A 57,671-nucleotide genomic window follows, 5' to 3' on the forward strand; every position below is an offset into this window, starting at 1 on the left:
ATACAAGAGTTCCTGATCCCATTTTCCGTCTTTAACAGGATTAAATTTTTTTAACTCAGACCAGTTTTGGTAATACATATTTTTTGTCTCCATTCAGGGGAATGTGCCGCATTAGGAATCGGGTGAGATCGCTCTTTCATACTGAACATTTTCCATATACTCTTCGATCGTTTCAACATCAAACCACATTCCGGCCTTATCCATCTCGAAAAGCTTTTCATACCCATATAATTGAATTAGAAAGTCCCAGCCTTTTTTGGTGATCAGGCCTTCTAAAATACCGCAGTAGCCGAATAACTCGATAACTTTATCCGGCTGTTCGAGATCGGCTGCTGTGTATTCAGTTCCTTTGGGCGGCGGATAAATATATAAGCCTAACATGTTTGGTACCCCCCTTAATTTCTGTTGCGATATGGCAGTTCTGGCTGTATTTGGCAAGGGATTCTTTTGGGGCAGGATCGGAGGAATGTGAGCCGGGAACTTATGAGTCAGGGAAGCGAATTCGGAGTGTTCCTAATTAGAGTGTCCCGCCCCAGAGTGTTCCGAATCTGAGTGTTCCGAATCCGAATGCTCCGAACCTGTGTGCTCCGAATCCGAATGCTCCGAACCTGTGTGCTCCGAATCCGAATGCTCCGAACCTGTGTGCTCCGAATCCGAGTGCTCCGATTCCGAATGCCTCGAATCCGCGTGTTCAGACCCGGAATATTTCGATCCGGACCCCGCCTTCCCGGATCCCTCGTAATCCGTTTGGTGCCGGCTTTTACAGTTGGAAATATGTTCCTTGATTTCATCGATAGAGCAATGGCTGTACTGGGTAATATCGGTTTCAGGTGCCGCCTCCTCCAGTTTCTGCAGGTAAATATATTTGCCTGCCGTCACTCCGCAGGAATGGGCGGCTTCCACCTCCTCAGAGGTCACAGCCCGGTATTCCGTATTTCCGTCTGGGCGCAGCGTGGTCACGGTAGTATCTGCCGTCTCTCGGATTTCCTCCAGGAGCCGGGACTGTCTGGCCTCATTGGCTGAGTAGACGGTGACTACCACGTTCTTATTTCCGGACAGATACGGTTCTCCGCTTTCGGACTGCAGCAATTCTTTTACCGCTTCCCCACACTCCATGCCGGTCAGCCGGACGCCCGAGAGCAGAGCTTCCCCATCTTCGTTGAGAGCCGAGGAAGAGGTTACACGGTCCAGGCGGTTGACGGTCAGTTCAATGGAAGGATTGACATCCACACTGATTAAAGCCGCCTGTGCATAATAATAGTGGTAACCGCCTCCGGTTACTATGAAGCACAGGCAGGCGGCGATGGCAGCGGCGGCTGTGAGAAAACGGCGGGATCGCTGTTTCGTCTTTACAGGGACGATATCCCCCTTTTTCCAGCCTTCTTTTGCCGGGAGTGAGACGAAATCTCCGCCATTTTTCATTATGACAGCTTCTTTTCCTGTTATTTCAATGATAATTCCCATCTTCAATCGGTATCACCTCCCTGTATTGTGGAAGAAATGCTCTGATTCCGGGATAATCTCCGGATAAGAGGATGATCAGAGTTACAATGTATTTCCGGTGCTTTTCTATAGTTTTTGGAGAAATAAAGAGAGCCGAGGCAAGCTGTGCCTGCGGGAGCTTTTTCTGTTCAAAAAACATGGCGTGAAATTCCGGATTTAAAAGTACGGCCGCAGCTAACTGGCGGCACGTGGCTTTTGCACGCGCCTGTTTGGGGCAAATACGAGGCAGATCCTTCCAGACGACGCCGTATACACCGATTGCCTCAGAAAGGCGGTCAATCTCCTCGCAGAGGGAGAGACGTTCCTGTTCCCTGTCGTAGGCCTCTAAGGAGGCTTTCCCTGCCGCGGCTTCCAGCTCGGCCGCATCGAAACCAGACGGCTGAATACTCTTCAAATACCGGTTCTGCCTGCGGATCTCATCATTGATCCGGTTATGAAAGCAGACCGAGAAAAATGAAATAAAGCTGCCCCTGTTCTCCGTGTACTGGCGGACGCAGCTGACAAAAGTCAGCATGGCGAGACTGAGCCGGTCTTCATAATCCAGAAGCGGAGATGCGGCCGCGCCGGCCTGCTTTTTTAAGAGAGGCAGATAGTCGCTTAAAAGCTGCTCAAGCTCTGCGGAATCGGACTGAGCTTTTTTTATGCGGTTTTCAATGTCATTCACGGTTCCACCTCCTGTTCCATGCCATTGTACAGCTTTTTCCAGGTTATGTAAATCAATAAAAATTTTTTCAGACCCTACATTTTGGAAGAGAGCCGTCGTATTCTTTAAACGAGAATAAAAAATGAAATGAGGATATGAATTTATGAAGAAAATAATAACCGGCATTCTTGTATCTGCTGTTGTATTGAGTATGGCGTTTCCGGCGCTGGCATCGACACGTGTCTGCGACCGGTATGAGTCGTGTGGCGTGGAAGGCTGTGAGACAGAGGCCTGCCATGAGCATGATGGAGTAATCTATCGTGGAACGTGCCAGAATGGAACCTGCTCGTATCACAGTGAGAACTGCGGACCGGGAAGCGGAAGCCAGCGGGGACACCACAGAAGCCATGGGAACCATGGAAGTCACGGCTGCCATTGAAAACCGGAGAAGTTAGTGAAAGGTAACAGGCTGGAAAAGAAATGGGCTGGAAAAGAAGCTGGCTGGAAAAGGAACTCAGGCGGAATCATTGATTCTTCCGGGTTTCTTTTTTATTACAGGAAAGTGCTTTCTAAGAAACAAAAAAACTTTGGACAGCACGTTACGGAGGCATCGGTATAAAATCCCGCGTCATCGGTGTAAAATAGGGATAGCGCCGGCGGAAATGGTGTGATAAGATTAAGAGGCAGAAATAAAATAAAACAGAAAAAAGGGATTGTTATGTTATACCAGATAATGGATGGGACGGTGAGCGCCGGCGGAGTGCCGATACTGTCCCATATTAATTTTGAAATACGGGGAACGGAAAAGATTGCAGTTGCCGGGAAGAACGGGGCGGGAAAGACGACTCTTTTAAGACTCTTAGCGGGCGAGATTTCTCTGGACCGGGACGATAAACGGAATGGGCCGGGAATCATGGCTTCCAGACGACTTACCGTAGGCATGATGAGGCAGCAGCCTTTCGGTGATACGTCATGCACGGTGGAGGAGGAACTCCTTAAGGGCTGCCCTGGAAGAGAGATCCCGGGTAAAAATGGAACAGGCCTAAGCGGTTCCGCAATTTTTTCAGAATGGGACCGGGAACGGTTCGACTATGAGCGGGAGTATGACATCCTGTTTACCGGTTTCGGATTCTCAAAAGAGGATAAGAAAAAGAAGCTGTCCGAATTTTCAGGAGGAGAGCAGACGAAGATTGCACTGATCCGGCTTTTGCTGGAAAAACCGGATATTCTGCTGCTCGATGAGCCGACGAATCATCTGGACTTAGAGACGGTGCAGTGGCTGGAGGAGTATTTAAGGCAGTATGACAAGGCAGTGGTGATGGTATCCCATGACCGCTTTTTTTTAGACCGGACGGCTGATGTGGTCTATGAAGTAGCGGGAGGGAAGCTTACCCGCTATGTGGGGAATTACTCCGCATACAGGGAGCAGAAACGAAAGCAGCTTAGCTTACAGAAAAAGGCGTATGAGAGCCAGCAGGAGGAACTGGAGCGGCTGAATTCCGTGGTGGAACGGTTTAAACACAAACCGACCAAGGCGTCGTTTGCAAGAGCGAAGAAGAAAGCTATGGAACGGATGAACCGGGTGGAGAAGCCGGAGGAAGATGATATCCATATCTTTACCGGGGAACTGACGCCGCTCATAATCGGCAGCAAATGGGTCTTTGAATCGGAACATTTAAAGATCGGTTATGACCGCGCCCTGCTGGAGATTACCATGAGAATCCGGCGGGGACAGAAGATCGGCATTTTGGGGCCAAATGGCTCCGGAAAGACGACCTTTTTAAAGACGGTTGCAGGTTTCCTTCCGCCGCTGGACGGGGAAATGTCCGTCGGAGTCAATATTACCATGGGATATTTTGACCAGCTTTCGGCCCAGGTGACTCTGAAAAACAGTGGCAGATCATTTTCGACTTATTTCCTCGCTGACGGAAAGAGGCGCGCAACGTCTGGGGGCTATGTTGGAGGGCGTGGCGCAGAGATCTGTATCCTCTCTCTCGGGAGGGGAGAAGGCGAGGCTGGTGCTTGCGGAAATGCAGAGCAGACCTAATTTCCTCGTTCTGGACGAGCCGACGAACCACATGGATATTCGGGCGGAGAGAAACACTGGAGGAAGGCGGTCTGGCAGCCCAGATGAAGGCAGAGGAACAGGCATTGATCGCCGGTATGAGGGCGGTTCCGAAGGCGGAGCGTCACAGACTTAAGGAAATATCCGCGGAGGATGCGTATATCGACTGGCGGCTTCGTCTGATATCCGAAAAAATGATTCCGGCCGGAGCGCAGGCAGGAGAACTGTACGCGGCGATGGAAGCGATGAAACAGGAGTGGCTGGTGTCGGAAGATTTCTGGTCCGGAAAGAGGTGGGAGAAGGAACCGGAATATACGGAGCTCTGCCGCCGGTATGAGGAAATGGCCGCTGTCTGGCATGAGCTCTGTCTGGAGTGGTACGCCGTCTGGTCCGGAGAGGAAAACGAGTAACAGTTCCGCCTTCGCTTCCGGCAGCAGACAGTCGGCCTGGCGAAGGCGGAACTGTTACGAAAGCGAAGAGAATTCTTAGCGAACCCTTATTTTTTTCTAAAAGCTGTTGTCCAGGGATTGCACAGCGTGCGGCGGGATGGTACAGTGTAGTGGAATGAATAGAAATGAGGGATAATATGGGTTGTCTTGGTAATTTACTTTGGTTTATATTCGGCGGTTTCATCAGTGGGCTGAGCTGGACGCTTACGGGCTGCCTCTGGTGTATTACGATTATCGGCATTCCGGTGGGGATGCAGTGCTTTAAATTTGCCGCGCTCAGCTTCTTTCCGTTTGGGAAAGAGGTCCGGTATGGCGGCGGCGCGGGATCCTTTCTTTTAAATTTAATCTGGCTCATTGTGTCGGGGCTGCCCTTAGCGATCGAGTCGGCCCTGATCGGAGTGGTGCTGTGCATCACGGTGATTGGAATTCCTTTTGGGCTTCAGCAGTTCAAACTGGCGAAGCTGGCTCTGATGCCGTTTGGAAGTGAGGTGTATTAAATATGGAGTTTCCGGGAAAGCGTCCGGGGAAAAAGAGTACAGCGCTGGAAAAGGAATGGGCCGCGCTTAAGAAGAGCGAGGCGCGTTTCGTGGAACGGCAGAAGGAAAAGGGGCCGTCGATCATCAATCAGAAGCTGGACCGGGTAGTCCCGGAGAAGTTAAAGGGAACGCTGGAGGCCGCGTTTTACAAGGCGTTTCAGCTGGTTTTCGAAAAAGGCGGAACGGTGATCAATAAGACGTACCGGAAGGAAGACGGGGAGTACAGGCAGAAGCTGAACGCTTATGCCGTCGGTCTGAAGGAAAACAGGAAGAATTTGAAGGCATTTTCGAAGCAGGCGGGGGTGTCTAAGACGAAGAATCTGCTGATTTCCGGAGTGGAGGGAATTGGCACAGGGGTCTTCGGAATCGGGATACCGGATATCCCCCTGTTTACAGGCGTGATTCTGAAGAGCCTTTATGAGATTGCCGTCAGTTACGGGTACGCTTACGAGTCTGAGCGGGAGCAGGAGTTTTTGCTGGAGATTATCAAGACTGCTTTGGAACGGGGCGGGGAACTGGCTGAGGATAACGAGCGGATTAACCGCTGGATCGAAGGAACCGGCGGACTGGAAGAGAAGAAGGTTCTGATGCGCAAGACGGCGGACCGGCTCTCGGAGGAACTTCTGTATATGAAGTTTGTACAGGGACTGCCTGTTGTGGGTGTCGCAGGAGGTTTGTCGGACTGCGTTTATCTAAAGAAAATTACGGATTATGCGGAACTTAAGTATCGAAGAAGATTTTTGTGGGAGCGGAATGCTGCCGGAGAAGGAGCCTGGAGCAGGGGATGAACCTGCCGGGCTCCTTTTTTGTTGTCCTGATTACAGTTCAACCGGTCCCGCTGTCTTCCCCTGATTTTGTCCGTCCTCAATCATCTGGAAAGAAAGCTGCTGAATTCCGTCGATCTTCCGGAACTGCTGGGGCGTGAAGCCTAAGTATTTTTTGAAGCAGATGGAGAAAAGGGAGGTGTCGGTAAAACCGCAGGCGTAGCTGATCTCCTTTATGGACTGGTTTGTCGTGGACAGCATGACCGTGGCCATACGGATTCTGTACTGGGTTAAGTATTCTTTGGGGCATATACCCACTTCTTTCTTAAACAGGCGGTAAAGATAAGTCCGGTCAACCCGGACCTGGTCGGCCAACCACTGGATAGTGAGCTTCTCAAAATAGTTGCTCCGGATCACGCCTACCGTGCGGCGGACAATCTCATTCTTATAGGCATTCTGTGTGTTGATGACCGGTCTGGAGAGATGGTAAAAAATGTTGTACAGCCGGGAGAGAAGGTAGTAATCGTTTTCATCACCGGACTGCATGTGGCGGATGATGTCGTCAATGGATTCAATCAGTTCCGGGGAATCGGGATAGGTCGCCACGGGACTATAGGCAAAACCGCAGCTTTCCGTAATCTGCGCCGCATCGCTTCCAACAAATGCGACCCACGCATATTCCCAGGGATCCTCCTCGTCCGCATAGTAAAATGTTGTCTCTCCGGGCCGGATTAAAAACATGTCCCTCTGTTTTAATACGTATTTTTTCTCATCAGCAAAGAAGACACCCTTTCCTTTTATAATGAAATGAATCAGATAATGGGCTCTCTTGGCGGGACCAAAGGAGTGGCTGCCCATACATTGTTCCCGGCCGGCAAAACCAAAGGAAAGGGATGAAGATTCCCCGGAAATATTCTTTCGAAAGATTTCTATCATATTTCTTTGCATAAGTCCCTCCTGAAAGACAACATTTTTTATATAAAATACAACAAAACATATTGTTTTTGATGAATCTTTATTATATTATAATATTAACAAAAATAAGTTTGCAAATCAATAAAAAATAAACAGAGTGCACTATAAACCGCGGTTTCTTTGTTTTAAAAGGCTACAGATGAGGTTGAAACTATTCATGAACCATATTAAAAATGTTGATTACAGGAGGAGAAGGAAATGAAGAAAAAGACACTGGCACTCGTAATGACAGCAGCAATGGCATTTTCTGCCCTGACCGGATGCGGATCGACCGGATCAGCGCCTGCCACGAAGGAAGAGACGACTACGGCTGCGGAGAAAAAGGAGACAGAGGCTGTGACGGAGGCGGCTTCAGAGAGTGAGAAGCCGGCGGAAAGGCCGGAGGTAAGAGTCCTCATTAAATGGTCGGAGAGCCAGATTTCCAACTGGCCCGTTCTTGTGGACGAGTACAACGCAGATGACAGCAATCCGGTAAAGATTAATCTGGAGTTTTACGGCTCAGAGGGCTATGACGACAAGGTGAAGGCGGAGCTGATGGGGGATAATCCACCGGAGATTGTACAGCTGATGAAGACGACCTTCAACGAATATTCCGCCAATGGACAGCTCATGGAACTGACCGGTTTCCTTGGAAAAGAGGGCTGGAATTACAACAAAGGCGCGCTTGCATGGGCAGGCCCGCTCAATAATCCGGAAAATGGCGTGTACGGAATCCCGGATTTTGCAAATACAAGCTGTATCTTTTATAACACGAAGCTGTTTGCGGAGCTGGGAATTGAAGAGCCTGCAAATCTCGAGGAACTTACAAATGCCGCGAAGACTTTAAATGACAATGGCTACAAAGCGATTGTGACCGGCGGCGGGAACTGGTGTGCACCAGATCTTCTGGCTAAGGTACAGGCTCAGCTTGTGGGTACGGACCTGCTGATCAAAGCCTATAATAACGAGGCGAAATACAACGATCCTTCCATGGTGGAAGCAATGACGATTGTCGATGAGATGGTTAAGAGCGGTGTAATTGATAAGTCCAGCGCCGACTATATTTCCGACGATGACGCGATTGCCGAGTTCGTTATGGGAAAGGCCGGCATGTACACGGCTCACACCGGCATGGCATCAGCTATCGATTCTTCGAAGGAAGACGATTTCGAGTACAATATCATCGAAAAGATGGATTTTGTTGAGAATCCAAAGACGAGTGTGTCGGTTACCTGGGGCAGCATGTGGTGTATCCCGGCAAACGTGAAGAATCAGGAGGCAGCCGAGGACGCACTGGCATTTTTATTTGGTGAAAAGGTTCAGAAGAGTGATGTAACAGAATTAGGAAAGATAGTCAATGTGGATGAATGGAACGCAGGTCTTACCCATCCGGCTCTCCTTACAGCGGCAGAGCAGTTAAAGGGCGCGGGAACCGCAGATTCCTTCTACCTTCTGGACATGGTGTCCTCCAAGGTACTGGATAATATGATCAAGGGCATCCAGGAGATGATTCAGGGAAATCAGACTCCGGCCGGTGTGCTGGATCATGTCCAGAAGATCTGGGAAGAGGAGCAGGCTCAGAAATAGCGTTTGTTTGTTTCAATCCACGTTCGGTAATTTCACAGAGTGCGGCCACACCTTTTAGAGATGTGTAGTTTGACTTCATGTCAGTGGGGGGATACCGATTTCTCTCCGCCCGCCACTGCCGTTAAACTTGTTTTGGCGATTTACCCTTCCGCCTATAGATGTGGGGGAATCTTCACTTTCCTAGTTAAATTGAGGGGCCGGATTAATACATCCGGCTCCTCTCTTAAAACCAGTACAACATATATTGCACTGGAAGGGTCGAGATAAGTGCCTTTGTAAACAGGTGTTTCTCTGCGATTACATAACGGTTTTCTTTCTCGCTTAACTTTAAAGATGGGTATATTATACATAATAATAGAGTGAAATGCAAGCGGATGTTTGAGCAATTGAAAATTATTAAAAAGGAGAAGGAGCTCACAAAGGAGTCAAGAGGGGCATAATTCCTCTCATGTCTAAAGCTGAGTTTTCAAGTACACTTTATGAAAGAGAGAAGGAACCGAAAATATTTTCTAATGTTTTCCCTTCCTGCGCTGGCCGTGTACACCGTGTTCTGGATATTTCCCGTATTTTTGGGATTCTATATCAGCTTTACCAACTGGAACGGCATCGTGAATCTGGCGGACGCGCAGTTTACGGGATTTAAGAATTATGTGAATCTGTTGTATGACAGTATCTTAAGAGTATCGGTTCTCAACAACATTAAATATGGAATCATCACCCTGATCGTCGTTCCGGTGGCCGCATTTGCCGTCGCCTATCTGGTTGAGAATTTCACGAGGAAAAAGTCCTTCTGGAGGACTGTAACATACCTGCCGGCTATGATACCGACGATTGTAACCGTGTTTCTCTGGAAGTGGATCTATAATCCGCAGTACGGTATTTTAAACGAGATATTAAAGGCGGTGGGACTGGGAGGGCTGGCCACAGGCTGGATTACCAATACGAAGACGGCCCTGTATGCGGTGACCTTTACCTCTCTCTGGAAGATGGTTCCGGTCTATTTCGTTCTGTTTCTTGCGGGTCTCCAGTCCGTGTCCATCGATCTGATCGAAGCCGCGGTGCTGGACGGAGCAGGCAGGTGGCAGGTGATCAGAAATGTCACCATCCCGTGTATGAAACGAATTATCACAATTGTCTATGTTTTAGTATTTATAGATATATTCAGAGTTTTTGACCTGATATACACAATGACAAAAGGAGGACCGGGGTATTATACCACGGAGATGATTCTTACGTATTCGTATAAAACTGTATTTACGAATTCCAACGCCGGATACGGGATGGCAATCATCTCAGCACTGACCCTGTTTGTGATCATCTGTTCCTTTATCCAGATGAAAATACAGAACAGGACTGCGGATTGAGAAGGGAGACGGACAGCATGAAGACAGTAAAAAAGTTATTTTTAGGTTTCGTACTTGCGATGATGGTATTCAGCGTCACGATGATCCCGATTATCTGGGTCTTCTTTTCTTCCTTTAAATCTAAAAAGGAATTGATGACAAAGCCCTGGAGCCTTCCGGAAAAGTTCCTGTTTTCCAATTACAGTGATGCGTGGCAGAAAGCGGATTTTGCCGTTCTCACGAAAAACAGCGTGACGATTACCGCTTTCTCTCTGTTATTGATGCTGGTTTTTGCGACGATGCTGGCTTTTGCCATTTCCCGGTATAAGGGAAATTTAAGTCAGGTGACCTTGATTTATCTTCTGGCAGGCCAAACGATTTCGGCTGGAATGATCATATTTCCCATCGTTATTGTCTTAAGAAAGCTGGGATTCGGCAGTTCCCACGCGGGACTGATTTTGACCTATGCGGCGGGCGGCCTGCCCTTCGCAGTCTTTGTCCTTCAGGGATTTTTTGCGGGAATCCCGTATGAACTTTACGAGGCGGGGGAGATAGATGGAGCGGGGGAATTTAAGATTTTCGTCAACATTGCCATTCCTCTGGCGAAACCGGCTCTGGCCACCGTGCTTCTCTATCAGTTTATGTGGGTGTGGAACGAGTTTGTGCTGGCGTTTACTATTGTGAGCAGGCCGGAAAAGAGGACAATTATCGCAGGGCTCTACTCGGTGGTAAACGGATATTTAAATACAGATTATGTGACGGCATTTGCCGGAGCCATGATCGTGTGTATTCCAATCATTATTATTTATCTGATTTTCCAGAAATATTTGATTCAGGGACTGATCGCGGGAGCGGTGAAAGGATGAGTGAGGCATGAAGGAGATTAGAATCGGAGCGGCTGCGTGGGGCTTTCGGGAGCTTACACTGCCGCAGCAGCTTGACTTGGCAAGACGCCTGGGGCTCGTTTCCCTGGAACTGGGAATCGCCAATTCGCCTGTGGATGTGCAGACAGACGCAGATGTACGTCTTCTCGAGCAGGTAAAGAAGGAGTATGAAGCATTTGGGATTTCTCTGGATACCGCAGCGACGGGCAATGACTTTACGCTTGAAGACGGGAACGCGGCAGCGGAGGATATCGGGAAGATTAAGACGGTAATCGATATCTGTTCCTTTTTAGGAGTGGAAACGCTGCGGATATTTGCTGGTTTTACACCTTACAGGGAAGTGGATGAGACGCGCTTTTCACGTATGATAGATGCGCTAAACACGGTAGCCCGGTATGGAAAGGAGCATGGAGTGATGACAGCCATGGAGACCCATGGGGGAGTGACGGCGTATCCGGACGGAGTGGTTCATTTCCATTCGGCAGCCACGGAGACCGGGTGTCTAAAGAGAATTCTACGGGAAACGGATAACAGCTTGAAATTCGTCTTCGATCCGGCCAATCTCTATGCCATTGCGGGATGCGACGTGGAAGAGACGGCGGAGCTTGTCGGCAGCCGCATCGCCTATGCCCATATCAAGGATTTTGTAAAGCTGCCGGGCGGTCACTTAAAACCTGGAGCCATCGGAGATGAGAAGAGAGACTGGAAGCGCATCATAGAAACGGTTCTGAAATGGACGGATACCCTGATGATCGAATATGAGGAACCACAGGACATAGAAGAAGGGACCAGGCGCAGCAAACAGTACCTGGAGACTATTTTGAAGGAGGTCTGGCTATGAGTACTATTTACGATTATAAGAAGACAAGGGCCGTCGTGATCGAGAGACCATATGAAGTCCGCTTAAGGGAGATTACTCTGACGGAGCCAAAAAAGGATGCCTATATCGCACGGACGTATTACAGCAGTATTTCCAGCGGAACGGATATGAAGACCTATAAGGGACTTCAGCATCCGGAACAGTGCTACTATCCGCTGGTGCCTGGTTATGAAACTGCCGGTGAGGTAGTCGCGGCAGGGGACGAGAGCGATGGAAGCCTGAAACCGGGAGACCGGGTTATGATTAACGAATGCCGGAAATACGGTGATGTCTGTGCCGCATGGGGCGGCGGCTCCGAATACACGGTAAAGGATTCCGATACCACGAATGACACATTTGACTATATGGTCAAGATTCCAGAAAACCTCTCCTATATTGACGGTGTGCTGGCTTATCTTCCATGTGTGGCCCTAAAGGGAATCCGTATGCTGAATCTGGAGGGCAGACAGACGATCGTGGTGAGCGGCGCAGGCATGGTGGGAATCAGCGCCATGCAGATTTTAAAGATCGTAAATCCGAATTTGAGAGTCATTGCCATTGAGCCGAATAAATTCAGGCGTGACATTGCGAAGAAGTATGTGGACCTTGTGGCCGATCCGTTTGAAGCGGAACTGGTGATCAGGAAGGCCACCGGAGGCGCCATGGCGGATCAGATCATCGAGTGCTCCGGCAATGCGGAGGTGCCAGGTATTCTCCATAAATATTTGAAGGACGGCGGCTGGGGAACCGACGATGCGCCGGGCCACATTCACTGGCAGGGGGATTATCCGGAGAAAATCATCATGGACAGCTATCACCGCTGGTTTACAAAGAACTGCACAATTTCCATGTCCTGTGCGCTGGCGCCCGGCTGTAAGGAGCAGATTCTTACCTGGATCAGCGAGGGGAAATTCGATACGAACGGCCTTCCGGTGGAGATCTGGCCGGTGTCGAAGTGTGCGGAGGCATTTGAATACAAGATGGCAAAGGGCGAGGATGTATTTAAAATAATCTTTGATTGGAGCAAATAATATGAGGCCTAAAGTTATTTTTCTTCCACATGCGAACATCCAGTATTCCCAGCTGAAAATGGAACGGCGGGAATGGGTCGTGAAAAACTGCTATGAAAAGCTGTTTGACCTGGTTCGAGACAATCAGTATAAAATAGGATTTGAGGCCAGCGGCAAGACGCTGGATGAAATAGAGAGGCTGGCTCCCGAGGTGATGGAAAAGCTGAAGGCGCTGATTCTGGACGGTCAGGTGGAGCCGGTGGCATCCCCGTATACACATCTGATGATGGGAAATGTGCCGCGTGAGGTGGCGGTACATACCTTGTTAAGGAGCCTGGACACATGGGAGCGTTATACGGGAATCCGCCCGAAGGTTGGCTGGAATCCGGAATGCAGCTGGAATGCACAGATTCCGGGCATCTATAAGGAGGTGGGAATCGAGACACTCATTATGGACGCCGATTCCTTCTTTCTCTCATTTCCCGAGATAAGAAAGGCCACCGGACTGTGCTATGACGTGCAGGGGCACAGCAATAAAAATCAGCTGTTTCTTATTGAGGAATATATAAAGGATAAGCCGGAGTATTTAAAGTATCTGACAAATCCCTCCATCTGTGACAACGGGATGAAGCTGATCTTCCGTTCCGATTGTATGGCAAATCTGCTGCTCTGGTATCTGATGGGGGCGACGGAGGGCGTGAGAAAAGAGGCGGTCCGCTATGAGGAGATTCAGTCCATGTTCTGCCGCTGGAATGCGCGTGCACAGGAGACAGGCTCCTTTATCATGCCGTATGCCGAGGATGCGGAATACATAGGAAGTTCGGCATACTTCTATGTCAAACAGTTTAATCAGGCCAGGTTCTTTGAGGAAGAAGGCGACAGCTTGAAACGGTTTAAGGAAATCATGGACCTGTCCATAGAAAGCGGATTTGTTCCGGCGACACCTTCGGAGGTGGTGGAATCCGCAGAGCTTCTGGAGAACCTGTCCATTTTGAAAATTGAAAATGGGGCTGCGTGGCACGGGGGAACGGCAAAGGCATGGCTGAATACGGATCAGGCGCTGCAGCTGGATCCGGTCTGCCGCATGATTCTGGAGGGGATCGAGGGGATCGCCGCCTATAAGCAGATCGACTGGCATGAGAATGAAGCGCTGGCTGAGGCCTTCCGGGCGGTTACCGAAGGGTGGGTGTCGGATGCAAGATGGCCGCCTGCTCCGACTTCTCCCGGCAGATTTAATGTGAGAGAGGCGCTGGAGGCATTGTACCGGGCAAATGACCGGGTGGCGGGGGCGATGGAGGAACTGGGAATCGCCGGGCTCCGTTCCCTGTATTCACCCGATATTATGAGTTCCCAGCTTGGTTTGATCGAGGAGAGGCTGATGGAGATGCGGTATTTTGAGGAAGAGTGAGATGGAACGACGACTGGAGATGATTCATTTACAGCTGACCAGGCAGTGTAATTTAAGCTGCTGGTTTTGCGGACAGAGGAAAAACAGCGCGCTGCGTGACGGCAAGGAGAGCATGGCTCTGAAAACTGAAGAGTGGCTTGGGATCGTAAATGAGCTGGACGCGGCCGCCGGAAAGAAGCCATCGGTCATGCTTTGGGGCGGGGAACCGCTTATGAGCCCGTGCTTTGATGAGATCGCCTCCACACTTCATGAACGGGGGTACCGGGTCGGAATCGTTACAAACGGGACTCTGCTGGATCGGCATGCGGAGACTGTCCCGTACTGCCTGGACAAGATTTACGTGTCTGTTGACGGACCGGAGCAGCTCCATGACAGCATCCGCGGAGCGGGAACATTCCGGAAGATCAGGGAGAATCTGCTTGCAGTAAAGAGGGCGGCGCCTTTACTGCCGGTGGTCTGTATGGCCGTTTTGACGGAGGAGCTGAAAGGGCAGCTGAAGGAGTTTTTTGCTGAATTGTCGGATTTTCCCGTGGATGAGGTGCTGCTTCAGGATATGATCGTTTTAAACGGCCGGGAGATTGGAGAATATAAAGCCGTGATGGAACGGGAATTTTCCATCGAAGCGGAGGCGGTTGAATCGTGGAGGCAGAGTGGTGAGGGGGATTCGGAGATGGAGAAGGCCGGATTCCGCCTGGAGGAGCACGGGACGCATGCTTTTAAAGTCCGGTATCTGCCGCATGTTCGTTCCGGAGAAATCGTGAGACCCTGTCTTTCTCCATGGCGTCATCTCCATATTATGTGGAATGGAGAGACATCGTTTTGTACTGATTTTACCGACTTTTCCGTGGGGAATGTGCGGGAACAGCCGCTTGAGGCACTCTTTCGGGGAGAACAAGCTGAAAAGTTCCGGAAGCTGGTGGAAAATGGGAGAAATCCGGCGTGCAGACACTGCTCCTGGGGGGACAAGGAGTGTTTTTATGAGCTGTAAAAGAGAAAAACCGCTTTCAACGGTTTGATTTACCGGAAGTGGAATGGAAAAACATCTTTCGCTTTTTCCCTGTGAATGTTATAATACTCATAAACAGCAGGCTGTCTGTGTTTTTTGCAGGCAGCTTGCTTTCGGTATTGAGGCGGAAAACGACAAAACCATGAGAGTTTCTGCTGCACATAGAAGGAGAACGATACAAAGATGAAGAAACTGGCAGTCGGTATTTTGGCCCACGTAGACGCGGGAAAGACGACATTATCGGAGGCGATGCTCTATATGGGCGGAAGCATCCGGAAAATGGGACGGGTGGACCGGGGGGACGCGTTTCTCGATACGTATGAACTGGAGAAGAGGCGGGGGATTACGATTTTCTCGAAACAGGCCATTTTGAAGTGGAAGGATATGGAGATGACGCTTCTCGACACTCCGGGGCACGTGGATTTCTCGGCGGAGATGGAACGGACCCTGCAGGTGCTGGATTACGCCATTCTGGTGATCAGCGGAACGGACGGAGTGCAGGAGCATACGAGGACGCTGTGGCGTCTTCTTGCCAGATACCGGGTTCCCACATTTCTCTTTATCAATAAGATGGACCTGGCGGGGCTGGGGAAAGGGGCTATCCTGGATGACCTAAGAAAAATCTTAAAGGAAAACTTTGTGGACTTCGGAGAGGCCGGAACGGATCATTTTTATGAGCAGATCGCCATGACCAGTGAGGAGATGCTGGATGAATATCTGGAGACCGGCCGTGTGGAGATGGCCGGGATACGGGAGCAGATTATAAACAGACGCCTTTTTCCATGCTTTTTCGGTTCTGCGCTTAAGTTTACGGGCGTGGAGGAATTCATGAAGGGACTTGAGGAGTATACGGAGGCGCCTGAATATCCGCAGGAATTCGGAGCGAAGATTTTCAAGATATCGAGAGATGCCCAGGGAAACCGTATGAGCCATATGAAGATTACGGGCGGCAGCTTATCGACGAGGGAGATCATCGACGAGGAGAAGGTAAACCAGATACGCCTCTATTCCGGGGAGAAATTCGAGACGGTGCGGGAGGCGTCGGCCGGCGCCGTCTGCGCCGTGCTGGGGCTTGCCAAAACGGTTCCGGGACAGGGGCTGGGGATCGAAGCGGCCTCGGCCATGCCGCTCTTAGAGCCGGTGATGACATACCGGATCGGGCTGCCGGAGGGCGTCGATGCGGCGGCTGTACTTCCGAAGTTCCGGGAGCTGGAGGAGGAAGATCCGGAGCTGCATCTGACATGGGAGGAGAGCAAGAAGGAGATCCATGTCCAGATTATGGGCGAGATTCAGATGGAGATTTTAAAAAGTGTAATCGAGGAACGTTTCGGTCTCTGTGTGGAATTCGGAGACCGGAGCATCGTCTACCGGGAGACGATCACGAACACGGTGGAGGGCGTGGGGCATTTCGAACCGCTTCGTCATTACGCGGAGGTCCATCTTCTTTTGGAACCCGGGGAGCCTGGGAGCGGTATGCAGTTTGCTTCCGCCTGCAGCGAGGATATTCTGGGAAGAAACTGGCAGCGGCTGGTTCTGACCCATCTGGCGGAGAAGGAGCACAAGGGTGTGCTGACGGGTTCTTCGGTCACGGATATGAAGATCACGCTGATGTCGGGGCGGGCCCATTTAAAGCATACGGAGGGCGGCGATTTCCGCCAGGCTGTCTACCGGGCAGTCCGTCAGGGACTGATGCAGGCGGAATCCATGCTGCTGGAGCCATTTTACGATTTCCGCCTCGAACTTCCGGACCGTTACGTGGGACGGGCGATGAGCGATGTGGAGCGCATGGCAGGGAAAGTGATGCCTCCGGTCATGGAGGGAGACCGGGCAGTTCTCACCGGAAGCGCCCCGGCGGCCTGTATGGGGGGATATCAGAAAGAGGTAACCGCCTATACGGGCGGCGCGGGACGGCTGTCGTTTACATTTTCCGGCTACGGGCCGTGCCACAATACGGAGGAAGTGGTGGCCGCAATCGGCTATGATCCGGACGGAGACATGGCGAACCCGGCTGGGTCCGTATTCTGTGCCCATGGGGCGGGATTCTTAGTGGAATGGGACCAGGTCCCGGAGTATATGCATCTGGAAAGCTGTCTGGAACCACAGAAAGACATGGGGCCGGATGGAATAGCCGGGCTTGCCGGTGCTGCCGCCAGAAAAGGTCAGGCGGCGAACGGCCGGAATGATGAGCCGGAGAGTGACAGGGAATGGATCGGCACGGAGGAAGTGGATGCCATTCTGGAACGCACCTTTTACGCCAACCGGCGGGGTAATTCCTCCGGGGTTAAATCCGGGTGGAAGAACAGGGAGAAATACAGGGAGAACTCTCGCAGCGTTCCTGCGGTGAGGACCTATAAAAAGGAGGCCCCCAGGGAAGAGTATCTTCTGGTTGACGGGTATAACATCATTTTCGCATGGGATGAACTGAAGGAGCTGGCGGAGCAAACCATCGACGGCGCCCGAGGAAAACTCCTCGATATTCTCTGCAATTACCAGGGCATGAAGAAATGCCGGCTGATTGCCGTGTTCGACGCCTACCGGGTCCAGGGCCATGTGACCGAGTGCCTGGACTACCACAACATACAGGTGGTCTTTACAAAGGAGGCGGAGACGGCAGACCAGTATATTGAGAAGTTCGCCCACGAAAATGGCAGAAAATACGATGTAACAGTGGCCACTTCGGACCATTTGGAACAGATTATCATACACGGCCAGGGCTGCCGGCTGATATCGGCCAGGGAGCTGAAGGAAGAGATCCGCCGTTTGAGCGAGACGGTTCATCAGGAGTATCAGGAGAGAAAGACAGGGGAAAAGCATAAAAATTATCTGCTGGATTCGGTGTCCGAGGAGATGATGAAACAGATAAAGGAACTTCCGGAAGAATGATGGAAGTTCCTTTATCTGTGAACGGTGTACTGTTTTTATGGTTCAGCTATATACATGTCCTTATATTTCTTCGGATCGAAGCTGTGGTTGTAAACGAGATACTCGTAATCCCTTATGGTATCCCGGTATGGAAAACTGTCAAGACCAGTCTCTTCCCAGGAGTAGTAGGTTCCCGAGGCATCATAGCAGCCAAGCGGATGAATGACGGGCAGTGTTTCCTCCATGGAAAGCAGAAAACGCTGGTACGGCGTCATATCCAGGCCGGCCTGATCCAGCAGCTCGGAAGCGAGATAGATGGCGCTCATCTTCCCTTTCTGCTCCGATCCGGATTCATAGTTTGTCCAGATAAGAAATGGCGTCTCATACCACATTAAGTGGTCTCCGGCGGGAACGTCGGCGCTGGGCATGCCTGCAATCTCATCGAAAAATTCATCCTCCACGCTGGGCTGATGGTCTCCGAACATCACGATCATGGTGGGCTCGTCGCTGGCCTCAAAGTATCGGATCAGGTATTCCAGGGCCTCATCGGAACGCTTCATCAGTGATAAATACTGGTCGGTCTTCGGATACTTGTCCTTTAGGGAGCCGGTCAGCCACACCTCCTGCGGAAAGTTGTCGTAGATTCCCTCATAGCCGCCGTGGTTCTGCATGGTCACATTGAACAGAAAAAGGCGGTCGGCAGGATTCTCCTTATTCTCCACCTGTTTGATCAGGTTCTCGTAATTGGACTGGTCGCTCACGTAATTTCTCAGAAAATCCCGTTCCTCATAGCGGGTTTCATCAATGAAATCGTCGAATCCCATATTCTTGTAACACGTATCGCGGTTCCAGTTTTCACCCGGATAAGGATGCATGGCGACGGTCCGGTAGCCCTGGTCCTTTAAGGTGCTGACAAGGCTGTACGTTCCGGGCTTTATGTAGAACTGGTAGGCGCTGCAGTTGGAAGGCAGGAAGGCGATGGAATCACCTGTCAGAAATTCGAATTCCGAATTGCACGTCATGGAGCCGAAGACGGGAACACACAGGCTTCCGCTTATCGTGTTCTCTTTCAGGCTGTACAGGAATGGGAAATACGCCTGATTCGTCTGAAAGGAACCTCCTGTGCGTAAGTCGGACAGGCTCTCATTCATGATGCAGATAATATTGACCGGGGTGATGATATCTTCACCCAGGGCCACCTCCTCGGCAGAGGCCAGGAGGACATCTTCCGCCTTGTAATCGTTATAGATCCGTTTTATCTGTGATGTGCCGTACCCCGCAGGCTTCTGCTTTACCGCATAGCGGAAGGAGACCGCCGTGGAGAGGACGTAACCGTATTCCTTATAGGTCTCGTTGACCTCCCACATGTTGATTCCCAGGCCCCAGGAGGGCATGAGAAATGTAAAAAACCATACGCCGTAGGCGGCGGTGACACCGGCCGCCGTGCTAGCGAAGGCGAGCCTGTATTTGCGGCCGGAGATCCGTCTTGGAAATGCGGCTGCGGCTATATTGATGACGAGGAGAATCACTCCGGCTTCTTTCATGGCCTTCGTTATGGTAAATACGTAGTTCTGGGAAACCGTCATGGCTGTTCCAAAGGCCAGAATATCCCAGAACATGATGGGGCGGCTCCGGAAAGACACCACGAAGGCCTCGGCCAGGGAGAGGAGGAACAGGAGAATGGACACGACGGGGATGGCGATTCTGGTCCGCCCGCTCGCCGCAAACACCAGGAGATAGAGGACATAAATCCAGCCGATGTTCAGGGCGGCCATATAGGAAGGGATCGTCGCCAGATTGCCGGTTACATACTCAAATAAAAAATAGGAAATACATGGAACCGTCATAAGAAATACGGTAAAAAGTATGTGGGCCGCTTTGCGGGCCAGTGGAAGTATATTTTCTTTTGTCATTGGTAAGCCTCACTGTTCATGGGAATGAGGTTATCGTACCACAAAGATTTTTTGGGTTCAAGAGAGAAAATAAAAATATAAAATGCAGCAGAAACTGAGCTGATCAGGAGATTTTCCAGCCTTCCGTTACCGCTTGCATTTCCATGCATGATGGATTAAAATGGAGTTTAAATGATCCGGATCAGGAGGTAATGATACAGTATGCCGGCAAATACAGGATTGTCAGAAAAAACAGAAATCAGGCTGAAACAGCCAAAACAGTATAAAGTGGTCATGTACAACGATGATTTTACGCCCATGGATGTGGTGGTGGAGATTCTCATTGACGTGTTCCGCAAAAATTATGAGGAAGCGGTAGCCATCATGATGACGGTCCATAAGGGACAGAAAGCCGTGGTGGGCGTTTATTCCTACGATATTGCAAAGACGAAGGCGGCCAGGGCGGTGAAGATTGCCCGGGAGCAGGGATATCCGTTCCGGGTGGAAGTGGAGTCATAGTACGACGCTGTGCAGATTACTGTGAAGGCAGGACGCGGACAAAGGCTGCCGATTATGACTGGAGGAAGAAGAAATTTGAAGATAGCAAAAGAAGTGGAAGAGCTGCTGAACGACGCAGTTTTAAATGCGGGGAGGCGGGGAAATGAGTACGTGACCCCGGAGCACGTGTGGTTTGTGCTTGCAGACCGGCCCGCCTTCCAGGCTGCGTTTAAAAGCTGCGGAGGCGACGTGAAAAAGTTAAAGTCACGGCTGGAGGAGTACCTGGGGCAGATGGACACTGTGGAGAAGGATGAAGGCGGTATCGAGGTCAGCTACGGCTTGAGCCAGACCATAGAGGAGGCGGCAAGGAAGGCGATCTCCTCGGACCGCGATACGATTGAGCTGCCGCATCTGCTGTACAGCATGATGGAGCTGGAGGAGAGCTACGGCGCGTATTTTGTTCAGATGCAGGGCGTGGAATGCGTGGACCTCCTGGTGGAACTGGGCACCGGTGGTTCCGGGAGAAAGATGGGGGCTGGAGCGGGCAGAACAGGCGGAACCGACAGTCATGCAGGAACAGGTGGAACCTCTGATATGGATAATGAAGAAGATGCGGAAGAGGAGCGGGAGAGCGTTCTGCTTCAGTACGCGGTCTGTATCAATGATGAGGTGAAAAACAGCTGCCCTTTAATAGGAAGGGAGGCGGAGCTGGAACGCACCATGCAGGTATTGTGCCGGCGTCAGAAGAACAATCCGCTCCATGTGGGGGAACCCGGTGTGGGAAAGACGGCCATCACGTATGGACTGGCGGCCAGAATCAACGAGGGCCGCGTACCGGAGAAGCTGAAAAATGCCAGAATCTACGGGATTGATTTGGGATCCATGCTGGCGGGCACCCAGTTTCGGGGCGATTTCGAGAAGCGGCTCAAGGCGGTGATGGAAGAGCTGAAGGAGGAAGAAAATCCCATTCTTTATATCGATGAGATTCATAATCTGGTAGGGGCCGGCGCGGTAAACGGCGGATCCATGGACGCCTCCAATCTGCTGAAGCCGTATTTAACTGACGGAAAGCTTAAATTTATCGGGGCTACCACCTATGAGGAATATAAGAAGTATTTTTCAAAGGATAAGAGCCTGGTAAGGCGTTTTCAGAATATCGATATCAAGGAACCGACGGTGGAAGAGACGGTGGAGATCTTAAATGGCCTAAAGCCGTACTATGAAAAATTCCACCATGTCCGCTACCAGAAGGGGACCATGGAGCACGCGGCCAGTCTCTCGGAACAGTATATCAATGAGCGGTATCTGCCTGACAAGGCCATTGACTTAATTGACGAGGCGGGGGCCTATCTGGAGCTGCATCCGAAAAACAAGAAGATCCAGGTGGTGGATAAGAAGCTGGTGGAAGAGGTGCTGGCGAAGATCTGCAGGATTCCGAAGCAGACGGTGGAGACGGAGGAACGGCAGAAGCTGGCACGTCTGGAGCGGGAGCTGAAGGGCAGAGTCTTCGGTCAGGAGGCGGCGGTGGATCAGCTGACCAATGCCATCAAGCTGTCGAAGGCGGGCCTGAGCGAGGAGAATAAACCGGTGGGGAGTCTCTTGTTCGTCGGACCGACCGGCGTGGGAAAGACAGAGCTTGCAAAGTCGGTGGCTGAGGTGCTTGGAATCCGCCTTGTGCGGTTTGATATGAGCGAGTACTCAGAAAAACATACGGTGGCGAAGCTGATCGGATCGCCGGCGGGCTACGTGGGATATGAGGAAGGCGGCCTTCTGACGGAAGCGATCAGGAAGAACCCGCACTGTGTCCTCCTGCTCGATGAGATCGAGAAAGCGCATTCGGACATCTATAACATTCTGCTTCAGATTATGGATTATGCGACGCTGACCGACAACCAGGGCAGGAAGGCGGATTTTCGCAGCGTTATTTTAATCATGACCTCCAACGCGGGGGCGGAAAAGGCCGACCGCGCCTCCATCGGATTCGGGGGACGGCAGTTGAATGAGGAAGGAATCACCGATGAGGTGAAGCGCGTGTTCCGGCCGGAGTTCAGAAACCGCCTCGACCGGATCATTATATTCCGTCCGCTGGATGCGGCCATGGCGGACCGGATTGTGGGAAAAGAATTCGGTAATCTGGCCCGGAAGGCGGCGGAGAAAAACGTGGAGCTGACCCTGTCAAGAGCGTGCCGGAAATACCTGGCGGCGAAAGGCGTGAGCCGTGAATACGGAGCCAGGGAGATTAAGCGGATCATCGGTCAGGAGATTAAGCCGCTCCTGGTGGATGAGATGCTGTTCGGGCGGCTGAAGAAGGGCGGAAGCTGTGAGATTGATTATGATGGGGATCAGGTGATACTGCTTTAACAAAACAAGCGGAAATTCCCCCACCTCCACAAGAAGTCAAGCCGCGCATCTATAAGATGTAGTCGCACTCTGTGAGATGATCGAGCGCGGATTGAAACAATTCCTTACTGGAACAGCCATAGACAGACGCATACAGCAGCCGCAGAGATAAATACTGCGGCTGCTGCTGTTTTATTTCTTTTCACCAGAGATACACAGTCCAAAGAAATCGGTCGTTACCATAGCTCCTTTTAAATCGGAGTTGCGCAGAAGCTCTGTAATTTCGCCCACCGTATAAGCTGCGTTTAAGGAGGAAATAAATCCTGGACGGATTGCCCGGGGGTTTGCGGTTGCCAGCCCCAGGTATCTGGCCAGCAGATTTACGTTCCTTCTGAGATCGGTAATACAGTACCGTCCGCCGGGACGGAGCACCCTGTAAATTTCGTTGAAGACGCGAACCGGGGTTTCCCATTCGTGCAGGGAACCGTTGGAGATGACGCTGTCGAAGCTTTCATCCTCAAATGGCATCTCCATGCAGTTGCCCTGGACATACCGGGCATCGATCCCGTAATTCTTCGCATTTTTGCGGGCGAACTGGAGCATGGCGGGACTGATCTCACATCCGGTGAGGGAATCGGGAGTCAGCTTCTTCGCAATTTCCAGACCGACGTATCCAGGGCCGGGGCCGATTTCCAGCATGTCTCCGCCGCGGAGGCCGGAGGCAATCATGGAGTTCACTCCATTCCAGCCGCGGTCACGCATGGTGCGGGCAAAGGAATCAAACATTTCTACGGTTACTTCATTCTGAATTCCCACATTGGTTTCAATGACTCTCATTTTCATCTTGATCTGCCTCCTCAAACTTACGGATCGATTGTTCTGCCCACTCAAGCTCCGCCTGGAAATGGAGAATATGGTGTTCAAATATAATGCCGGCCGGTATCCTTAGCTGTTCCGGAATGGCAGCCATGGTCTCCTCCCGGTGGTGTCTGATGGTTTCCAGCGCTTTTTTTAAGTGCGCAGCATGGCTGGAAAGGCTGTTTAAAAGTGTGGTGCTGTCCAAATGATCGGAAAAATAGAATGCGGCGTCGCTGTCGAACGTAGGGCGGTACTGCATATTCAGCGTCTCGGCCAGCAGCTCATTGAAACGGCCGGTTCCCGCGTCACTGACCCGGTATACGGTTTTTTCGGGTCTGGCTCCCTGCCGGTCCCTGTGGGCTTCGATCAGGCCGGCGGCCTCCATCTTCTCTAAATGGTAATAGACGGTTGGCAGCTTGATCTGGGTGAAGTCCTCTAACTGTTCTTCCAACAGTTTCTTAATCTGATAGCCGTGCTGCGGACCAAATCGAAGCAGCAGGCCGAGGATGTAAAGCGGGATCATGAGAAGTTCCTCCTCTCTTATACAAAATAGTCAGTACTGAGTAATTACAGTATACTCAGTACTGACTATTTTGTCAAGACTCTTTTTATCACTGAAATGACTCTGTTCTGTACTCAAACCAGTCAAAATCCGCATAGACTCCGCCACCAGTCAGATCCTGGCAGCAGATTCCGACCATGGCTCCGGTAAACCAGCCCTCTTCGCAAGCCTCGTCGGAGAGAAAGCTGCAGTCCATAGGAGCGCCGATGGGGACGAAATTCTGCTCGTCCGACAGGCTGTAGAAGAAACGAATGGTGTCATGGTCCACCGCGGCCTTAAAGAGCAGAGGGGCATCGGCGGGAACTGGCAGAATGCCGGCCGGATAGGAGTAGCTTCTGTTTTCCGCTCTCAGGAGGATCAGGCAGGTTCCTGAATCTTCGTCAAAGGTCAGATGCAGATAGAAGTAATTATCCGTATCGTACATACAGATGAGCCCGGCCATCTGCTTAAACACCTTGGGATGAAATTCCATCCGGGCCGATGCCTCAAAGGTGAATTCCGTCCATCTTCTGGCGATGAGCGTCTGCGCAAAGCGTGAGGCCAGTCCCTCCCTTCCATACATGCGAAGCCATCCCGGGCGTGCAGTCAGGGAAATGTGCGTGTGTTTCATGGGAACCCTCAGCGACTGCCATACAGGAGCGAGGTTGGGGAGATCGAAGTCGTCACTCGCCGGTATTTCCGGACAGGGACAGGGGGGAAGCTCCGGCGCGGGCACCTTAGTATCGGGCAGCGTTGTCCCGTTATCCAGCACGAGCCAGTCATCCACGGTCCAGCGCATCTTCTGAACCGCTGTTTCACGCCCCAGGGGATAGCGGCGGCAGCCGGGAAAGCGCCTGCGGTCCGCTTCGTTGCGGTTGGAGAGGGGACGGCCGCAGAGATGGACCGCGTACCACTCGCCGTTCTGCGTTTCCACGAGATCGGCATGGCCTGCTTTCTGAAGGGGATAGTCCTCGTGATGGCGTGTGGTGAAGATGGAAAATGCCTCGTTGTCGCCGGTTCTCTCCATGACGGGAGACTGATACATTTCATACGGTCCCCAGACACTCCGGGAACGCAAAATGGTCTGACCGTGCAGTTCCCCGGTGCCGGTATCCGCGGTAAACAGGTAATACCAGCCGTTTCTTTTAAAGATGTGCGGACCTTCCAGAAAGATTTTATCTCCCTGATAGATATCCTTTACCGGTCCGACCATCCGCTGTTCGGAAGGGGAGTATTCCTGCAAAATGATTCTGCCCGCATATTTCTGTGGAATTCGATGATCCGTTACCATGCTGACCATGTATTTGCGGCCGTCTGTGTCGTGAAACAGAGAGGGATCGAATCCAAAGTCATTTAATGGAACAGGAGCGGACCAGGGGCCCATGATCTGTTTGGAGGTCACCAGATAATTGTGGGTGTCGTACATGTTGCAGTAGAAGGAGCGGACAATGGTGAATACGAGATAGAATGTCCCCTGATCCCAGGTCAGGCACGGGGCCCAGACGCCCTGGGAGGGACCGACTCCTTTCAGATCCAGAATGGCCGGGTCATTCAGCGTGCCGCCCAGGGTCTCCCAGTGAATGAAATCCCTGGAATGGCTGATCTGTACGCCGGGAAACCATTCGAAGGTGGAGGTGGCAATATAATAGTCCTCCCCCACCCGGACAATGGAGGGATCGGGATGGAATCCCCTTAGAATTGGATTGGTAATTGTGTTTGCATTCATGTGTTTTGCAGTCCTTTCTTCAGAAACTTCCTGTGCTGAGTATCATTATAGTGACTGCAACATGGAAACGTAAGTCCATATTTTAACAATAGAGTTCAAATTTTAAAGAAAAAGCCCGTCTGTGGTTAATACAATTCCGCTGTCAGCTTTCTGTGAAGCTGCCAGACATCATCTCCATAATTGCTGACCAGAGTGACCACAGTCTCAGTTTCTTTCTTATAAGAAGAGATAAAACTGACTCCGGGGTCGCTGCCCTGAAAATAAGGGAAATAAATTCCGTTTTGCTCCCGCAGCCAGATTCCATATCCGTAGCACCGCGCATCGCCGCTGTGATTTTCGGTCATATTTGCAGTCATGTCAGGGGAAATCACTTTGCCGGACATGAGGTGCTCCCAGAAGCGTCTGATATCGCCGACCGTCGTAAATGCGCCGCCCGCTCCCGTGCCTTTTGCGTCAACGCTGAATATGTTGGTACGGTACGTCTGCGTTTCTGCATCATAGATATAGTTTGACGCGCATTTGGCAGGAAGCCGGTCCAGCTCATAGTATCCCGTGGAGGTCATGCCGCAGGGGATAAACAGGCAGTCTCTCAAGTATTCATCAAACGCGGCCCCTGTCACGGATTCCAGGATCATGGCCAGCACGACAAAACCGGTATTGTTGTATTGAAAACGGCTTCCACGGGGATACATCATGGGTTTATAAAGGAACAGCGGCAGTAAGTCCCTGTTGGAGCGTATCTTATAATTGGGGTAATCTCTCCATAAGTCCTCGTACTCCTCCATGATACTCTCGTCGAAGTAGTCCGGTATGCCGGAGGTATGGGTCAGCAGCTCCTCCACGGTGATATCCCGGTCGATGGCTCTTAAATCAAAGCCGAGCAAATCACCGATGCGGCCGCTGAAATTCAGCCGTCCCTGTTCGATCAGCTGTAATATTCCCGCCGCCACAAACACCTTTCCGGCCGAAGCGGTTGCAAACTTTGTATCCGGTTCATTTGGGACCCGGTTGGCCAGGTCGGCGAATCCATATGCCTTTTCCAATATCGTCTCGCCGTGTCGGACTACCTGGATGCAGCCTCGGAAATCGGCGTTTATGAGTGTTTCTATGTTCATGGAACAAGGTTTCCTTTCTGTAAGCGTATTGGCAGTTGGTGCTCTGTCCGGAAATGGGCTTTAGCCCCAGCTCTGGTATCGTGTATCCTGTCAGCCTTTATTGTATCGTTATTGGGTTACGCTGTCTATCGGATTTGGCCAACGATCTTTAAAAATTGCATGAATACCTTAAAAAACAGAGTTTTTTCGGAATGTATTTCCTGATATAGTTATGACAGAAAGAAAAAACAAGTATTGCACGTGAGCGGCCAAAAGGCGTCCGCTAAGTGCTCATAGCAAGGAGGATACAACATGAAAAAGAGATTACTGGCTTCTGTATTATGTGCAGCCATGGCAGGAACACTTCTGGCCGGCTGTGGTTCCAAGGATTCTTCAGGCGGTGCGTCACAGGCCCCTGCTGCGGGAACAGAGGCAAAGACCGAGGCGGCAAAAACGGAGGCGGCAAAGACCGAATCAGATACGACGGCAGCGGGGACAGAGGCTTCCATCGTGACGGAGCCGACAGAGCTGACTTTTATATTTGCTGACGGCGACGAGGGGGCAAAGGCTTCCATGAACGAAATTGTAAACCGCTTTAATGAGGCGTATCCGGATATTACCGTGAAGATCCAGCCAGGCAACGGCGGAGCTTACAGCGAGTTCTTAAAGACAAAGGAAAGTGTCGGGGAATTCCCGGATGTGATGGAAATGAGAGATACTCCGGTCTATGTGCGTGCCGATATGCTGGAACCGCTGCCGGAAGATATCGTTTCTTTATTTAAAACGACAGTTGCATTTGATGGAAAGACGTATACGGCTCCTCTGGGTGGTGAGAATACACAGGGAATTATTTATAATAAGAAGTATTTTGATGAGAACGGGTTCACGGAGCCGAAGACATACGATGAATTTATGGAACTCTGTCAGAAGATCAGGGATAAGGGGGATATGGCACCTCTCGTGATCGGCGGACAGGATATCTGGCATGTAGGATTCTGGTTCTACAAGGCTTACAATGATCAGGTAATGAGCCAGGACACTGATTTTATCAAACATTGCTATGAGGGAACAAAGGATTTTACGGATCCGGCAATCACTGCCACCTTTGAAGAAATGAAGAACATCTTCCAGTATGCGCAGGATGGCTGGGTATCGACCCCGGATGCGCAGATTACAACATTCCTGGTCAGCGATATGGCGGCCATGATGTATTCCGGTACTCATATGTTCTCCCAGATTACAGATGCAGATCCGAACTTTGAGATAGGATGGTTTGCGGTGCCAAGCCCTGATGGAAAGACCCGTCTCGTAGGTGGCGGCGGCGCAGGCGGCCTGGCAATCTCCGCAGAATCCGCAAAGGATGCGAATAAGAAGGCTGCGGCTGAGGAGTTCATCCGTTTCTTCTACGCACCGGATAATTATAAGGTTTACTGTGACAAGTTAAATGCCATTCCGTCTACTGTTGCGACACCTGATCTGGCTGCCGCTCCGGTCATGATGGAAGTCATCGAGGCTACCAATACGGCTGATGATTTAAGCGTTATGTGGAACGGACGAGTAGGTGAAAATGAGCTTCCTCCGGATTTCAGAAATTTCATGTATAAGACAACGATTGAAATAATCCAGGGACAGAGGGATATTCCGTCCGCATGTGAGGAATTAAACAAGACGTGGCAGGTTGCCATGCAGAGCTTTAACCCGTTAAAGAACGCGGAATAGAGTGATGCTCTGCGAAAATGATGCTTTGCGGAACATAACAGGAAACTGATGGAAAAGGGGTTGTTACAGAGCCGGAATGGTTCTCTAACAGCCCCTTAGATAAGAAAAGGAAAGGAGATGGGGGACAGATGGGAAAGAAAAAAGCAAAGTTTGATTTCGTATCAATGGGATTTATCGCACCGGCTTTCCTGTTTTTTACGCTGTTTATTATCGTGCCGACGATTGCCAGCGTCTATTACAGCTTTACTTCATGGGATGGACTGAATCCGGTCGTCAAGTTTGTCGGGCTGGCAAACTACAAAGAGATTTTTACCAGCGCCCGTTTTGGAAATGCACTGAAGAATACGGTGATTCTTACCGCGTTCATATCGATTCTGGAAAACAGCATGGCGTTAATCCTGGCGCTGATCGTGGATAATGTGAGATGGGGAAAGAATTTCTTCCGGAGCGCTTTCTACGTTCCCGTACTGATCAGCGGCATCGTGTCAGGCTTTATCTGGAAGATCATGTACAACTACAATTTCGGTGCGGTTAATACGATATTCCGTTCGCTGGGAATGGGCGAGTATTGTCAGGACTGGCTGGGGAATCCGAAGCTGGCTCTGATCATGGTCGGTGTCGTACTGGTATGGAAAGGTGCCGGTTACTACATGATTATCTACCTGGCCTCACTGCAGAGTGTACCCACCGATGTGGTGGAGGCGGCGGCTATCGACGGCGCGTCACCGCTTCAGCGTTTCAAGGCAATCACACTGCCTCTGATCTCCGGTGCATTTACCATCAATCTGACACTTTCCCTGATCAACGGTCTGAAGGTGTTCGATCAGATCTCCGTCATGACGGACGGCGGTCCCGGATTTACGACAGAGACCATCGTGTACCTGCTGTATAAGGTGGGCTTCAATGAAGGCCGGCAGGGCTTCGGAACGGCGGTCGGCATAGTGCTCCTGTTTATTATTCTGATTCTCAACGCAATCCAGCAGAGCATTCTAAAACGCAGGGAGGTGCAGTTATAATGAAAGAAGTAGGAATTAAAGCCAGCAGACGGAGAGTACGCCCGGGAAACGGTATTCTCTTTGCCGCGACGATTATACTGGCCGTTCTGTTCCTGGCTCCCGTATTCTTTGCGATTATATCCGCATTTAAGAGCAACGGCGAAATCCTGAAGAATCCTATGTCTCTGCCAACTACGCTGTACTTAAAGAACTTTCAGGATTTATTTGCCCAGTCGGATTTTGTGACTGCCATTTTCCACAGTGTGGTTTTAACGCTGGTATCCGAAGTGCTGATTGTCTTTATCGTTCCCATGGCGGCCTATGCGATGGAGCGGCGCAGGACGAGGACAACTATATTTATCTATACATACTTTCTGGCGGGCATGATGATTCCATTTCATCTCTATATGTTCCCGCTGTTTAAAGAGATGAAGATGTTCGGACTGTTCGGCAATCTGGCAGGCCCCATTGCCTGTTATATCTCGGGCTCGGTGGCGTTCGGCTCCCTGCTGTACTGCAGCTTTTTAAAGGGAGTGCCGTTAGAGATCGAGGAGGCGGCCCAGATCGATGGCTGCAATCCGTTCCAGACATTCTGGAAGGTGACATTCCCCCTTCTCGGACCGTGTACTGCTTCCATGGTAGTGTTAAACGGACTCGGTATCTGGAATGACTTTTTAATGCCGTATCTCGTCCTTCCTTCAGACCGGGCGAAAACGATTACGGTTGAGGTATACTCCTTTGTCGGACAGTATACGGCGCGGTGGGATATTGTGTTTGCGGGTACGGTTTGTTCCATCATTCCGGCACTCATTATCTTTGTGCTGCTGCAGAAGTATTTTGTGAAGGGGATTACGGCGGGGTTGGGTAAAAGGGTAATTTAGCCAGGGGACGCCCCAACACTTGCGGAGCGCCCGGGGCTGCGTATTGGCTGCGTGAGTGAGAAGGGCTGTTGTACTGGCTGCGTGAGGTGAGAAGGGCGGAAGATGGGGTGGAAATTGAGGTTAAGTGGGATGTATGGTATAATGGTGGGTAAGAGTTTTGGGGAGTAAGAGGGAGGAAATAGTGTGAAGAAGCGCCGGAAAAGGAATTTGAGCCTGTATCAGAAATTCTGTCTCGTTATTATTACGCTGGGGTTAATTCCCATGCTTTTTCTCTCGACGGTGATCGTAAACCGGATGTTTAAGGAGTATGGTAATTCTTTGAGGAGTAATTACGTTCAGGCGGCGTCCTATGTGAGTGAGTCGCTGGCTGATATGATGGAGAGCTATAATGGGGTGTCGAAGATGCCTTATTATTATAATTATTCCAGCGAGGGGGAGTTTCAGTTTAATTATATGTCGTATGATAATCTGAGACGGATTATCTATGGGATTGGTGAGGATCCGGAGTATATGGAGGCCAACCGGTATAAAAGCATGATGGTGTTTCTGGGAAATGTCCAGGCGGTGGACAGTTATATTTCCGGGGCTCATTTTGTGGGAGAGGGAATTCAGGGGGAGAAGCTGGCATTTCACCGCTCGCGGCGGAATATTCCTTCGGAGGAAGAGACGGTGTTTGACGCGAGGATGGGGCTTGATGGACTGGATAGAAACAGTAAGAATCTGATGCTGATTCTGACTCATAAGAACGACTATTTTCGTATGCAGGATTCCTGGGTCTTTACACTGGCCAGGAATTACTTTGATTTAACGGGGACAGTAGGAAATTATAAGTATGTCGGTACGCTGTTTATCGATGTGGATTTAGAGCGGATGGAGGCGGCGTTTAAGAACCTGAATCTAAATGCAAGGGACCAGGTCTATGTGTGTGATCGGGAAAATAATTGCTATTACAGCAGTGATGAGTCACTGATCGGGAAGAATCTGACGTCGGAGGGAGTCCGGTTTGAGGAGACGAAGGAAGAGTTCGTCGTGGATACACCGTATAATGCCAGCGGGCTGAAGGTGATTATTACGATGAAGACGGCGACTGCCTATGAGAAGATCAGACGTATGCAGACGATGATGTATGTGTTCATCGGGGCCTCTCTGGCGGCGCTGCTGGGTGGTTCGGTGTGGTTTTCCAGGCGCCTGACAAAGCCGATTCGGAATATGATGGAACAGATGTCGGAGATTGAGACCGGTAACTTTCAGGTTCGCCTCCCTGTAACCTCGGGGGATGAGATTGGGGTGCTGTCGAAGCGCTTCAATCAGATGTCGAAGGAGCTGGAGAGTTATATCAATCAGTCCTATGTGGCGCATATGAAGCAGGCGGAGGCGGAGATGACGGCGCTGAAATCCCAGATTTATCCGCATTTCCTCTATAATACGCTGGAAATTATCCGGATGACGGCGCTGGACAAGGATGATACGGTCGTATCTGAGATGATCGAGGCGCTGTCCAGCCAGATCCACTATATGATTGGCCCCATGCAGGACATGGTGCCGCTGGAAAAAGAGGTGGAGATCACAAGGCAGTATGTCTGTCTGTTAAACTGCCGGATCAAGGGAAAGGTCCATTTTACCGCGGATTTAAACGGACTCAGTGAGGTTCACGTCCCCAAGCTGATTCTGCAGCCGATCGTGGAGAATGCCTATGTCCATGGAATCAAACCGAAGGACGGGTCAGGACATGTGATGATCGAGGCGGAGCATGTGGAGAACCGCATGGAAATCTCGGTCATGGACAATGGCACCGGAATGAGCAGCGGGGAACTGGAACAGCTGAAGCTGCTTCTGGATGGAAATGAGCCGGGGATTAAAAATGAACATAACTGGCAGAGCATCGGCCTGAAAAATGTACATGACCGCGTGCGGTATTTATATGGAGAGGCGTACGGAATTGAAATCACCAGCACGCCCGGGGTCGGAACCATGGTTCGGATTATCATGCCGTGGAAAGAAGGGGGAGAATAGGAATGATAAAAATGATTCTGGCGGACGATGAGCCCGTGATCATAAGAGGATTACAGAAGCTTGTGGATTTTAACCGTCTGGGCATCGAGATCGTGGGGGAATACGAAGACGGGAAAGCCGCGTTCGATGGGATTCTCACAGAGAAACCGGATATTGCGCTTCTCGATATCTATATGCCGAAGAAGACGGGAATCGAGATTTTAAAAGAGCTGAAGGCGCTGGGGATTGAGACGAAGGTGATCTTCGTCAGCGGATTCCAGGATTTCCAGTATGCCAAGGATGCTCTGACGTATGGCGCCGTGAACTATCTGCTGAAGCCCGTTATCCGCGAAGAACTGGTGGAGACGCTGGAGAAATGCATCACCATGCTGAAAAATGATGCGGATGGCGAAGGCGGGGTCACGGAGCACCCGGATTACCCGGAGGAAGAGGGGACAGCGGCGGCGTACGATAAGCTGGTGGAAATGGAAGAGTGCAGATATTTACCGATCCTGACGGAAATTCTCTACAGCAGACAGACGGGGAAACAGGAGCGAAGGCTGGTCCAGTTTTCGGTATTGAGCTTTCTGGAGCAATATCTGGAAAAGCGGCATCTGGGGATTGTTTTCTTAAAAAATGGCCACATTGTCATGGTGCTCAAGAATCCCGAGAAGGAGGAAACGGGAAGAACACTCGGTTCCATACTGGAGGAAGCAGAGGTGCAGCTTCACATTCCGCGCTGCCGGCTTGGTTTTATTGTGGGTAATCCGGTAGACTCCATGGGAGAGATACCGAAGGCATATGAAGCGTGTCTGTCCATGACGGGATATCTCTATTTCAGCAGCCAGATCAAAATTCCGGTTCTGCATGTCGGGGAGCCGGTCTTTAAGAAGCCCGCCACACTCGAGGAGATCCGGGAAGTGAGAAATCAGCTGATCGAAGGGATGGTGGCTCAGGATGAAAAGGCGTTTACGGATGCGGCCGCCCGTTTCCGGCGTCTGGTGTGCCTGATTTCGGAGGGGAGAAGGGACGACGCCTGCTTCCACTACGGAAGCACGATTCGTATCATAGAGGAACGGTTTGAAACCATGGGCATTGATGGTATGCCCGTGGAGTTTAAGGATATTCTGGAGCAGGCAAGGCAGAGCGAGTCCTATGAATGCCTTACGGGCCTGTTTGAAGGATACTTTAAGGAGTATAAGGACCGGATAAAAAAGGCGGTCGTGAGCAGTGAGAAAAAGGATATTATCCATGCCAGAGAGTATATTGAGAGGCATTACAGCGAGAACCTGACCCTGGAGGTGCTGGCCGGGGAAATACATATGAATCCCTACTATTTCAGCAGCTTTTTTAAGAAGAATTCCGGAGAGAATTTTAAGGATTACTTAAACAAGGTGCGGATGAAACATGCGGTTGATTTACTGGTCTCTACTGATAAGAAGACGGCAGAGATTGCAGATTTGGTGGGATTCCGGGATGGAAGAGGGTTTTCGGAATTATTTTCGAGAATTTATGGAGAGACTCCATCCAGTTACAGAAAGAGAGTAAAAGGGAGTTAAGATACCAACAGGGAAGCGTTAATGATCCGATCAGGAAGAAACTGCCCATAACATAACCGTTAGAGCAGTTTTCTCTCGTTACATCTCTATGGAGCAATTCACTACACTTACAGATCCCTCCGTTTAAAGAACTGTATACCGGCACACAGAACAACCACAGGAACAGGAAGCAGTGCCAGGAAATTACAAAATGGAATACCATTCATAACCGTCTGGGCGTTAAGAAGCGGAAACATCCGGTCTACCCACAATACATTGGAATTGGATATCATAACCGCGACGAACAAAGTGGAGACTGCAATCGAAATGCCGCTTTCTTTGATCTGCATCGTGATAATAAAGAAGAGACTTGCCAGACAGAGGTCGTATACGATGCCAGCAAAGGTATAGAGCACAACGGCCGTCATCCCGGTTAAGGAAAATACAAGGCCCGTTCTATGAAACAGCAGGAAACCGGCATTTGCCGCAAGGGAATTGACGGACAGTAGGACAATACAGGCCATAAAAAATGAGAGATACTTACTGACCCATACGCAGCTCCGGCTTTTCCCGGAAGTGACGGTATGAATGATTGTCCTGCCGCTGAAATCAGTGCCGACAGAAAGTCCGGAAAACAGTGCACAGCTTATCAGACCAATGATTTCAATCAGTAAGGTCATCGTATCGATTTGATTGCCGCCGTGAAGAAAACTATTTACAAATTCGATCCCGGCTGTGAAGACCAGGCATATTGCCATTACTTTCGTATGCGTTATTTTGTAAAGTTCCGCTTGTAAAAGATTAACCAATGAATCCACCTCCTACCATATCAGTAAAATACGTTTCAATATCCTTCGTTTTCGCGTCTAATTCTTCGGCTGTAATTTGTTCGATCAAAGTTCCCGCATGAAGAAAGCCGTAACAGGTTGCCAGTTTATGCAGTTCGCCTAAGATATGGCTGGAGATGATGATTGTTACCTTCTTTTCTGTGTTCAGTTTAATGAGAAGCTCTCTCAATGCAGCAATGCCTGTGGGATCCAATCCGTTGACCGGTTCATCGAGAATCAGAAGCTGCGGCTGTCCCAGGAGTGCTAATGCCAGAGCAAGGCGCTGTTTCATACCTAAAGAGTAATTTCTCACTTTTTTCTGATTATTCAGCAGATTGACCAGGGTGAGGGCTTCGGCCGTGCTTTGTCGATCTCTGATTCCTTTCTGCATCCGCCGGACCTCCAGATTTTGTTCCGCTGTCATGTCGCCATAAACTGCGGGCATTTCAATCATATATCCGATGTCTGCCTGTATCCGGTTTCTTTCTTCCGGAGTGTTTGCCCCAAGTAATTGAATCGTACCGCTTGTCGGGGGGATCAGTCCTGCAAGGAGTTTGATCAGTGTAGTTTTACCAGCCCCATTTTCACCAATCAATCCGAATATGTCGCCTTTATGTACGGTTAGATTTACTTCCTTTAAGGCCGCTCCATCTTTATAATTTTTTGTCAAGTTCCTGGTTTGACAGATTACGTGAAGTGATTCTGATTGCTTTTCTTCATGCATAATTAATTCTCCTTTATGATAGAATTCGTTGTTAATGTATGTTTGACAGATATATGAATGAATATCATTCAATTATGGAGCCAAGTAATGCCCCTGCGGTTAGGCAGGGGATGAGTCAAAGTCTTAAAGCAAAAATGAGAAAGGAGTGGATTCGTTTTGCCTTCTCCTCGGGGCTGTAATCGGCATTTAAAAGAATGCCAAGCTGTCCATAGACACAGAATGCAGCAGCGGTGGGCACATCATCCAGGGTGATCTCACCATTACTCTGCGCGCGTTCAAGGAGTTTTGTAACAGTGGGGAGCAGCTTTTCACAAACTTTCATAGAAAGCTGATCGTGAAATTTTTTATTATCGGCTTTATGGAATACTTTGTAAAAATCAGTATCGTCGGTCTCTGCATCGACCGGCATATTCTCAAGGATCTGTCTGAGGGATACTTCCTTTTCGGCCGGTAACGAAAGTCGGTCGGCCAAGATCTGAGCATATTGATCTACTGTGCTGTCAAAGAGAGCCTCTTTTGAAGGAAAGTAACGGTAGCATAATCCCTGTGCCACTCCGATTGCCTTCGCAATATCTCCAATCGATGTTTTTTCATAGCCTTTTTCATAGAATAAATGCATGGCAGTCTCTATGATTTCCTGTCGGCGTTCTTCGGGATCCTTTGTAATCCGCATGCGTTCACCTCCTGCTCTGATAACTGTTTTATTGTATGACTGTTGTATAAGCTGTTTCGCCTGTTAAATAATAGTATAGAGGTAAACGGTAGAAAAGTCAATGAATAATATTCATTCATAGAAGTCGTGTCCTTAGTTGTAGTGTTATTTGAGCTTTTCAGACAGGTGTAAGAAATGTACGGGCCTTTTCGGCGCCTGCGACGGCATGGCATAACGACGGATTCTCAAACTGCTCCTGGCGTCCGATATCGTGCAGCAGGCAGGCGGCTATAAGAAGGTCGTAGTCAACATGACGTTCCTGTTCTGCAATATCCAGTGCAACATAGAGGACTCTGTAAATATGCTCTTTGTCATGGGCGCTGTCCTGCATGCATTCGAGCATATATTCTTCTATAAGCTGAAAATCTGTTATATCCATGTCTGTATCCCCTTTTATTTATATATTTTCTATGTAACAGATTGTACCATACTTTGAGGGAGACTACTATCATGGATTTTGGCTGTGATGAGTATTAATTTTTTGAATATGATTGAGAAAAATAAAAAAGGGTACTTGAAAAAAACAAGTACCCAGTGTATAATTTACTTAGAAGTAATCAAAAGACAATTTCTGGTCTGATGATTGCGCTTCGGATTCTGTAGTAATTTATAGTTACCAGCTATCCTCTAGTGCGAGTAGAGGATAGCTATTTTCTTTTCTGATGATTTTCTATGTAAGTCAGTGCGGTAAAGATCACCAGCACTAATGTCAACACTTCAAGTGTATTCATATTACATGTCCTCCTGCGGTTATTTCCGAAGGAAACCATCAGACTATCCTCTGACTTCTATAATCAATTATACAAAAACATTATAACATTAAACGGGAGTAAATACAACATAAAAACAGAGTGAAATATTCGATGATCCCCCATCCTCCACATCCCCACCCCTACCCATTCCTCTGCCCCGCGTTCCTGTATGCGGCCGGCGTCAGTCCTGTCTCTTTTTTGAATATGGAATAAAAGTAGTTCGGATTGGAGAATCCGGTTGCCTCGGCGATGGTGGTGATGGTCATATCGCTGTTCATCAGAAGCTCCTGAGCCTTAACGATGCGGATCTGGCGTATGTAGTCATTGATATAAAAGCCGGTGATGGACTTAAAGATTCTGGAAAAATAATTGGTGGAATAGCCTAAGTACTCGGCCACCATTCCGGCGCTTAAGTTGTAATCATTATAGTGCTCTTCAATGTACTTTCTGCTTTCCTCAATCCGTTCAAAATGCTTGTTGTCCTTTAACTGTTCGGCTGCGGCCTTCCGTTCCTGGTACCATTCAAAGATGGTCAGGAGGACGTCGGCCCCTTCCGTCAGAGTGGCAGGAGTGTGGAGCGTCTCGGCAGATAAATAGGAGTCCTTGTCGGGAGCGTTTAATTTCTGCATCTGGAACAGGAGATCTAAGTACAGCCGGTTAAACAGCAGGGAGGCGGGCTGATATGAATACTGCTTTAAAATAGAAAGAAACTCCTGAACATTTTCCGTGAATTCCTTTTGCTTTCCGTGCAGCATGCAGGCGAGAATCTCATCGGCCAGCTTATCGGGATACGTCATGTATTCCGGCATCAGTTCCATCACGCGCCCCGGATAGATAACCTGATTGGTACCCAGCACGAAACGGTAGTTCTTAAGCTCCAATACGCGCCGGTACACCCGGTTCAAATCCTCAATTCCACTGGTTACACCGTCGAGACTGATGGTTAAAACCAGATGGTTATCTGTAAGAAGTTCGTCCTTAGCCGCCTCCAGAAGCCGTACCAGTTCATCGAAGGTGATGGGAATGTCCTCTATGGTATTAATCAGACAGATGACCTGGTCAGAGGCGACGGGAACGCATTCCGTGTAGAAGAGGGGACTTAAGGTTTCGTGAAGATGCTGGCTGATCCTGGTCTGCACAATGGGGGCGAGGAGATCGCTGCTGTCACTGTTCTCTATGAAAAAGCAGGCTAAAAACATCCCTTCAAAGGGGATCTCCCATCCATTATTTTCCAGAAGCTCCTTCGTTTGGGCGATATCGCGGTTTCCCAGAACCAGACCACGGATCAGGTCTGATTTCATGCGGGGCTGATAGAAGGCATTTTCCGCCTCCAGTTCTCTGATTTCATCGATGGCATTTTCATAGACGTGGCGGATCAGGGAAAATTCATCCATGTCCGAGCCGCCGGCGTACTTGGAATCCCGGAACTCTTCAGTAATCGCCTCCAAAGGCCGGTAGAGCCGTTTCGTAATGATATACTGCAGCAGAATGGCAGCCAGGAAGATCGCCGCTGCCACAGCCAGAGATAAGTTTCTCTGAAACTTCATGGGACCGACAATTTCACTGTACGGGACACCGCTTAAAAAGGTGAAATTTTGGGCTGGATCTTTATAAAAGGCGCATAAATAATCGTCTCCGTGAAAGGTTCTTAAGCTGCTGGCGGATTCGCCCTCTGTCAGACTGGGCCAGGCGAGAAACGCCTCGCAGGCTTCAGGGTCTGAGGTAAAATCTTCCGTCAAGTCGGAGAGCAGAACCATACCATTATCCCCCAGAACCATACCTGCCTGGGAGCCGGTTCCCAGCACGTGCTCGGAGAGCTTCTTCATATCCAGATTGATGAAGATGCCTCCACTCAGTTCATCAAAATTATCCGCATAGACCGGATAGGCGAAGGTAAGGGCCTCTTCTGACGTTCCTGTCAGAGGGGATGGGAAGACGGAAGCCTTTTTCACCTCTTTTAAATACTCCCAGCAGTAATCGAGATTGAAACGGTAGGAACCGCAGGTTATGGCGTCGTCTGCCATGGCATTGTAAATATAAAGGGAGCTTACGTATGGATTGATGTTGTAGAATTTCTTTACAATCAGATACGTAGCGTAGTTCTCAGCCGGATCGAATTCCTTCAGTGAACCGAAACCGACAACTCTGGAATCCAGAATGACCGTATTGTAGAGCTGTGAGATCTCACTGACCAGATCGTTCATGGTGCGGGCGCTCTTTTCCAGATTCTTTTCCTGGCCGTCGTACAGATTTTTAGAGAGAGAATCCGCGTATCTCTGATAAAAAAATACTGTCAGGATGAAAATTGTGACGGAGATGACCAGCAGGCATGTGCTGAGCATCTTTCTGAAATAATTCTTGCCACCAATCAATTTCTTTATCATATCTCTTTTTACCCCAATCGTAAGTGTTCTCTGAGCATATCATTTCCCATGAGTGTTTTTTGCAGAAAAGTGAGTCCTGCTAAAGAAAAGACTCCGGCCGACAGCGTGCTCCGCTTTATCGGACTCTTTATTCAGTATAGCGAAAAGCGGCCCTGGAATCAATCATCAGGAGGGCTGATCTTTGGAAATGAGAGTAAAGTGTTAGATTTTAAAGTCTGAAAACCCCGCTTTTTGAAGCCATTACGGAGTATCCGCAGTTTACGGAGGCATGCCTGGGAGCGTATAGTGAAATCATGCAGGGAGCAGGAAAGGAGTAGAAAAGTGATATGAAAGGAAAGGGATTTTTTAAGGAACTTTATAAGAACAGGGCTCTGTACAGCATGTTTCTTCCGGCCGCCGCGGTTTTAATTCTGTTTAATTATCTGCCCATGTTTGGTATGGTAACGGCGTTTAAGGATTTTAATTTTGCGGACGGAATATTCGGAAGCCCCTGGATTTCACCGCTGACGAAAAACTTTGAATATCTGTTTTCGTCGGGATCGGCGACAAGGGCCACATGGAATACGATCTTGCTAAATCTGTTATTTATCGTATTCGGACTGGTATTCGAACTGGGATTTGCATTGATGTTTAATGAACTGAGGATGAAGAAATTTAAATCTGCCGTGCAGTTTGGCATCTTTCTCCCCTATTTCATTTCCTGGATTGTGGTAGGACTGTTTTCCTATAACTTATTTAACTATGAACACGGAAGTCTGAATACACTGCTCAAGTTGTTTGGAATGGAGGCCATTAACTGGTACGAGAATCCGAAGATGTGGGTCGTGATCCTGGTGGTGTTCCGTGTCTGGAAGATGACAGGGTACGGCATGATCATGTACATAGCGGCATTGGGCGGTATTGATACGACATACTATGAGGCGGCGAAGATTGACGGTGCATCGAGATGGCAGCAGATTAAGAGCATCAGCCTGCCGCTGCTGGCGCCGACAGCTATTACGCTTCTTCTGCTGAACTGCGGCAAAATCATGAACGCGGATTTCGGAATGTTCTACTCCATGATTGGAAATAACGCGCAGCTCTATTCCACCACGGATGTGCTGGATACGTTCATTTACCGTAACTTAAGGCTCAACGGAGACGTGGGGATGTCGTCGGCCGCGGGGCTTTACCAGTCGGTGTTGTCCACGGCGATCCTGCTTTTTATGAACCGTCTGGCAAGAAAGCACAATCCTGACGGAGCACTGTTTTAAGGGAGGAGAAAATGATGAAACAAGGAAAAAAACTGTCATGGAAAAATTTCCCCATCAGCATTCTGCTGGCAGTCAGCGCACTCATCTGTATCGTGCCGTTCTGGCTGGTTCTGGTCAGCTCACTGACGCCGGAAGCCGATATTATATCATATGGATACTCGCTGTTTCCAAGGCGGATCGATTTTACGGCGTATAAGATCCTTCTGGCGGACGCGGGAAGAATCTTAAATGGATATAAGATTTCAATTTTTGTAACTGTGGTGGGAACGATTTTGAGTGTCGCGGTGATTACGCTGGCGGCATACCCTATTTCCCAGGACCGCGTGAAGTATCACAGGGCTCTTAATTTCTTCGTATTGTTTACCATGCTGTTCAACGGAGGAATGGTGCCGTGGTTTATCGTATGCCGGAATATGCTTCATCTGAAGGATTCCGTATGGGCCCTGATTCTGCCGTATCTGGCTAACGCCTGGTATATTTTCCTGACGGGAAATTATTACCGGAGTATTCCTGCGGAACTGGTGGAGTCTGCGAAAATCGACGGAGCGTCGGAATACCGGATCTTTTTCCAGATTATTCTGCCTCTGGCGAAACCGGTTATCGCCACCATCAGCCTGTTCATCAGCTTAAACTACTGGAATGACTGGTGGCTGGGGATTATGCTGATCGACAACACGGATTTGCAGCCGCTGCAGCTGCTCCTGCGAACGATTACCTCCAATATCCAGTTCTTAAGCTCCTCCTCCAATGTCAACGCGATCACACAGGCGGCGGGGAGCATACCATCGGAGGGAATTAAGATGGCGACCTGTATCGCCACCATCGGTCCAATTATTCTGGTCTATCCGTTTGTACAGAAATATTTCGTAAAAGGCATTATGGTAGGGGCTGTAAAAGGATGAGAATACCTGAAGGATTACAGTTCACAGTCCGGTCGGAGACATCACCGCAAAATAATACAGATGTTTTTGCAATGCGCAACAAAAAAATATATAATAATCAAAAGGAGAGAGGTTACAATGAAAAAAAGAACAGGTACAAAGGCATTATCGATTGCACTGGCCGCTGCGCTGTGCATGACAGGACTTGCAGGGTGCGGGTCCAAAACGCAGGAGACACAGGGAAGTACTGCGGCAAAGACAGAGGCGGGAGAGACTCCCGCGGAGTTAAAACCAGTGACGCTGAAGCTGTGGTCCTGCAGCGATAAGTATCAGGTGCAGGAAGAGGTACTGGACAAATTTTGCGAAACGTATAGAGATAAACTGAATATTGATAAGATAGAGTTCAATTACGTGCCGTTCGGCGATTACGAGGATAAGATGACCTCCCTTGTCGCAGGTGGAGATGATTTTGATGGAATGTATGTTTCTGACTGGATGCTTTATAATAAGATGTCCAACAAGGGCGGCCTGATGCCGTTAAATGATTTCATGCAGCAGTATGCGCCGTCACTCTATGCGACGTATCAGGAAAATGGCTCTATGACCGCATGCAGCATCGATGGCCAGCTGGTGGCCATGCCATGGACGAAAAAGAAGAGCTCCAAAGCGATTCTTCTTTACCGGAAGGATCTGGCGGATCAGTACGGAGTCGATACCTCCAGGCTTGAGACGATCGAGGATCTGGATGCCATGCTGACGGAGGCCAAGGCAAAGGTTCCGGATATTACGATATTCGAATCGGGTTTCCCGAGAGGCAATACATACAGCGATGTGCTGGCTATACTTCATGCAAAATATGAAATGGATAACATGAATTATCACACCCTGACCTTTGATTTTAACGGAGAAAAGCCGGTACTTAAGGCTGTGGAAGAGACTCCGATGTTTAAAGAGGCAGTCACCTGGATGAACAAGTGGTATAACGAGGGCATCGTATCGAAAAATGAGCTTTCCGAGACCGATACTAAGATGTTTGAGAACGGCAAGACATTTGCAAAGGTGGGACTTCACGAGAATGCCATGCAGGGCGTTGTATTCAACATTCCAAATGCAGAACTGGGATATGCAGAAATTTATCCGGATGGAAAGTACCGCTATGATTCCCCGTTAAACAACGCATTTGCAGTCAACAAGAATGCGGCCAACCCGGAACGGCTTCTGATGCTCCTGGAACTGTTAAACACGGATGAGGATGCATATGATTTATTTATGTATGGAATTGAGGGGGAAACGTACGTAAAGGGCGAAGACGGCTCCATCCAGTATCCGGAAGGCCAGGATGCAGCAAATTCCACATTCCTGGGCTGGTTCTGCTGGCCGTTTGTCAGAGGCCAGTTTGATAAGCCATCGGGAATGATCACGCCAAAGGCGCTGGAGATGGAAAATGAATGGCTTGAAAAGGACAGCCTTGTCGTATCTCCACTGACAGGCTTTAACCCTGACACCAGCAGCATCAAGACAGAGCTGGCGCAGAGAGACCAGTTATACGACGAGCAGGGCAAGCTGCTCCTGGCAGGCATTGTGGAAAATAATGATGTGGACGCGGCCGTCAATAAGTATATAGAGAATCAGAAGGCGGCAGGACTCGATAAGATTATGGAATTCATGCAGGCGGAAGCCGATAAAATGACCGGGAAGTAAGCAGGGAGGGCAGATGATATGACCGGAAAGTAAGCCTGAAGGGCAGATGATATGACCGGGAAGTAAGCCTGAAGGGCAGATGATATGACTGGCAAACAAGCCGGAAAAGCAAATAAAAGGCGGGAGCGAAAAGTGGACAATCAATCATGGTCCGGTTTAACGCTCCCGCTATTTTACTACAATGAAGATGCAAAGGATTCGTCTATGAAATCGTATCCCAGTCCATACCACATATGTGGACCTTCGAAGGTGCGGTGGCGCACATGGCCGGCTTTGCCGAACAGGGAGTAGATTCTCTGGATTTTGTGGAACTGGCTGATGGGATCATCAATGCCTTTTGGCCCATTCAGCACATCCTGGAGTCCATTTTCAAAGAACGCGGGCCGGGGAGCGATGAGAGCGGCGATGTCACACAGATCGAAATCACGCCACAGTCCGGGAACGAAATTGCAGGGGCATAAATGGGTTTCCAGGATACTTTCTTTTGTACTGTGTAAGTACCCGCTGATCACTGCAAGGCGGATTCGGTCGTCCATGGCGGCAAGCCACATGGTATAGAGACCGCCCCCGGAAAAGCCGCAGCAGCCGAGTCTCTCTGAATCAATCGTGGGAAGTGTTTCTGTATAATCGACGAGCCGCATCAGATCCCACAGGGCGAGACCGGCAAAGGTAAGTCCCAGGGCTTCCGCGGTCATAGTCAGATTTTTACAGGAAGAGCCAAGAGGATTCGGTAAGACATCGCCGAGGAAGGTACGATCCTCCATGGATACCGGCTCTAAGCGTTCTCCATATCCCGGGGGATCGGGGCAGAATACGGTATAGCCCATTTTGACCAGCTGAAGGCCGTAACTCTCCTTGGGATCGGCCGCCAGCTTTTCCCTGACTCCGGGAGCGGTGAGAACGCCGGCCACACTTTCCTTGCTGGCGCCGTGGGCTGGAATAGCGATCATGGCCTTATGGGGCCGGGAATCCGAAAGTCCGTCTGGAACCAGCATGTAAAAAGGCATGAAAACATCCGGCAGTGTCTGTATTTTCAGTTTATACCGGGTATATCCATCCTCCTGAAAGGTACTTATAAGCTCTGCTTCCCTGCTGTACGGAGCAGAATCGGCAATAAACTGCTCCAGACGTGAAAGGCCGAGTAATTCCCGGAGACGGTCTCTGGATTTGTCCTTCCAGATTAGAAAGGAAGCGGCATCCGTTGCGGTGCAGGCGCATTTGGGAGGGGCGGATTCATAGATCTGCCGAAAAAATTGTTTATAAGAGTAAGTCATAATGATACCCCGCTTTCATAATAATGGTATTCGTGCTGCCATTTTCATTATAAAAGAAGATTCGGGAGCCTGAAAGTATAAAAACAGGGGATTGCTGCCGGGATTAGTTTTTGTAACAGAAAGAAAAAGGAAGACTCCTGAAAAATGTGCATGGAAACCTGAAAAAAGCGGCACTCAAATTTTCAGGATATGGCTTATACTGACAGTAAAAAGAGAGAAGACAGTCAAAGGAGAGATGATATGGAAACATTTTATTCAGTAAAAGATTTTGGCGCGGCGGGGGACGGAAAGAGTCTGGACACGGAAGCGATTCAGGCGGCAATCGATCGGTGCAGCCAGGAGGGCGGCGGGTACGTTCTGCTGGAAAAGGGCGAATTCATCTCCGGAACATTGTATATGAAGTCGGGCGTCTATTTGATCGTGACGGCGTCGGCAAAGCTGACAGCAAGCGGTTCCATTGGCGCGTACGGGACGGACACTCATTACAACCGCTATGTCAACGAGCATGACATGGACCGCTGTTTCATCTACGCGGAGGAGGCGGAGAATTTCGGAATCATGGGGGAGGGGATCATCGACGGAAATGCGGAAAGCTTTCCGAATGAAGGAAGCATTTACCGGCCCATGATGATTCGTTTCCTGAGATGCCGCGATGTGAAGCTGAAGGGGATAAAGCTCTATCAGTCCGCCGCATGGACAACCGCATTTCTGGATAGTGAAAACATTTGGGTGGAAGATTTGGAAATCTGCAACGATAGGAGATACAATGGAGACGGCCTCGATTTCGACGGATGCAGAAATGTCTTTGTGGCACGGTGCAGGATATCCGGTACGGATGACAATCTCTGCCTTCAGGCGGGCAGCAGGGAGTACCCCGTGGAAAATGTCCACATATCGGACTGTCATTTTACCTCCATCTGTGCGGGAATCCGGATCGGTCTCAAATCCATCGGGGATATCCGAAATGTGACGGTCTCCGGCTGTACCTTCCAGAATGTATGGCGGGAGGGAATTAAGATCGAGTGCACCGAGGGCGGAAATATCTCGGATATCTGCATTCAGGGAAACACCATGCACAATGTGAGCAGGCCCGTCTTCATTCTGTTGAACAACCGCATGGAGGAGATCGGTTCCTCTGTGGAACTGAAGGAAATGCCGGAAATCGGAACGCTTAAGAGGGTAACCATTTCCGGGTTGATTATAAGGGATGATGAAGAAATGGAAAAGATTCATTACCGTTTCCAGGACGATGTTATGGGGAAACCGGAATTCGGAGGAATCCGGGTAGATGCGAATAAAGATCATCCGATTGAGAATCTGGTGTTCCAGAACATCGACTATACGGCGATCGGAGGAGTCCGGCTGGACGAGATTCCGGAGGGATATCCGGAAGTACCGGATTATAAGGCGGGAGATACGGCAAAGTATAACAAGACAGGTGATAAGTCCAATATCAGGCTGGATACGGGCAAAACGGAGGCCGCAGTGAGTGAAAACTATTATCCGGACTGGAGCCGGACCACCCATCTGGATATCCGGAATGTGAAAAATCTCATTCTGGCGCAGGTCATTCTTTCAACGGTGCATGAGGATGAACGGCCGAAGTATCTGGTGGAAGGATGCAGATGTCTGAGGGAAGAGATTTATGATTTGGATTAAATCTGTTTCATGCGCAGTGCAGAGAATTTTCCGGGGCCGCTTGTAAACAATCAGTTCTGGATTTGAATACAAAAATAGCCAGCCAGCTGATAATCGGTCGACTGGCTGGCTATATATCAAATGAAAGAAAAGTCTTTTATCCATACTTTTTAAGTATCGTCTATTCTATCGACCCATTTGGACGAAAACTCTCGCAGCTCGACGAAACACTATTATTCCATAGCGTCCTTCCGCATATAAAAGGTTCCTCATCCGCTTCCGCTGGGACAAGCAGCAATCACTTCTGCACTGGTAAACTTACCAGCTTTCCCGGTCACCCAGGCTTTTACCACATCATAGACCGTACTTCGATTACGGTCGGACACCAGACCTACTCTGGCTTTAAAATCGGTGTAGCAGGCAAGAACTACCTACATCAATTTGTTCCAGCACATCGTAATAAGCATCCTTGGTTTCCTCAATCTTTTTTTCAACACTGATACACTTATAAGCAGATAAAAAACAACTGGGAAATTACATTTGTGCAAGGGCAGAAATGCCATCCACGTTTTTCGCTAACCGAACAGCTCGGACAATAAAACCGGCAGAATGCATCCCTTTCCGGGAGCAAGCCGGTGGCATGGTCTAAAGTTGAGCGATTTCCAGATTCATCAGCGCCTGCTGCCGGAACGCCGCGTATATCTCTGCGAGATTCTGAAGTGGTATTTTTACGGCGGCATCGGTCCACAGGGTCATTTTGATATCCATTCCTTTGGCCTTCTTTTTCGTTGTCCAGATACCGATCACCTCCCCGCGGTAGACAACCGCTCCCGGGTTGGTCACAAGCTTCCAGATCTGTTTCTGAAGTGTTTTATCGGGTTGAAGGATCGCACGGTCACGCTGGTCCAGGTAAGGATCGTGCCCTCCGAGCAGCAGGAGATCCCCCTGCAAATCTTCCGGGTGATTCCCGGTAAAAGAGGCCGGAGCAAAGAGGCGTTCCCTGTCCTCTGACAGGATAAATGCCTTTTTTTCGAAGACTGTGACAGTCTCCATTTCTTCTGAAATGGTGTTCCACATACGCCGCGCCTGTTTGCCGGAACAGCCCAGCCAGCTTGCAAACATATCGGCGGTTGCCGGTCCATAGCAATGCAGGTATTTTCGAACCAGCTTCTTTTCCGCATCACGATCCGGGGGGATAGGGCTGCCTGTCCAGTTTTTAAATGAGGTAAACGTCGGGCTGATCCCATCCCGTTTTCCGAATACGACGAGCCCGTGAAACGCACACGGCCGAAGCAGAAAGGAGACAACGGCTCCGCCGACAGTCTGGACATCGGGGCTGCCGTACATGGAGGGCTGATTCCATAGCTTCCGTTTTTGGATGGGAATCAGAGGCGTCATCCACCCGGCCAGAGTCTGATCGAGGGCGCTCTTGCTGACGATGACGTGATCGTCCAGCTGTGGAATTACCTGTTTCAGTATTTCGAGCAGGCTGTCAAAATCCATCTGCAGGAAGTCGAGGGCTAGAGCGATTCCCTGTGTGTAAATCCATGGCTCCGGTTCATCTGGTATGAGCGCAGACAGAAAAGCACTGCTCTCCGAAACCGGAAACACGACCGGCGTGCCCCGGTAGCTCCATGCCTGCAGGAGCGTTTTCTGTTCATACAGCAGGTGTTCCATATCCGATAAGGTACAGTCCGGCACCCGGTTAAAGAGTGCGGTTTCCCATGCTCCGGGCGGCGTGTTCTGCATACCGCACGCACCGACCAGCCTGTCTGTTTCCGATTTCGAGTACACGGAATCCAGGTGATGGGAGCGAAGCCTGAAAATTCTGATCTGTTCAATACTCGGTTCTGTCATGGCGTTTTCCTCTTTCCTATAATACGTTAGAGGGAGGAAAAAAGCAAGATGAGGACAAAAAGTCAAAATCAGAACACCTGAATAATCAGAAATACGATGAAACGATAGAATTTTGACTTTTCAAGCCCGGATTCCGGCTGTTATAGTGAATTCGCAGACAGGACAAACTGCAAAAATATTTGAGGTGGAGGGGACAAGAAATTGATAAAAGATGTGAAACAAAATTGGCAGCTATATCTGCTGGGGCTGCCAGGAATCGTAGTGTTAATTATTTTTTCATTTATACCGATGTTCGGTCATGTACTGGCGTTTAAGAGGTATACGGTTACAAAGGGATTTTTTAACAGTCCGTGGTGCGGCCTTGAAAATTTTAAGTTTTTTTTCGGCAGCAATGCGTGGCTGCAGATTACATGGAATACATTATTCCTAAATGTTTTATTTATTACCGGTACAATCCTTATGGCGCTGGTAACCGCTATCTTTATTAATGAAATCAGTAATGCATTTTTTAAAAGAGTTGTCCAGTCATTTGTATTTCTGCCGTATTTTGTATCATGGCTGGTAGTTTCTCTGATGGTATTTGCTTTGTTAAACGGAACCGATGGGATGGTGAATAATATGTTGAAGGCCAGAGGCTGGGATAGTATTCCGTTTTATCAGACCCCGGGTTTATGGCCGGCCCTGTTGACATTCATCTACATATGGAAGTTTTCCGGCTATTACTCTATTATTTTCCTTGCTGCAATTATTGGAATTTCACAGGATTATTACGACAGTGCCAATATTGATGGGGCGGGAAAATGGAAGCAAATATGGTACATCACTCTGCCTTTACTGAAACCGACGGTGATTACACTGCTGTTACTTTGCATTGGAAGAATTTTTTATGGGGACTTTGGAATGATATACGGAATTATTGGTGATAACGGGGTTTTGTTTCCTACGACCGATGTTATTGATACGTATTCTTTCCGGGCACTGCGGCAGCTTGGAGATTTTGGGGTGTCTTCTGCCGTTTGTCTGTATCAGTCAGCGCTGGGATTTCTTACGATTATGATCTTTAATCGAGTTGTGAAAAAGAATAACCCAGAACAGGCGCTGTTTTAGAGAGGAGGTGATAGAATGAAAAAATTAGGAGGACGCAGAGGAAATCTGGGTTTTCGTATATTTATAGCTGTGTTTTTAATTAGTGTGACATTAGTAATGGCTTTTCCATTCTGGCTTGTAGTGGTTAACTCGTTTGCGTCGGAGGCTAGCATCAGTAAATTCGGCTTTCAGGTATGGCCGTCAGAATTTACACTGGCAGGGTATAAATATTTGTTGAAGGGAGGGCAGATTTTTACCAGCTATAAAAATTCTTTGATCATTACGGTAGCAGGTACTGTTATGGCAACTTTTTTGACAACTACATATGCATATTTTCTTTCAGCTAAGAAGGTAAAGTACAGGAATACATTTTCTTTTTTGACCTACATGGCGATGCTGATGGGAACTTCTCTTGTGGGATTTTATATCATGATAACGAGACTTAACCTGAAAGATACATTGTGGGCACTTATTCTGCCGAATATGCTGAATCCGTTTTATGCGTTTATTCTGGTATCCGGTTTTAAGGAGATTCCATATGAACTGAATGAAGCTGCATATATGGATGGGGCTGGAGAATTTCAGATATTTTCTAAAATCATTGTTCCTGTTGCAAAGCCAACAATTGTAATCATCATGCTGTTTTATACATTGCAGTATTGGAATGACTGGTGGCTCTCGGTGCTGTTTATTGATGATTACAAGCTTCATCCGCTCCAGATGATGATACGGCAGATGATTTCCAATATTAATGCATCATCCTATATTAATTCGGCGGGCTCTCTAAATATTGTAGTCCCTACGAATTCAATAAAAATGGTGGTGGTATGTGCTACGATCGGTCCAATTATACTGGTATACCCATTTATACAAAAATACTTTGTAAAGGGAATTACTCTGGGGGCAGTTAAGGGATGAGTTCGGGTTGTCATACCCTGTCAAATATACTATTATAATTTAAGGAGGTTTCTTATGAGAATGAGAAAAAGAAAAACTACAGCATTACTGCTGACGGGAGCCATGCTTTTATCCCTCGCGGGATGCAACAGCCGGACAGAAGAGGCAGTACCGGGTTCTGCCGGACAGACAACCGGTCAGGAGGAGAGTTTAACTGCTGCCGGCACGCATGAGGCAGCCGAATCAGAAGCTGTGACATTAAAGATTTTAATGCCAGGGGACAGACCTAAAAATATGGATGCCGTGATAGAAGAAGCAGAAAAAAGAATGGCCGATGAAGGATTGAATATTCATTTAAATCTGGTATTTAGTCCATGGTCAGATGTGAAACAAAAGATCGAATTGATTCTCACTTCGGGGGAGGAGATTGATCTGGTTTGGGATAATACCAGCAGCGGAATGGCAACCCATATTTCCAAGGGATACTTTACAGAACTGACAGATCTTTTAAATGAGTATGGCCCGTCCATAATCTCTACGCGGGGAGAGAAAATGTTTGAGGCCAACCGTTACAGTGATGGAATCTACGCGATTCCGCTTGGAAGTAATTATAAACAGGGAATTCATTATAATATAAGAAAAGATCTTCGGGAAGCAATGGGGATGGAACCAATTACAAACAGACAACAGTTACTGGACTATGCTTATAAAATAAAAGAAAAATACCCGGAACTGATACCGATTACGACCGCTGGAGCCAGCGAACCGGGGAATAACTGGACAACGCTGGCATTAAAGGATACGGATATTCTGGCCAGTGATTTAGGCGAAGTTACTCTGTATTTTAAGGAGGATGGCTCCGTTTACAATTTTTTTGATACAAAGGACCCTCAGATTTGGGCATTAATTGAGGAGGCAAGAAAACTGTATGAGGACGGTATTATGGATCCGGATGTACTGGCACAGCAAAACTATTCCAATCTGATCTGGGAGGGGAAAGCGGCAATCTGTACCAGCAATGATTTTATTCCTGATGCATCGTCGCAGGCCAAATTAAAGGGGATTAATCCAGAGGCAGAGGTAGAATCCTTTATTTTAACAGATTTGACTCCGGGCAAGCAGCTGGCAGATTTCAAACAGTGGAATTTTATTTGCCTGTCCAATACAAGTAAACATAAGGAAGAGGCGATTCGATTCCTGGAATGGGCAAATGGAAATCAGGAAAATTATGATCTGCTTGCATATGGAATAGAAGGAACTGACTGGAAAGCAGTCGGGAAAGATAAATATGAGGTTTTGGGTGATGGTTACCGTTGGTTCCCATATGCCTGGATCTGGAATCCAGAGTGCGACCGGATCGCAGCTACTGCAACGGAAAATGAATACGCAGCGGAAAAATTCTATCGGGATGCCAATAACTTTAAAGAGAGTAAGCTGGTAGGATTTGCCTTTGACTCAACACCCGTCACAACTTCCGTATCCCTTCACAAAGCGGCTTTTACAGAATATGCCTGTGCTTTATATAATGGGGTGATTGATCCGGAAACAGCCTTTGAAAACTGGAAAAAGGCCGATTACAATAATGTGAAGACAATTCAGGAGGAAATGCAGCGCCAGGTTGATGAATTCCTGAAAGATAAATAGGGGAAATTGATTTGAAATAATTGATGCTCATGATGAGGGGATGATAGATATGAAAAAGAGGAGAATACCGGTAACACAGAAAACATACATACAGATATCCGCATTGATGATAGGGATAGCTGCGATTGTGCTGCTTGTATTCTCCTCCTTTTTGTTTCATTCAGTCAAAAGATATGAAGAGAAACAATTGCAGCAGTTTTACGCAGAGCGTGCACGCGAAACCGCTCTCAATGTAGATATGGGCCTGGACAGTATACGGACCTATGCGCTCAATCTTTTTGACGATGAGACAATACAACTGTGGATGTCACTGAATTATGATGACAAACTTGCCGCACAGAATACTGCAAGAATTTTAAAACGCTATAAGCGAGTGGAAAGCATAATTGAAAACATCTATGTAATAAATTACCAAATGGAAAGAGTTATAGATTGCAATCATGGAATTGCCGATTTTGATAAATTAGAAGATCAAGGACTTCTTGAGTTCCTGGATGGAGACGCTCTCGGACGCCTGGGATTTGTAGCGTACAGTCAGGGGGATAAGGAGTGTCTCGCCCTCATCCTTCCCGTGGTACCGAATAAAAGGGAATACAAGGCTGATATTGGAAATGTGGTAATGCTCATTGATCAGAAAAAACTTCTGTACCGCTTGATTGGAAAAAATAGTGGAGGTAATGTAAACATTGGTATTTACAATCATAGAGACCAGGAATTCCTGCAGAAAGAGTTGGTGGAAGCGGCTGGGCTTCCCCACACCATTACGGCGTCATATGATTTAGAGACAGAAGACTGGACAATTACGTATCTGGTGGATACAACTTCTTTTATTAAGGAGATGGGAAGGCTACAGACTGCGCTGTGTTGTATGATTATGGGCCTGATGGGAGTATTTTTAGGTGCTATGGCCTATGTGATCAGAAAAAATTTTCTTCCATTCTCTCATCTGGCAGAAACAATAGAGCAGAAGACAGAAAAAATACCGGAAAGTATACCAGTATCTCTGCGGAGATCGAAAGGACCAAGTGAATATCATGTGATTGAAAAGAGAATTGAAGATTTGAATAATGATATCAGGACGCTGAATGGTGCGATTCGTAAAAATAAGAAATATATAAGAGAAGGAATTGTGACAGCATGGGTGGTCAGTGGTCTGCCGGATCAGGAGATCAAGGAATATTTAGAAAAACAGGGGAATTTCCTTTCCAGTGGCAAGATCAGACTGGTTGTGCTCCGTATTGAAAATTACGAAGATTTTATCCGTAAATTTGAAGACTATTCTTATTATAAAGCAGTGAAACATGGGATGGTGAATGCGGTTGCAGAGCTTTTGGGTGAAATTGGGTCCAGTGTAGTATTCAGCGATATGGGAGCGGAACATCTTGTGTTGATCTGCAGCTGCCTTGACCAGACAGAAGATGAATTTATCCTTCGGCTGGAGAGAGTAAAAGCCTTTATATACAGCTGGATTGAGGAGCATGTGAGTATTGCGTTGAGCGGGGAACACAGTATTTATGATAATATACACTACGTCTATCAGGAGACTCTTGAAAATACTTATATGCATTTATGGCTGGAGGACCGAATTTTTACTGAACAGGACCGGCTTCCGGACACTTGCGTACCAAAGCAGAGTCAGGAGGCTATGATAGAGAAAATATGTGAGGCAGTATGTTTGACAAGGACTGCAGAACTGCCGGAATCTATCAATGCTCTCTGCGAAACGGTGAAGGGGCTCAATTATGGAGAATATAAGTATCGCCTCGTCTTCTATGTTTATCAGATATTCAATCGTTTTTCTGCCTATGTTGATTTTAGAAGTTACGAGGAAATAGAAAATATTGTGAAAAGTATTCCCACTCTGGAAGAGATGGGGGAATGGCTGAATTCCGTTCTTTTATCAGTGGCAGAACAGATTGGGAACAAACAGTTCCAACAGAAAAAAGAGGAAGTTTCTGTGAAGATGAAGGAGTATATCAAAAAGAATTTATCGAGTCCCATGTTGAGCGTGGAGACGATCAGTGATGAATTCGGTTTTTCAGCCAGCTACAGCCGAAAAATATTTAAAGATAATCAGGGGATATCCATTTCGGATTATATTTTGAAACAGCGCATTGAATGCTCTAAATCAATTCTTGCAGACAGTAAAAAGAGTGTAAACGAAATAATCGATGCATCAGGTTTCCAGACAAAAAGTAATTTTTATACAGTCTTTAAAAAAGAGACCGGAATGACGCCGAATCAATACAGGATTTGGATCCGGGAAAAGAACGGAGAGAACTCATGAAAATAGGGATTGTCCAAAGCCGGTGTGCAGTTGATCTTGGGAGGGCGGAAGAAAGATTTAACCCTGACGATTATGCAAAAAGACAGAAGAGAAGTATAGAACGAACACTTCGTTTTATAGAGGAACTTGCAATGCAGGGAGCCGATTTGATTTTGACAACGGAAGGATTTCAAGTTACGGTTCCGATCCATGACAGACGTTATTCCTTTTCAGAAGTCTATGAACCGGCAGATGGCATGATAGGAAAAAGGCTTTCAAAAATAGCGGATAAGTATGGCTGTTATATAGCAGCCGGCATGTTTCGGTCAGATGGGTCCTGTGCTTATAATTCCCTGGTACTATTTGATAAAAAGGGAAAGATACAGGATATTTATGATAAGGTACATTTGTCGGCAGGGGAAGAAAAACAATTTACAGCAGGAAGCCATTATAAAATATGGAAGACAGATATTGGTAATCTGGGGCCATTAATCTGCTGGGATTTACAGTTCCCGGAGGCGGCCAGGATTCTAGCACTCAAAAATGCGGATATCATTCTGAATCCAACCTGGGGGTGGGAATTACGATTTGGGGTCAGCAGGGCTTACGAAAACAGCATCCCGGTGGCGGCTGCAATGATGCTGCCAAGAGACGGATACATTAAGTATCCGGTATCTCCCAGTATGGTTTTAAATCACATGGGAGAGCGGGTGTGTGGACTGCTCAGAGACAGAGCAGGCACTCTGCTCTGCGATCTGAATTTGGACGAACCGGTTCCGCAATATGGGGCCGGAGAAATAACCGGACTCTCGTCGATGAGACAGATAAGAGCAATACAACGGCGGCCGGATACATACGATTATCTGATTCTTGAAAAACCAGATCTTTTGAAGCGATATGAAGTGGATGGAAAGGAATGGGAACAGAGAAAAGGAGTACATCATGAATGATGCAGCGTTTTATCGGGATTTATTAAAAGAATGGTGTGATGCCATCTGTAGATACCAGCTTACGGATGAAAATCCCCGGATTGATGGTGCAATTCTTTGCCCGGCATGTTTGAGAATTCATGGGAGGAGTGCGGATGCCATATATCCAATGATGTATATGGCAGATGTTACGGGGGATAAAAAGTATCTGCGGTGCGCAAAAAAATTATATAGTTGGTCAGAAACGATGTGGGAGTCTGATGGAAGTTTCCGAAATGATACAGACAGCTCATGGAGAGGGATTACGGTATTTGCCGTCATTCAGCTTTGCGAGGCATTGAAATACCATGGGCACCAATTATCGGGAGAAGAGTATCTGGGGTGGAGGAAACGGACGGCGAAAGCCGCTTATTTTTTATACAATGAGATTGACCGTCTGGGTGGAAATATCAATTATCCGATTACATGTGCATGGGCTCTGGAACTTGCGGGAGAGTTACTGGAGTGCAGAGACTATTTAAATAAGGCTCACGAACTTGCTCTCTATGGAATTGCTCATATAGACGGCCAGGGAATTTTATATGGGGAAGGAACACCACGGGATCAGATTAGTCCGAGGGGGTGCCGGTATGTGGATCTGGGATATAACGTAGAAGAATCACTCCCTGCATTGACAGAATATGCACTTCTGGCAGGGGACGAGGAACTCCTAAAGGAAGTGGTCAGAGCTCTGCGAGCCCATCTTGATTTCTTTTTGCCGGATGGAGCATGGGACAATAGCTGGGGATCCAGAAATTATAAATGGTCTTATTGGGGAAGCAGGACGTCGGATGGCTGTCAGCCGGCATTTGCAAAACTCAGCCGACGATATCCCGAATTTGGAGATGTGTGTCGAAGAAATACAGAATTACTGAAGCAGTGTACATTTGACGGCCTTTTATATGGGGGACTGATGTACCGGGAGGCAGGGCAGCCACCTTGTATTCACCATACAATCTGTCATGCCAAGGCGTTGGCGGGAGTACTGGATGGGGGTGTCTGTCCGGGAGAAGATGAAAAACACGAAAATCTGTTTTCTAAAACAAAGAAGATAAAATACTATGCCTCTGCCGGAACCGCAGTATTGAGAAATGGAGAGTTTCGCGCTTCTGTAACAGAGAATGATCTGGATTATGTGGCAGGAGGACATGCCTGCGGTGGCGCCCTTACCATGCTTTGGCATAACCGGATTGGGCCGCTTATGGTAGGAACCATGACCGAATATCAGATGGTGGAGAGCAGTAACATGCAGCTGCCTGGATGCAGCGCTGATTGTTGCCAGACTGTGAGACTGGAGTATGAGCAGGAGAATGTGTGGTATAGGAATATTAATGATAAGACGGCTGAAATATTGTATACAGAAGAAGATGGGAATCCAGTAGTAAGAATCAGAGGGGTATTAAGGAGCCAGGAACAGAAGGGAATACATACTTTTCAATTGAAATACCAGATGGAACAGGAGGTTTTTCGTATTAGTGGAACCTGCGAGGCATCTGTGAGTACCCTAAGACTGCCAATAGTTGCGGATAGAGAAACCGCGCTTATTCAGAAAAATGATATCTATAAGCTGGAGTTGAGGCGAAAGAATACTGCCGTATACATAAAATCCAGCCTTCCGTTGATTCTGGAAGACAGAAATACAAGGATTTTTAATCCGGTTGGAGGCATGGAGACTATCAAGCTGGATCTGTCACTGAAGAAAAAAGAGACTTTTATTGTGGAAATAAGAGGAGAATGTATAAAAAGTGTACTCAATAGTTAAAAAATGCAGTTTCTTTTCCCTCCTCCTTCTGCTATTTTAATGATGAAACCAACGTTACACAAAAGCGGTGAACTCCCGGCAGAGACTTGGGCCGGAGCCGCAAAACAGAATGAGAACAGGAGAGAATAGTATGTTAAGTCTGCAGGATAACGCCTGGATCGATGAGGCGGTAGAAAAAATTGTGAAAAAAATGGATCTGGTCAGTGAGCGGTCAAGGAATAAGATTCCCTACACGGCCCAAAACGGTGTTCATGATGACAGAAGCAGGGAAGACCAGACATTTTCGGCGGATGACGGGCTGAACTGGTGGTGCAACGGATTCTGGGCGGGCATGCTCTGGCAGATGTACCATGCGGCGGGAAATGAGAAGTATGCGGAAATCGCCCGGATTTCGGAGGAGAAGCTGGACCGGTGTTTCAGCGATTATTACGGGCTGCATCATGACGTCGGCTTCATGTTCCTGCCGAGTGCAGTGGCGGATTACCGTCTGACAGGGAACCCGGATTCGAGGAAACGGGGGCTGCACGCTGCCAATCTTCTGGCAGGCCGGTTCAATCCGGTGGGGAAATTTATCCGCGCCTGGAATGACATTCCGGGCAGCCAGGATGATACGAGAGGCTGGGCGATTATTGACTGCTTGTTTAATATTCCACTGCTGTATTGGGCCAGTGAAGAAACGAAGGATCCCAGGTTTGGGCAGATAGCCAAAATGCACGCAGATACGGTTATGGAAACGTTTGTGAGACCGGATGGCTCGGTACGCCACATTGTGGAATTCGATCCGTTTACAGGGGAAATGGTGCGGGATTACGGCGGCCAGGGATATGGCCAGGGCTCTTCCTGGACGAGGGGACAGACGTGGGGACTGTACGGCTTCCTCATGAGCTACCGCCATACCGGAAAGCAGGAATACTTAGATACCGCGAAACGGATTGCCCATTATTTTATCGCCAATATCCCCGAAGACGGCCTGATTCCGGTGGATTTCAGGCAGCCTGCAGCGCCTTTGTGGTATGACGATACGGCCGCTGCGATCGCCGCCTGCGGCCTGCTGGAGATTGCAAAAGAAGTGGGAGACTTAGAAAAAGAGCTGTACGA

The 57,671-nt window shown here is 48.7% G+C and carries 45 protein-coding genes and 1 pseudogene (1 of these 46 running past the window's edge); 30 read left to right on the forward strand and 16 right to left on the reverse strand.

The features are described from left to right. Window positions 1–111: 111 nt before the first annotated feature. The 3 genes from ACLTD4_RS07725 to ACLTD4_RS07735 all read right to left on the reverse strand — a co-directional run bounded on the left by ACLTD4_RS07725 (window position 112) and on the right by ACLTD4_RS07735 (window position 2,167). A complete protein-coding gene (locus ACLTD4_RS07725) occupies window positions 112–381 on the reverse strand; it encodes a hypothetical protein (protein WP_117620842.1) in 270 nt (89 codons plus the stop codon). A 132-nt stretch (window positions 382–513) separates the two neighbouring features. Next, complete coding sequence (locus tag ACLTD4_RS07730; RefSeq protein ID WP_243008261.1) at window positions 514–1,464, reverse strand: hypothetical protein; 951 nt, start codon at window positions 1,462–1,464, stop codon at window positions 514–516. Further along, window positions 1,448–2,167: a sigma factor gene (locus tag ACLTD4_RS07735; protein WP_117620840.1), complete on the reverse strand. Its 720-nt coding sequence runs from the start codon at window positions 2,165–2,167 to the stop codon at window positions 1,448–1,450. The genes ACLTD4_RS07730 and ACLTD4_RS07735 overlap by 17 nt, the downstream gene beginning before the upstream one ends. Window positions 2,168–2,309: 142 nt before the next feature. Between ACLTD4_RS07735 and ACLTD4_RS07740 the strand changes: the two genes are divergently transcribed. The 4 genes and pseudogenes from ACLTD4_RS07740 (at window position 2,310) to ACLTD4_RS07755 (ending at window position 5,984) form a co-directional block, all read left to right on the forward strand. Further along, complete coding sequence (locus ACLTD4_RS07740; protein ID WP_117620839.1) at window positions 2,310–2,585, forward strand: hypothetical protein; 276 nt, start codon at window positions 2,310–2,312, stop codon at window positions 2,583–2,585. A 279-nt stretch (window positions 2,586–2,864) separates the two neighbouring features. After that, window positions 2,865–4,621: pseudogene (locus tag ACLTD4_RS07745) on the forward strand (ABC-F family ATP-binding cassette domain-containing protein). 176 nt (window positions 4,622–4,797) lie between these two features. Continuing rightward, a complete protein-coding gene (locus ACLTD4_RS07750) occupies window positions 4,798–5,157 on the forward strand; it encodes a YccF domain-containing protein (RefSeq protein WP_002600776.1) in 360 nt (119 codons plus the stop codon). A 2-nt stretch (window positions 5,158–5,159) separates the two neighbouring features. Beyond that, complete coding sequence (locus ACLTD4_RS07755) at window positions 5,160–5,984, forward strand: EcsC family protein (protein WP_117620838.1); 825 nt, start codon at window positions 5,160–5,162, stop codon at window positions 5,982–5,984. Window positions 5,985–6,014: 30 nt separating this feature from the next. On the opposite strand, the gene ACLTD4_RS07760 is transcribed toward ACLTD4_RS07755, so the two are convergent. After that, complete coding sequence (locus ACLTD4_RS07760; protein WP_117620837.1) at window positions 6,015–6,908, reverse strand: AraC family transcriptional regulator; 894 nt, start codon at window positions 6,906–6,908, stop codon at window positions 6,015–6,017. Window positions 6,909–7,133: 225 nt separating this feature from the next. Between ACLTD4_RS07760 and ACLTD4_RS07765 the strand changes: the two genes are divergently transcribed. From ACLTD4_RS07765 to ACLTD4_RS07800, 8 genes are all read left to right on the forward strand, one after another. Then, entirely contained in the window at window positions 7,134–8,501 is a 1,368-nt protein-coding gene (locus ACLTD4_RS07765) for an ABC transporter substrate-binding protein (protein ID WP_055657283.1), read from the forward strand. A gap of 479 nt (window positions 8,502–8,980) precedes the next feature. Then, window positions 8,981–9,865, forward strand: a complete 885-nt coding sequence (locus ACLTD4_RS07770; RefSeq protein ID WP_055657284.1) for a carbohydrate ABC transporter permease — start codon at window positions 8,981–8,983, stop codon at window positions 9,863–9,865. A 17-nt stretch (window positions 9,866–9,882) separates the two neighbouring features. Continuing rightward, the gene (locus tag ACLTD4_RS07775; RefSeq protein WP_117620836.1) at window positions 9,883–10,710 is read left to right on the forward strand and encodes a carbohydrate ABC transporter permease; all 828 of its coding nucleotides are present in this window, start codon (window positions 9,883–9,885) and stop codon (window positions 10,708–10,710) included. A 7-nt stretch (window positions 10,711–10,717) separates the two neighbouring features. Continuing rightward, window positions 10,718–11,569, forward strand: a complete 852-nt coding sequence (locus ACLTD4_RS07780; RefSeq protein ID WP_117620835.1) for a sugar phosphate isomerase/epimerase family protein — start codon at window positions 10,718–10,720, stop codon at window positions 11,567–11,569. Beyond that, the gene (locus ACLTD4_RS07785) at window positions 11,566–12,618 is read left to right on the forward strand and encodes a zinc-dependent alcohol dehydrogenase (protein WP_002600769.1); all 1,053 of its coding nucleotides are present in this window, start codon (window positions 11,566–11,568) and stop codon (window positions 12,616–12,618) included. The genes ACLTD4_RS07780 and ACLTD4_RS07785 overlap by 4 nt, the downstream gene beginning before the upstream one ends. 1 nt (window position 12,619) lies before the next feature. Continuing rightward, complete coding sequence (locus ACLTD4_RS07790; RefSeq protein ID WP_117620834.1) at window positions 12,620–14,005, forward strand: glycoside hydrolase family 57; 1,386 nt, start codon at window positions 12,620–12,622, stop codon at window positions 14,003–14,005. A 1-nt stretch (window position 14,006) separates the two neighbouring features. Then, complete coding sequence (locus ACLTD4_RS07795; protein ID WP_117620833.1) at window positions 14,007–14,993, forward strand: radical SAM protein; 987 nt, start codon at window positions 14,007–14,009, stop codon at window positions 14,991–14,993. A gap of 201 nt (window positions 14,994–15,194) precedes the next feature. Then, window positions 15,195–17,894, forward strand: coding sequence for a translation factor GTPase family protein (locus ACLTD4_RS07800; RefSeq protein ID WP_117620832.1), 2,700 nt, complete (start codon window positions 15,195–15,197; stop codon window positions 17,892–17,894). A 35-nt stretch (window positions 17,895–17,929) separates the two neighbouring features. On the opposite strand, the gene ACLTD4_RS07805 is transcribed toward ACLTD4_RS07800, so the two are convergent. After that, window positions 17,930–19,786 carry an LTA synthase family protein gene (locus ACLTD4_RS07805; protein ID WP_117620831.1) on the reverse strand — a complete coding sequence of 619 codons (1,857 nt, stop codon included), beginning with the start codon at window positions 19,784–19,786 and terminating at the stop codon, window positions 17,930–17,932. 201 nt (window positions 19,787–19,987) lie between these two features. On the opposite strand from ACLTD4_RS07805, the gene ACLTD4_RS07810 reads away from it, so the two are divergent. Together ACLTD4_RS07810 and clpA are read left to right on the forward strand one after the other, a co-directional pair. Continuing rightward, window positions 19,988–20,284, forward strand: coding sequence for an ATP-dependent Clp protease adaptor ClpS (locus tag ACLTD4_RS07810; protein ID WP_002600764.1), 297 nt, complete (start codon window positions 19,988–19,990; stop codon window positions 20,282–20,284). A 75-nt stretch (window positions 20,285–20,359) separates the two neighbouring features. Next, a complete protein-coding gene (clpA, locus tag ACLTD4_RS07815; protein WP_117620830.1) occupies window positions 20,360–22,624 on the forward strand; it encodes an ATP-dependent Clp protease ATP-binding subunit ClpA in 2,265 nt (754 codons plus the stop codon). 171 nt (window positions 22,625–22,795) lie between these two features. On the opposite strand, the gene ACLTD4_RS07820 is transcribed toward clpA, so the two are convergent. The 4 genes from ACLTD4_RS07820 to ACLTD4_RS07835 form a co-directional block, all read right to left on the reverse strand. Beyond that, window positions 22,796–23,446, reverse strand: coding sequence for a methyltransferase domain-containing protein (locus tag ACLTD4_RS07820; protein WP_412331224.1), 651 nt, complete (start codon window positions 23,444–23,446; stop codon window positions 22,796–22,798). Next, window positions 23,427–23,984 (reverse strand): PadR family transcriptional regulator, encoded by a 558-nt coding sequence (locus tag ACLTD4_RS07825; RefSeq protein ID WP_002600761.1) that lies wholly within the window; start codon window positions 23,982–23,984, stop codon window positions 23,427–23,429. The genes ACLTD4_RS07820 and ACLTD4_RS07825 overlap by 20 nt, the downstream gene beginning before the upstream one ends. Window positions 23,985–24,072: 88 nt before the next feature. Next, complete coding sequence (locus tag ACLTD4_RS07830; RefSeq protein WP_117620828.1) at window positions 24,073–25,728, reverse strand: glycoside hydrolase family 43 protein; 1,656 nt, start codon at window positions 25,726–25,728, stop codon at window positions 24,073–24,075. A 125-nt stretch (window positions 25,729–25,853) separates the two neighbouring features. Continuing rightward, window positions 25,854–26,843 (reverse strand): serine hydrolase domain-containing protein, encoded by a 990-nt coding sequence (locus tag ACLTD4_RS07835; RefSeq protein ID WP_117620827.1) that lies wholly within the window; start codon window positions 26,841–26,843, stop codon window positions 25,854–25,856. Window positions 26,844–27,134: 291 nt separating this feature from the next. Between ACLTD4_RS07835 and ACLTD4_RS07840 the strand changes: the two genes are divergently transcribed. The 5 genes from ACLTD4_RS07840 to ACLTD4_RS07860 all read left to right on the forward strand — a co-directional run bounded on the left by ACLTD4_RS07840 (window position 27,135) and on the right by ACLTD4_RS07860 (window position 33,968). Then, window positions 27,135–28,541 carry an ABC transporter substrate-binding protein gene (locus tag ACLTD4_RS07840; RefSeq protein WP_117620826.1) on the forward strand — a complete coding sequence of 469 codons (1,407 nt, stop codon included), beginning with the start codon at window positions 27,135–27,137 and terminating at the stop codon, window positions 28,539–28,541. A gap of 128 nt (window positions 28,542–28,669) precedes the next feature. Next, window positions 28,670–29,557, forward strand: a complete 888-nt coding sequence (locus tag ACLTD4_RS07845; RefSeq protein ID WP_002600757.1) for a carbohydrate ABC transporter permease — start codon at window positions 28,670–28,672, stop codon at window positions 29,555–29,557. After that, entirely contained in the window at window positions 29,557–30,417 is an 861-nt protein-coding gene (locus ACLTD4_RS07850) for a carbohydrate ABC transporter permease (RefSeq protein ID WP_412331225.1), read from the forward strand. The genes ACLTD4_RS07845 and ACLTD4_RS07850 overlap by 1 nt, the downstream gene beginning before the upstream one ends. Before the next feature lie 183 nt (window positions 30,418–30,600). Continuing rightward, a complete protein-coding gene (locus ACLTD4_RS07855) occupies window positions 30,601–32,430 on the forward strand; it encodes a sensor histidine kinase (RefSeq protein WP_117620824.1) in 1,830 nt (609 codons plus the stop codon). A gap of 2 nt (window positions 32,431–32,432) precedes the next feature. Continuing rightward, window positions 32,433–33,968 (forward strand): response regulator, encoded by a 1,536-nt coding sequence (locus tag ACLTD4_RS07860; RefSeq protein WP_117620823.1) that lies wholly within the window; start codon window positions 32,433–32,435, stop codon window positions 33,966–33,968. A gap of 107 nt (window positions 33,969–34,075) precedes the next feature. Here the strand turns inward: ACLTD4_RS07860 and ACLTD4_RS07865 are convergent, their stop codons facing one another. The 5 genes from ACLTD4_RS07865 to ACLTD4_RS07885 form a co-directional block, all read right to left on the reverse strand. After that, on the reverse strand, window positions 34,076–34,756 hold the full coding sequence (locus ACLTD4_RS07865) for a hypothetical protein (protein WP_117620822.1): 681 nt from the start codon (window positions 34,754–34,756) through the stop codon (window positions 34,076–34,078). After that, complete coding sequence (locus ACLTD4_RS07870; RefSeq protein WP_117620821.1) at window positions 34,749–35,498, reverse strand: ABC transporter ATP-binding protein; 750 nt, start codon at window positions 35,496–35,498, stop codon at window positions 34,749–34,751. The genes ACLTD4_RS07865 and ACLTD4_RS07870 overlap by 8 nt, the downstream gene beginning before the upstream one ends. Window positions 35,499–35,613: 115 nt before the next feature. Further along, window positions 35,614–36,171 carry a TetR/AcrR family transcriptional regulator gene (locus ACLTD4_RS07875; RefSeq protein ID WP_055657338.1) on the reverse strand — a complete coding sequence of 186 codons (558 nt, stop codon included), beginning with the start codon at window positions 36,169–36,171 and terminating at the stop codon, window positions 35,614–35,616. A 157-nt stretch (window positions 36,172–36,328) separates the two neighbouring features. Continuing rightward, window positions 36,329–36,589 (reverse strand): HD domain-containing protein, encoded by a 261-nt coding sequence (locus ACLTD4_RS07880; RefSeq protein WP_055657340.1) that lies wholly within the window; start codon window positions 36,587–36,589, stop codon window positions 36,329–36,331. Between the two features lie 513 nt (window positions 36,590–37,102). Beyond that, window positions 37,103–39,346: a helix-turn-helix transcriptional regulator gene (locus ACLTD4_RS07885; RefSeq protein WP_412331226.1), complete on the reverse strand. Its 2,244-nt coding sequence runs from the start codon at window positions 39,344–39,346 to the stop codon at window positions 37,103–37,105. 326 nt (window positions 39,347–39,672) lie between these two features. On the opposite strand from ACLTD4_RS07885, the gene ACLTD4_RS07890 reads away from it, so the two are divergent. From ACLTD4_RS07890 to ACLTD4_RS07900, 3 genes are all read left to right on the forward strand, one after another. Beyond that, the gene (locus ACLTD4_RS07890) at window positions 39,673–40,599 is read left to right on the forward strand and encodes an ABC transporter permease (protein WP_055657343.1); all 927 of its coding nucleotides are present in this window, start codon (window positions 39,673–39,675) and stop codon (window positions 40,597–40,599) included. A gap of 11 nt (window positions 40,600–40,610) precedes the next feature. Next, window positions 40,611–41,501: a carbohydrate ABC transporter permease gene (locus ACLTD4_RS07895; protein ID WP_117620819.1), complete on the forward strand. Its 891-nt coding sequence runs from the start codon at window positions 40,611–40,613 to the stop codon at window positions 41,499–41,501. A 117-nt stretch (window positions 41,502–41,618) separates the two neighbouring features. Further along, window positions 41,619–43,181 carry an extracellular solute-binding protein gene (locus ACLTD4_RS07900; protein WP_117620818.1) on the forward strand — a complete coding sequence of 521 codons (1,563 nt, stop codon included), beginning with the start codon at window positions 41,619–41,621 and terminating at the stop codon, window positions 43,179–43,181. A 176-nt stretch (window positions 43,182–43,357) separates the two neighbouring features. Here ACLTD4_RS07900 and ACLTD4_RS07905 read toward each other — a convergent pair whose 3' ends face one another. Continuing rightward, window positions 43,358–44,455: an alpha/beta hydrolase family protein gene (locus ACLTD4_RS07905; RefSeq protein WP_117620817.1), complete on the reverse strand. Its 1,098-nt coding sequence runs from the start codon at window positions 44,453–44,455 to the stop codon at window positions 43,358–43,360. Between the two features lie 240 nt (window positions 44,456–44,695). Here ACLTD4_RS07905 and ACLTD4_RS07910 point away from each other — a divergent pair, with 240 nt between their 5' ends. Next, window positions 44,696–46,114: a glycoside hydrolase family 28 protein gene (locus ACLTD4_RS07910; protein WP_117620816.1), complete on the forward strand. Its 1,419-nt coding sequence runs from the start codon at window positions 44,696–44,698 to the stop codon at window positions 46,112–46,114. A 624-nt stretch (window positions 46,115–46,738) separates the two neighbouring features. Here the strand turns inward: ACLTD4_RS07910 and ACLTD4_RS07915 are convergent. After that, complete coding sequence (locus ACLTD4_RS07915) at window positions 46,739–47,950, reverse strand: winged helix DNA-binding domain-containing protein (protein ID WP_117620815.1); 1,212 nt, start codon at window positions 47,948–47,950, stop codon at window positions 46,739–46,741. Window positions 47,951–48,151: 201 nt separating this feature from the next. On the opposite strand from ACLTD4_RS07915, the gene ACLTD4_RS07920 reads away from it, so the two are divergent. The 7 genes from ACLTD4_RS07920 to ACLTD4_RS07950 all read left to right on the forward strand — a co-directional run. Further along, window positions 48,152–49,057: an ABC transporter permease gene (locus ACLTD4_RS07920; RefSeq protein ID WP_412331227.1), complete on the forward strand. Its 906-nt coding sequence runs from the start codon at window positions 48,152–48,154 to the stop codon at window positions 49,055–49,057. A gap of 15 nt (window positions 49,058–49,072) precedes the next feature. Continuing rightward, window positions 49,073–49,954 (forward strand): carbohydrate ABC transporter permease, encoded by an 882-nt coding sequence (locus ACLTD4_RS07925; protein ID WP_055657353.1) that lies wholly within the window; start codon window positions 49,073–49,075, stop codon window positions 49,952–49,954. Window positions 49,955–50,008: 54 nt separating this feature from the next. Next, window positions 50,009–51,577 carry an ABC transporter substrate-binding protein gene (locus ACLTD4_RS07930; RefSeq protein ID WP_412331228.1) on the forward strand — a complete coding sequence of 523 codons (1,569 nt, stop codon included), beginning with the start codon at window positions 50,009–50,011 and terminating at the stop codon, window positions 51,575–51,577. A 49-nt stretch (window positions 51,578–51,626) separates the two neighbouring features. Further along, on the forward strand, window positions 51,627–53,864 hold the full coding sequence (locus tag ACLTD4_RS07935) for a helix-turn-helix transcriptional regulator (RefSeq protein ID WP_181988604.1): 2,238 nt from the start codon (window positions 51,627–51,629) through the stop codon (window positions 53,862–53,864). Next, entirely contained in the window at window positions 53,861–54,793 is a 933-nt protein-coding gene (locus ACLTD4_RS07940) for a carbon-nitrogen hydrolase family protein (protein WP_117620813.1), read from the forward strand. The genes ACLTD4_RS07935 and ACLTD4_RS07940 overlap by 4 nt, the downstream gene beginning before the upstream one ends. After that, entirely contained in the window at window positions 54,786–56,573 is a 1,788-nt protein-coding gene (locus ACLTD4_RS07945) for a hypothetical protein (protein ID WP_117620812.1), read from the forward strand. The genes ACLTD4_RS07940 and ACLTD4_RS07945 overlap by 8 nt, the downstream gene beginning before the upstream one ends. A gap of 130 nt (window positions 56,574–56,703) precedes the next feature. Further along, a protein-coding gene (locus ACLTD4_RS07950) for a glycoside hydrolase family 88 protein (RefSeq protein WP_117620811.1) crosses the window boundary here: on the forward strand, window positions 56,704–57,671 show its 5' portion. Its footprint extends 196 nt past the window's final position; 968 of the gene's 1,164 nt are visible here — the first part of the coding sequence; its start codon is at window positions 56,704–56,706; the stop codon falls past the right edge of the window.

It is taken from the genome of Hungatella sp. (assembly GCF_046966825.1).

Bases quoted from the DNA above. Each gene is read 5' to 3' on its own strand.
- ACLTD4_RS07780 (WP_117620835.1), top strand. From the start codon at position 10,718: ATGAAGGAGATTAGAATCGGAGCGGCTGCGTGGGGCTTTCGGGAGCTT.
- ACLTD4_RS07810 (WP_002600764.1), top strand. From the start codon at position 19,988: ATGCCGGCAAATACAGGATTGTCAGAAAAAACAGAAATCAGGCTGAAA.
- ACLTD4_RS07875 (WP_055657338.1), bottom strand. From the start codon at position 36,171: ATGCGGATTACAAAGGATCCCGAAGAACGCCGACAGGAAATCATAGAG.
- ACLTD4_RS07910 (WP_117620816.1), top strand. From the start codon at position 44,696: ATGGAAACATTTTATTCAGTAAAAGATTTTGGCGCGGCGGGGGACGGA.
- ACLTD4_RS07755 (WP_117620838.1), top strand. From the start codon at position 5,160: ATGGAGTTTCCGGGAAAGCGTCCGGGGAAAAAGAGTACAGCGCTGGAA.
- ACLTD4_RS07845 (WP_002600757.1), top strand. From the start codon at position 28,670: ATGGGAAAGAAAAAAGCAAAGTTTGATTTCGTATCAATGGGATTTATC.
- ACLTD4_RS07770 (WP_055657284.1), top strand. From the start codon at position 8,981: ATGAAAGAGAGAAGGAACCGAAAATATTTTCTAATGTTTTCCCTTCCT.
- ACLTD4_RS07940 (WP_117620813.1), top strand. From the start codon at position 53,861: ATGAAAATAGGGATTGTCCAAAGCCGGTGTGCAGTTGATCTTGGGAGG.
- ACLTD4_RS07900 (WP_117620818.1), top strand. From the start codon at position 41,619: ATGAAAAAAAGAACAGGTACAAAGGCATTATCGATTGCACTGGCCGCT.
- ACLTD4_RS07775 (WP_117620836.1), top strand. From the start codon at position 9,883: ATGAAGACAGTAAAAAAGTTATTTTTAGGTTTCGTACTTGCGATGATG.
- ACLTD4_RS07860 (WP_117620823.1), top strand. From the start codon at position 32,433: ATGATAAAAATGATTCTGGCGGACGATGAGCCCGTGATCATAAGAGGA.
- ACLTD4_RS07905 (WP_117620817.1), bottom strand. From the start codon at position 44,455: ATGACTTACTCTTATAAACAATTTTTTCGGCAGATCTATGAATCCGCC.
- ACLTD4_RS07895 (WP_117620819.1), top strand. From the start codon at position 40,611: ATGATGAAACAAGGAAAAAAACTGTCATGGAAAAATTTCCCCATCAGC.
- ACLTD4_RS07820 (WP_412331224.1), bottom strand. From the start codon at position 23,446: ATGAAAATGAGAGTCATTGAAACCAATGTGGGAATTCAGAATGAAGTA.
- ACLTD4_RS07740 (WP_117620839.1), top strand. From the start codon at position 2,310: ATGAAGAAAATAATAACCGGCATTCTTGTATCTGCTGTTGTATTGAGT.
- ACLTD4_RS07760 (WP_117620837.1), bottom strand. From the start codon at position 6,908: ATGCAAAGAAATATGATAGAAATCTTTCGAAAGAATATTTCCGGGGAA.
- ACLTD4_RS07850 (WP_412331225.1), top strand. From the start codon at position 29,557: ATGAAAGAAGTAGGAATTAAAGCCAGCAGACGGAGAGTACGCCCGGGA.
- ACLTD4_RS07730 (WP_243008261.1), bottom strand. From the start codon at position 1,464: ATGGGAATTATCATTGAAATAACAGGAAAAGAAGCTGTCATAATGAAA.
- ACLTD4_RS07840 (WP_117620826.1), top strand. From the start codon at position 27,135: ATGAAAAAGAGATTACTGGCTTCTGTATTATGTGCAGCCATGGCAGGA.
- ACLTD4_RS07880 (WP_055657340.1), bottom strand. From the start codon at position 36,589: ATGGATATAACAGATTTTCAGCTTATAGAAGAATATATGCTCGAATGC.
- ACLTD4_RS07830 (WP_117620828.1), bottom strand. From the start codon at position 25,728: ATGAATGCAAACACAATTACCAATCCAATTCTAAGGGGATTCCATCCC.
- ACLTD4_RS07750 (WP_002600776.1), top strand. From the start codon at position 4,798: ATGGGTTGTCTTGGTAATTTACTTTGGTTTATATTCGGCGGTTTCATC.
- ACLTD4_RS07805 (WP_117620831.1), bottom strand. From the start codon at position 19,786: ATGACAAAAGAAAATATACTTCCACTGGCCCGCAAAGCGGCCCACATA.
- ACLTD4_RS07885 (WP_412331226.1), bottom strand. From the start codon at position 39,346: ATGATAAAGAAATTGATTGGTGGCAAGAATTATTTCAGAAAGATGCTC.
- ACLTD4_RS07765 (WP_055657283.1), top strand. From the start codon at position 7,134: ATGAAGAAAAAGACACTGGCACTCGTAATGACAGCAGCAATGGCATTT.
- ACLTD4_RS07800 (WP_117620832.1), top strand. From the start codon at position 15,195: ATGAAGAAACTGGCAGTCGGTATTTTGGCCCACGTAGACGCGGGAAAG.
- ACLTD4_RS07930 (WP_412331228.1), top strand. From the start codon at position 50,009: ATGAGAATGAGAAAAAGAAAAACTACAGCATTACTGCTGACGGGAGCC.
- ACLTD4_RS07835 (WP_117620827.1), bottom strand. From the start codon at position 26,843: ATGAACATAGAAACACTCATAAACGCCGATTTCCGAGGCTGCATCCAG.
- ACLTD4_RS07915 (WP_117620815.1), bottom strand. From the start codon at position 47,950: ATGACAGAACCGAGTATTGAACAGATCAGAATTTTCAGGCTTCGCTCC.
- ACLTD4_RS07825 (WP_002600761.1), bottom strand. From the start codon at position 23,984: ATGATCCCGCTTTACATCCTCGGCCTGCTGCTTCGATTTGGTCCGCAG.
- ACLTD4_RS07790 (WP_117620834.1), top strand. From the start codon at position 12,620: ATGAGGCCTAAAGTTATTTTTCTTCCACATGCGAACATCCAGTATTCC.
- ACLTD4_RS07785 (WP_002600769.1), top strand. From the start codon at position 11,566: ATGAGTACTATTTACGATTATAAGAAGACAAGGGCCGTCGTGATCGAG.
- ACLTD4_RS07795 (WP_117620833.1), top strand. From the start codon at position 14,007: ATGGAACGACGACTGGAGATGATTCATTTACAGCTGACCAGGCAGTGT.
- ACLTD4_RS07945 (WP_117620812.1), top strand. From the start codon at position 54,786: ATGAATGATGCAGCGTTTTATCGGGATTTATTAAAAGAATGGTGTGAT.
- ACLTD4_RS07925 (WP_055657353.1), top strand. From the start codon at position 49,073: ATGAAAAAATTAGGAGGACGCAGAGGAAATCTGGGTTTTCGTATATTT.
- ACLTD4_RS07870 (WP_117620821.1), bottom strand. From the start codon at position 35,498: ATGCATGAAGAAAAGCAATCAGAATCACTTCACGTAATCTGTCAAACC.
- ACLTD4_RS07935 (WP_181988604.1), top strand. From the start codon at position 51,627: ATGAAAAAGAGGAGAATACCGGTAACACAGAAAACATACATACAGATA.
- ACLTD4_RS07725 (WP_117620842.1), bottom strand. From the start codon at position 381: ATGTTAGGCTTATATATTTATCCGCCGCCCAAAGGAACTGAATACACA.
- ACLTD4_RS07890 (WP_055657343.1), top strand. From the start codon at position 39,673: ATGAAAGGAAAGGGATTTTTTAAGGAACTTTATAAGAACAGGGCTCTG.